The following is a 55,228-nucleotide window of genomic DNA, read 5'->3' on the forward strand; positions in this document are numbered from 1 at the left end:
CAAGCCGTTCGAACCGATCAGGTAGGTCACCGCGACGCAGCCGGGCTGGTCGAGGTTCTTGCCCACGTTGGGGACATCCGCATTGACCGAGGTGTTGGTCAGCGTCCAGTAGGACGGCAGGCGGTCGGGTGCCACGCGACGCGTGGTTTGCGCCGCGGCGGGGCCGGCGGCAAGGAGGAGGACGGCGGCGGCAAAGGCGCCGGCGTGGGTAAGGTGACGGATCATGACGCCCTCGGTGGTGTGCCAGGGCGAGGAGTGTAACCCCGCGGGCGTCAGGTGGGCGTGTCGAATCGTGCTGCGCAGGCGGTCGGGTACCGGAACCCGGTAGGAGCGCGCCTGCGCGCGATGGGGGGTGCGATACCCCCCTTTTCGCGCGCAGGCGCGCTCCTACATGTTCTTTACAGGTCGCGCAGGCTGTCGGCGATGCCGTCGTCGCCGATCACCAGCAGCTTCAGCGTGTTGGTGCCGCCGTGGCTACCGATATGGTCGCCGTGGGTCAGGATCACGCGGTCGCCCTTGCCCAGCTTGCCCAGCGCGAACAGGTGCTGGAGCGCGGCGCGGGCCGTGTGGGCCGGGTCGAGCTTGCCGGTTTCGAAAGCGACCGGCTGCACGTCGCGGAGCATCAGCATGCGGCGGCGTGCCACGTCCGACGGGCTCATCGCGTAGATGGGCACGGCGAAGCGGTAGCGCGACAGCCACTGGGCCGTGGCGCCCGACTCGGTCAGCGAGACGATGGCGCGCACGCCCACCTGAGAGGCCAGCAGCATCGCGGCGAGGGCGATGGCCTGGTCGGAACGGTCCAGCGAATGCGTGCCCGGACGCAGGTCGTCACGCGGCTCGAACTGGCGCTCGGCACCCAGGCAGATGCGACGCATGGCGGCGACGGCCTTGTCCGGATGGGCACCGGCGGCGCTTTCTTCCGAGAGCATCACCGCGTCGGTACCGTCGATGACGGCATTGGCCACGTCGAGCACTTCGGCGCGGGTCGGGATCGGCGCACGGACCATCGACTGCAGCATCTGCGTCGCGGTGATCACCGAGCGGTTACGCATCACCGACTCGCGGATGATCTTCTTCTGCAGGCCCGGCAGTTCGGCGTCGCCGATCTCCACGCCGAGGTCGCCACGGGCGACCATCACCACGTCGGAGGCGTCGATGATTTCGCCCAGCACCGGGATCGCATCGGCACGCTCGATCTTCGAAACGATGGCGGCATCGCCACCGGCTTCGCGAAGGAGGCGGCGGGCTTCGTGCAGGTCGGCCGCGCAACGCACGAACGACACGGCAAGGAAGTCGGCGCCCATCTCGGCGGCCAGCTTGATGTCGTTACGATCCTTGTCGGACAGCGCCGACACGCTGAGGCCACCGCCCTGGCGGTTCAGGCCCTTGCGGTTGGACAGGCGGCCGCCGATGACGACGCGCGTGTGGATTTCCGAGCCGACCACGTCGAGCACGGCCAGGGCGACCAGGCCGTCGTCCAGCAGCAGGATGTCGCCGGCGACCACGTCCTTGGGCAGGTCGTAGTAGCTGACGCCGACGCGGGTCTGGTCGCCGGCCGGTGCGTCCGGACGGCAATCCAGCACGAAGCTGTCGCCGGGGAGCACGTCGATCGGGCCGTCCGCGAACTTCTCGATGCGGATCTTCGGACCCTGCAGATCGGCGAGGATGCCGACTTCACGACCCACCGCATCGGCGGCGGCGCGCACGGCGTTGGCGCGGGCACGGTGGTCGTCGGGGGTGCCGTGCGACAGGTTCAGGCGAACGATATCCACGCCCTCCTCCAGGATCTTCTCGAGCATGCCCGGGACATCGGTCGCGGGTCCGAGGGTGGCAACGATCTTGGTGCGGCGTACCTGGATATCGGTCATCTGTCTTTACCTTGGTCTGTCTTCTCGAATGGGGGGCGGACGCCGGGGATCAGTCCAGCGTCTTGTTCAGCAGGTCGGCCAGGCGCTTGCCTGCTTCGCGCAGGCGCAGCTCGGCGACCGGGAGGTTCTTCGCCACGTAGGCGTCGTCGATCTTGTGGCTGTCGGGATAGAAGCCCGGCTGGGCGACCACCTGGCAGGACTCTTCCGCCCACTGGGCGTAGGGGTTGTCCAGCGGGGCGATCGGCCGGGGCAGCTTGACGGCGCCTTCCGCAGCCAGGCGGTCGGCGTAGGCGTCCCACTTCAGGTCGCGGGTGTAGAGCAGCTTCGAATCCCACACGCTGTGCAGGTTCGTGCCCTTGCCGTCGAACTGGACCTGGTACTCGTTGCCGCCCTTGTCGTCGCGGTTGCCAGCGTGGAGCGGCTGGTGCACATCGCCGACGAAATGGACGACGAACTTCAGCGCTTCGGCGCGCTCGGCGTTGGACTTGTGGCGGTCGCCGAGGATGGCGACGTACTTCTCCAGCCCACCCACCACGCACTTGCCATCGGCGCAATCGACCGGCGGGTCGTAGTGGCACTTCGGGTCATGGAAGTCGGCGTAGTGGAGCATGCTGGTCGCCTTGCCCAGGTCTTTCGTTTCCGGGTTGTCGCGCAGGCGATCGGGCCAGCTGGCCACGTCCGGGAGCGAGTCGTCCCCGTCGGCCTTGAGCAGGCGCTCGACCTCGGCCTTCGCCGAAGGGTCCAGCTGGCGCCAGGCCAGTTCGGCGACGATCCGGTGGCCGATGTCGCCCCAGGCACCGGCCGTACCGGCCACGGCGGCGAGGGAAAGGGCCACCAGCGTGGCGATGGTGCGGCGCTTATGGGGCGTCTTCATGGGGCAGTAAACGTTTCCGGGGCGGGGCAGCGGCCAAGTGTGCCACACCCGGACTGAGGGGCGAATGACAGATCGCTGCGCCGCAACAAGCTGCGGAGGCTAGCCCTCGCTCGCGGCTTCGGCGCGGTAGAGGCGCCACGCCGCCCCGAGTGCCGTGAGCATGAGGATGAAGCCGATGACGGATCCAGCGGCGGATAGCTTGTCGCCGTTCGTACCGAATACGGCGGCAACAAGCGCCGCTGCCCCACCGAGGCCCACCAACCAACACAGGAACGTCTTCCGGTTGACTGGGGCGAGCAAGGTATACGTAAGCGCCGCCCCGATAGCCGAGAGATAAAGCACCTGCCAAAACGCCGGGTACAGCATGATCGCGGTGAACCCGACGAGGGATGCGTTGGCGACGTAGAAGATCGACAGGCTGCGTTTCATCGTTGGGCTCTTCAAACGTTCGGGCATGGTTTGCGATCTTCGAAAGCGCTTCGGCGAGCTGCCGACAATGCGATGCGTACGCCCGCCCTGGCCCTGCCATGAAGCCTTGCCATGCGTGCTAATAATATCTATAACAATCAATGATCTAGATCAATTACACACCTCATCCGGGCCAGCCAGCCACGGCCTTCCTGTCGCCCGGAATCACCGTCGATCGGCTATAGTGACGGTTTGCACCAAATTGCTCCCCTTTTCACTTTATCCACGCGGAGGTTTGCAATGACGATCAAGGTCGCCATCAACGGTTACGGTCGCATCGGTCGCAATGTACTGCGATCGCTCTACGAGTCGAAGAAGAATGGCCAGGATATCCAGATCGTCGCGATCAACGATCTCGGCGACGCCGAAACCAACGCGCACCTGACCCAGTACGACACGGCCCACGGCCGGTTCCCGGGCGATGTCTCGGTGGATGGCGGCGACCTGATCGTCAACGGCGACCGGATCAAGGTCTTCGCCGAGCGCGACCCGTCCAAGCTGCCCTGGGGCCAGCACGGCGTCGACGTCGTGTTCGAGTGCACCGGCTTCTTCACCTCCAAGGCGAAGGCCAGCGCGCATATCGCCGGCGGTGCCAAGAAGGTGATCATCTCCGCTCCCGGCGACAAGGACGTGGACGGCACCTTCGTCATGGGCGTCAACGACGAGAAGCTGCACGCCGGCCTGGAAGTCATTTCCAACGCCTCCTGCACCACCAACTGCCTGGCACCGCTGGCGAAGGTGCTGCACGAGAAGATCGGCATCGTGCACGGCCTGATGACCACCATCCATGCCTACACGAACGACCAGGTGCTGACGGACGTCTACCACTCCGACCTGCGCCGCGCCCGTAGCGCCACGCACAGCCAGATCCCGACCAAGACCGGCGCCGCCGCCGCGGTGGGCCTGGTCCTGCCGGAGCTCAACGGCAAGCTGGACGGTTTCGCCATGCGCGTGCCGACCATCAACGTGTCGGTGGTCGACCTGACCTTCACCGCCGCGCGCGAGACCACCAAGGAAGAGATCGACGCCGCCATCAACGAAGCCGCCAACGGCAAGCTGAAGGGCATCCTCGCGGTGAACACCAAGCCGCTGGTCTCGATCGACTTCAACCACAACCCGCACTCGTCGATCTACGACTCGACGCAGACCCGCGTCATGGGCGGCACGCTGGTGAAGGTCCTCTCGTGGTACGACAACGAGTGGGGCTTCTCCAACCGCATGCTCGACATGGCCAAGGCCCTGATGGCCGCCAAGTAAGCCGCTCCCTCCTCTGTAGGAGCGCGCCCGCGCGCGACCATGGCAAGCCCTTCGATTTGCCACAATCGCACCGCAAACTAAAAAGCCCGCACAACCGTGCGGGCTTTTTTTATCGTCCCACGGATCACGGAAACGACCCATGACACGACGTCTCCTCGCCCTAGCCTCCCTTGTATCCCTCGCCTTCGCCTCCCACGCCGCCACGGCCCCCGGCTGCACCGCCACCACCCCACCCACCGGCCAACTGATCGGCACCGGCCTGCTCACTCCGTCGACGCCGGGGCCCGAGCGCGAGCGCCTCGCCGCGCTGCTCATGTGCTCGGCCCTGGCCGGCAACGCCAACAGCATGGAAGTGGCCGGCTCGCTCTATCGCTGGGGCCCGCGGCATCCCGCCCATGTCTTCCCCGAAGACCACGCCAGGGCGCGCGACCTGCTCACCGGCGCGGCCTACCAGGGACGGCTCGCCGCGATGTTCAAGCTCGCCGAGCTGGAACTGGCGGAGGGCAACGCGCACGAGGCCATGGTCTGGGTCCAGGTCGAGAACGCGTATTTCCGGCAGCGGTTCGGACAGACCCCGGGCGGCGACTCGCCCGCTGGTGCCGGCTACTACACGATGCTGCTGAAGCGAGTCGGCGATGCACTCGGCCCGTTCGATGAGCAGCTGATGCTGCGCGAGGTCAACGCGCGCTTTGCGGCGATCGACCAGCGGGTCAAGGCGCAGCCGCCGCGCCAGGGCAACAGCCCGCCGCTCGGCCAGGTGCATCGTCCAGCCAACGCACGCACGGGCCGACTGACCAAGGAGGAATATGCCAGCGGCCTGTACGCACAGTATTTCGTCGAAGTGGCACCGGACGGACACATCGCGCGGCGCTGGCTGATCGATGCCTATCCCGAGCCGACCAGCGGCGAGCGCCTGGCGCGCGCGGTGGATCAGATGAGCTGGGATGCCCTGCCCGCCGGCAACACCGAAATGCGTTACGTCCTGCTACCGGTTTCGATGGGCAGCGTGCAGCAGGGCGTTAAGCTACAGAAACCCTGACGCAGGACTTCGCCATGAGCAACCGACGTGCCTACCCATGTGTGCTGTTGGCGGGCATGTGCGCCAGCGCTGCGACGATGGCCTCGGCCACCGATCGTCCGCGGGAGGTTTCCGCCTGCGACATCATTACGTCACCTGCGCGGTATGTGGGACAGCAGGTGAAGGTGACCGGTATCGCCTACATCGGGATGGAATCGACCAACCTCAGCGATGAGGCCTGTGCAGGGCAAAAACTTGCCCTGCAGATCGACGAGCACGTAGCCGGCCAAAGCGACATGCTCGCCTTCAGGCGAACACTGATTCGTTCGCACATGCGCGGCAAGGCCACGTTCCTGGGCGTGCTGACGGCGGGTAGCGATTGGCGGGCACCCTATGTCCTGCACATCGAACACGTAAGTCGTGTGAGCCCGATCGAATAGGCCCACACGGACGGGCAAGCCATCAGCCTTTCTGGATGACCTGCTCGATGGCGCCAAAAATCGAGGCCCCGGCCGTGTCGGTGACATCGATGCGGATGGTGTCGCCGAACTTCAGGAACGGCGTGGTCGGCTTGCCGTCGCGCAGGGTTTCCACCGTGCGCTGCTCGGCCAGGCAGGAAGCGCCCTTGCCGGTGTCTTCGTTGGCGATGGTGCCGGAGCCGACGATGGTGCCGGCCGTCAGCGGACGGGTCTTCGCGGCATGGGCCACGAGCTGGGCGAAATTGAACTGCATGTCGACGCCGCACTCGGCTTCGCCGAACCACTGGCCGTTGATCCACGTACGCATCGGCAGGTGCAGCTTGTCGTCGCGCCATGCGCCGCCCAGTTCGTCGGGCGTGACGAACACCGGCGACAGGGCGGAGCGCGGCTTGGACTGCAGGAAGCCGAAGCCCTTGGCGAGCTCGCCCGGGATCAGGCCACGCAGCGAAACGTCGTTGACCAGGCCGATGAGCTGGATATGGCCGGAGGCCCCTTCCGCGCCCGGTGCCATCGGCACGTCGTCGGTAATGACGACGACTTCGGCTTCCAGGTCGATGCCGTATTCCTCGCTCGGCACGACGACGGGATCGCGCGGGCCGAGGAAGCCGGCGCTGGTGGCCTGGTACATCAGCGGATCGGAATAGAACGACGCCGGCACCTCGGCACCGCGGGCGCGGCGGACGCGCTCGACGTGCGGGAGGTAGGCGCTGCCGTCGACGAACTCATAGGCACGCGGCAGCGGCGCGGCCAGCGCGGCGACGTCCAGCGCGAAGGCACCGTCGGCCTTGCCGGCCTCCAGGTCTTCGGCCAGGGCGTTCAGGCGCGGCGCGGCCGCATGCCAGTCGTCCAGCGCGGCCTGCATCGTGGCGGCGATCCCGGCGGCCTTCACGGCGCGGGAAAGGTCGCGGCTGACGACGACGAGCGTGCCGTCGCGGCCGCCTTCCTTGAGCGAAGCGAGTTTCATGCGGATCCTTGGGTATCAGGCGGCGTTCGGGTCGAAGTGCTTCTTCAGCCCACGCCAGCATTCGTAATAATCGCCTTGCAGCGCGCTGGATGCCAGCGCCTGCTTGCTCGGGCGGATCACCTTGCGCGTTTCGAACATGAAAGCCATCGTCCCGGTGACGTGGTCCGGCTTCGTCACGTCGGCGGCGGAGGCCTTCTCGAAGCTGGCATGGTCCGGGCCGTGGCCGCTCATGCAGTTGTGCAGGCTGGAGCCGCCCGGCACGAAGCCACCGGCCTTGGCGTCATAGGCGCCGGTGATCAGGCCCATGAATTCGCTCGCCACGTTGCGGTGGAAGTACGGCGGCCTGAACGTGTGCTCAGCGACCAGCCAGCGCGGCGGGAAGATCACGAAGTCCATGTTCGCCACGCCCGGCGTGTCGCTCGCGGAGGTCAGCACCGTGAAGATCGACGGATCCGGATGGTCCACCGCGATCGAACCGATGGTGTTGAAGCGGCGCAGGTCGTATTTGTACGGCGCGTAATTGCCGTGCCATGCCACGACGTCCAGCGGCGAGTGGCCGATATCGGCTTCCCACAGCGCACCCTGGAACTTGGCGACGAGGGCGAAGTCGCCGTCCACGTCTTCGTAGGCGGCCACGGGCGTGAGGAAGTCACGCGGATGGGCCAGGCCGTTCGCGCCGATCGGGCCGAGGTCCGGCAGGTGCAGCGTGGCGCCGAAGTTCTCCGCGACATAGCCGCGCGCTTCGCCATCGGGCAGCTCGACGAGGAAGCGGATGCCGCGCGGCACGACCGCGATCTCGAGCGGCTCGACCTCGAGCACGCCCAGCTCGGTACGGATACGCAGGCGGCCCTGCTGCGGAACGATCAGCAGCTCGCCATCGGCGTTGTAGAAATAGCGCCCTTCCATCGAGCGGTTGGCAAGGTAGAGGTGGATGCCCACGCCCGCCTGCTCTGCCGCGCCGCCATTGCCACCCATGGTGAACAGGCCATCGAGGAAGTCGGTGCCGGGTGCGGGGGCCGGCAGCGGATCCCAACGCATCTGGTTCGGCGTGGCATGGGCCTCGTCGAAGCGGTTGTGGAACGTGGGGTGCGCGAGCTCGCGGAACGGCGAGTGCTGCGCCGCCGGGCGGATCCGGTAGAGCCAGCTACGGAAGTTACGGTGCCGCGGCGCGGTGAACGCGCTGCCGGACAGCTGCTCGGCGTACAGGCCCTTGGCCACGCGCTGCGGCGAATTCTGGCCGGTGGGCAACACGCCTGGCACCGCCTCCGTGGCGAACTCGTTGCCAAAGCCAGTCTGGTATCCGCGGGTATCGTCGGTGTGGCTCATCGAAGTATCCCAAAAAGTCCGTGTAGGAGCGCGCCTGCGCGCGATCCCGTTCGCGGCACGCCCACGATCGCGCGCAGGCGCGCTCCTACGGGGTCTGCGATTTTAGAGGACGCCGCGGCGCATCTGGTCGCGTTCGATCGATTCGAACAAGGCCTTGAAGTTGCCGTTGCCGAAGCCTTCGTTGCCCTTGCGCTGGATGATCTCGAAGAAGATCGGCCCGATGTTGTTCTGGGTGAAGATCTGCAGCAGCAGCTTCTTCTTGGTCTCGTCGTCGGCGTCGATCAGCAGCTTGTTCTTCTGCAGGCGCGGCACGTCTTCGCCGTGTTCCGGCACGCGGATGTCGATCACTTCGTAGTACGTGTCCGGCGTGTCCAGGAAGGCCACGTCCTTCTCGCGCATGGCTTCCACCGACTCGTAGATGTTGTCGGTGAACAGCGCGATGTGCTGGATGCCTTCGCCGTTGTACTCGCGGATGTATTCGTTGATCTGCGACTTCTCATCCGAGCTCTCGTTGAGCGGGATACGGACCATGCCGTCCGGCGCCGTCATCGCCTTGGACACCAGGCCGGTCTTCGCGCCCTTGATGTCGAAGTAGCGGATCTCGCGGAAGTTGAACAGGCGCTCGTAGTAGTCCGACCACTTCTGCATGTTGCCGAAGTGCAGGTTGTGGGTCAGGTGGTCGATGAAGGTCAGGCCGAACCCCTTCGGGTGGCGGTCGACGCCCGGCAGCCATTCGAACTCGGCGTCGAACACGTCGCCCTTCGCGCCGTAGGTGTCGATCAGGTACAGCGCGCAGCCACCGATGCCCTGGATGGTCGGCACGTCGAGCGCCAGCGTATCGGCCTTGTGCTCGACCTTTTCCGCGCCATTGGAAAGCGCCGTGGCCTGCACGTCCGTCGCCGGGCGGTTGAAGCGGATGGCGAAGCCGCACGCGCTCGGCCCGTGGGCGGCAGCGAAGTCGGCGGCGAAGGAGTTCGGCTCCTCGTTGACGAGGAAGTTGCATTCGCCCTGGCGGTACAGGGTGATGGCCTTGTGCTTGTGCTTCGCCACGGCGGTGAAGCCAAGGCGCGGGAACAGGTCGTGGAGGAGCTTCGCGTCCGGCGCGGCGAACTCGACGAACTCGAAGCCATCGACACCCTGGGGGTTTTCGAAGGTGGTGACTTCCATACCGATATTGGGCTGGGCGCTCATAAGCGATACTCCTGGCTGCGGGTGCGGCTTGCGCCGTATACCGCCACCTTATAGTTTCACTTGTAACCATTTGCAAGGATCGGCGCAGCATGACCCTCGAACCCTTACCCGCCCACGCCCCGCTGGAGCTCGAGCGCTTCCTGCCCTACCGCCTGTCGATCCTTTCGAACACGGTCAGCCAGTCGATCGCGGACGAATACCAGGACCGATTCCAGCTCAGCATGACGGAATGGCGCGTGATGACGGTGCTGGCCCGCTTCCCCTCGTCCTCGGCCACCCAGGTGGTGGAGCGCACGCGCATGGACAAGGTGGCGGTCAGCCGCGCCGTGGCCCGGCTGGTCGAGGCCGGACGGGTCGACCGCAGCACCCACGACGGCGACAAGCGCCGCTCGGTGCTGCGGCTGTCCGACGCGGGCTGGGCCATCCACGACGAGGTGGCCCCCATGGCCCGCGCCCACGAGCACGAGCTTCTGGCCCGGCTGGACGACGAAGAGAAAGCGTGGCTTGCCCGCATCCTGGACAAGCTTCTTTCCCCCTGACCCGCGATTATTTGATCCCGTGCATCAGCTTGTTGATCAGCGGCGCGATCAGGAACAGCACGATGCCGGCACCGATCAGCAGTTCGAAGCTGAAGGTGAAGCCGGATAGCGCCGAGCCCACCGTCATGCCGCTTTCGCCGCTGATGTGGCCGGCGAGCAGGCCGGACAGGTTGTTGCCGATGGCGGTGGAGAGGAACCAGCCGCCCATCGCCAGGCCAACCACGCGCAAGGGCGCCAGCTTGGTCACCATCGACAGGCCGATCGGCGAGAGGCACAGCTCGCCGATGGTCTGCGCGACGTAGCAGGCGGCCAGCGGCCAGAACGGGATCAACCCGCGGCCGTCGACCAGGCTCTTCAGCGCGTACATCAGCACCAGGAAGCCGAGGGCGTTGAACATCAGGCCGAGGCCAAACTTGCGCGGGATCGACGGCTCGGCACGGGCTTTTGCGAGAAGGCCCCAGCTCAGCGCGACGATCGGCGCGAAGACCAGGATGGCCGCCGAGTTCACCGACTGGAACCAGCCGGTCGGGAACTCCCAGCCACCGAACATCTGCCGGTCGACGATGTTCTGGGCGAGGAAGTTGAACGAACTGCCGGCCTGCTCGAAGAACATCCAGAACAGCACGTTGAAGGCGAACAGCAACAGCATCGCGATCACGCGGTGGATCTGGATGGTGTCGTGGCGCACGGCCTCGACCACGAGCATCACGGCCACGCCGATGAACAACGCGCCGAGCACCCACGCGATGAAGATCGCGCCGGCCTTCGCCATCAACAGGTACACCAGCGGCACGGCGACGAGGATGCCGATGATCACCATCAGCAGGCTCTTGCCTTCATGCCGTTCCGGCGGCGGCACACCCACGCCCTTCAGCTGCTTCTTGCCGATAAGGAACCAGATGAAGCAGATCACCATGCCGACGCCGGTGGCGGCGAACACGGCCTTGTAGTTCTGCTGCAGAGGCGTGTCGGTCATGACCGACGCCACCCAGCCGGTGATCAGCGGGGCGAGGAAACCGCCCAGGTTGATGCCCATGTAGAAAATGGTGAAGCCACGGTCGCGGCGATCGTCGCCCACCGGGTAGATCTGCCCCACCAGCGACGAGATGTTTGGCTTGAACAGGCCATTGCCGACGATCACGGTGGCCAGGCCGGCGAGGAAGATGTCCTGCTGCGGCACCATCACCATGAACAGGCCCAGGCCCATGACCGCGGCGCCGAGCAGGATGGATCGCTGGTAACCGAGCACGCGGTCGGCCACGTAGCCACCGAAGATCGCCGAGGCGTAGACCAGCGCCAGGTAGGCGCCGTAGGTGCGGCTGGCGTAGCCCTGGCCCGAGGCGTCGCCGTTGAAGAATTCGGCCACGATGTACAGCGTCAGCGCCCAGCGCATGCCATAAAAAGCGAAGCGCTCCCAGAACTCGGTCATGAACAGCATCCACAGGGGACGCGGGTGGCCCATGGTCTGCGGGTACTCGGGCACGGGCCGTGCCGGGCTGGGGGCGGTCGAAGTCATGGCTTCCCTTGGCGGTGAATCGATGAGCGTGTTTAGCTGGACCGGCCCGGCGCGTCAAATCTTGCGAGGCGGGTCAGGTACCCAGCAGCGTGCGGACTTCGATCAGCTCGGGGAAGAAGCTCTGCTCCAGCGCCTTGCGCAGGAAGGCCACGCCGGAGGACCCGCCAGTGCCGGGTTTGAAGCCGATGATGCGTTCCACGGTCTTCATGTGGCGGAAGCGCCACAACTGGAAGTTTTCCTCGATGTCGACCAGTAGCTCACTGAGATGGTACTCAGACCAGTAGGCGGCCGTGTCTTCGTAGATCCGGCGCAGGATCGGCAGCAGCGTGGGCTGGCTACGCCAGGGCTGGGTGACGTCGCGCTCCAGCAACTCCACCGGAATGGGGTGGCCGCGACGGGCCAGGAAGCGCAGGTATTCGTCGTAAAGCCCTGGCGCCTCGTAGACCGCCTTTAGGCGCTCGTGGGCGGCCGGATCGTGCTCGAACACCCGCAGCATGTCGGCGTGCTTGTTGCCCAGCAGGAATTCGACGATCCGGTACTGCAGGGACTGGAAGCCGGAGGACGGCCCCAGCACGTCGCGGAACTGCAGGTATTCGGCCGGGGTGAGCGTTTCCAGCACGCCCCACTGCTCGTAAAGCTGGCGCTGGATCTGCTTGACCCGGGCCAGCACCTTCTGGGTGCCGCCGAGGTCGTCGGCGCGCAGCCGCACCAGCGCCGCATCCAGCTCGTGGATCATCAGCTTGAGCCACAGCTCCGAGGTCTGGTGCTGGATGATGAACAGCAGTTCGTCGTGGTGCTCGGGCTGGCTCAGGGGGTGCTGCGCGGAAAGCACCTGGTCCAGGCGGAGGTAGTCGCCATAGGTCAGCCGCCCGTCGAGATCGGTGCGGATGCCGGGTTCCAGGTCGCGCTGGGGGTGGGCCATGGACGTCTTCACAATGTGGGTGGACGGCGCGCCAGCCGCGCCACGACGCCATTTCCCGGCCCATGGGTGGCTCAAGCATGCTGCGGCGTGCCTTGCCGGGCCATAATACCCCTGATATCTAGTCCGGCTCGCAAGACCAGACAAGCTGTTCGCGCCCCGCTGGATGGGCCGTCCGCTTCCCCATTCGTGCGTGTCGTTTCTAACCTTTCCCCTGGGAGCGAGTCGTGTCCATCGCCGCCAAGTTCGAAATCGAATACCTGCAGTACCTTGACCAGGATGGCAAGGAAACCGGCAAGGAACTGCCAGCCTTCGCCAAGGACCTCGACCACATGGTCGAGCTCTACAAGCTGATGGTGTCGACCCGTGTGTTCGACGCCAAGTCGATCGCCCTGCAGCGCACCGGCAAGCTGGGTACCTACGCCTCGTGCCTGGGCCACGAAGCCGCCCACGTCGGCATCGGCAGCGCCATGCGCCGGGAGGACTCGCTGGCCGTGTCCTACCGCGAATACGGCGCGCAGCTGTACCGTGGCGTGAAGCCGCGCGAGGTCTACACCTACTGGGGTGGCGACGAGCGCGGCAACGACTTCCAGGACGCCCCGGCCCACGACTTCGCCTGGTGCGTGCCGATCGGCACCCAGTGCCTGCACGCCGCCGGTTCGGCGCTGGCCTTCAAGATCCGCAAGGAACCGCGCGTGGCCGTCTGCACCATCGGTGACGGCGGCTCGTCCAAGGGCGACTTCTACGGCGCCATCAACGTCGCCGGCGCGCAGCAGCTGCCGCTGGTCGCCGTGATCGTCAACAACCAGTGGGCGATCTCGGTCCCCCGCCGCATCCAGAGCGGTTCGGGCACGCTGGCCCAGAAGGGCATCGCGGCTGGCCTGTACTGCATCCAGGTGGACGGCAACGACATCATCGCCGTGCGCGCGGCGATGGAAGCCGCGCTCGAGCGCGCCCGTTCCGGCCAGGGCGGCAGCGTCATCGAAGCGGTGACCTACCGCCTCGGCGACCACACCACCGCCGACGATGCCCGCCGCTACCGTGGCGAGCAGGAAGTGAAGGACGCCTGGGAGCGCGACCCGGTGCCGCGCCTGCGCAAGTGGCTCGAAGCCAAGGGCAAGTGGGACGACGCGAAGGAAGAGGCCTGGAAGGCCGAGTGCGACGACTGGATGGACAACGAGGTGAACGCGTACCTGGAGACGAAGAACCAGCCGGCAACGGCCATGTTCGACTACCTGTACGCCGAAGTCCCCGCCGACCTCGAAGCGCAGCGCGAGCTCGTCGCTTCCCTCGATCGCAAGTCGTAAGGAGCCCATTCCCATGGCACAAATCACTCTTATCGAAGCAGTGACCCAGGCGCTCGCCTACGAGATGCGCAACGACGAAAGCGTCGTGGTGCTCGGTGAGGACGTCGGCGTCAACGGTGGCGTGTTCCGCGCCACCCAGGGCCTGCAGGAACAGTTCGGCGAGATGCGCGTCATCGACACGCCGCTGGACGAAGGCACCATCGCCGGCCTGACCATCGGCCTGGCCGTGCAGGGCATGAAGCCGGTCGCCGAAGCGCAGTTCGAAGGCTTCATCTACCCGATGATGGAGCACATCGCCTGCCACGCCGCGCGCATGCGCAACCGCACCCGTGGCCGCATGACCGTGCCGGCCGTGTGGCGCGCCCCGTGGGGCGGCGGCATCCGTGCGCCGGAGCATCACTCCGAGGCGAACGAGCACCTGTTCACCAACATCCCGGGCCTGCGCGTGGTCATGCCGTCGTCGCCGGCGCGTGCCTACGGCCTGCTGCTCGCCGCCATCCGCGATCCGGATCCGGTGATCTTCTTCGAGCCCAAGCGCATCTATCGCCAGTACAAGGAAGAAGTGCCCGATGACGGCGAGGCACTGCCGCTCGACGTCTGCTTCGTGCTGCGCGACGGCACCGACGTGACCCTGGTGACCTGGGGCGCGCAGGTGAAGGAATGCCTCGAGGCCGCCGACGAACTGGCCGAGAAGGGCATCAGCGCCGAAGTCATCGACGTCGCCACGCTGACCCCGCTGGACTTCGACACGATCGCCGAGTCGGTGACCAAGACCGGTCGTTGCGTCATCGTCCACGAAGCCCCGAAGACCGCCGGTTTCGGTGCGGAAATCGCCGCCCGCCTGTCCGAGGAGTGCCTGTACAGCCTGCTCGCCCCGGTCGAACGCGTCACCGGTTTCGATACGCACATCCCGCTGTTCCGCCTGGAAATGAAGTACCTGCCCAGCGTCGAACGCATCGTCGAAGCCGCCGAACGCACGCTCGCCGCCTCCTGAGGAATCGATAGACATGGCCGACATCAAGACCTTTTTCCTGCCGGACCTCGGCGAAGGCCTGCCCGACGCGACCGTCGTCGAGTGGCACGTCAAGGAAGGCGACACGATCAAGCTCGACGCCCCGCTGGTGTCGATGGAAACCGCGAAGGCCGTCGTCGACGTGCCCTCGCCCTACTCCGGCACCGTGAAGAAGCTGCACGGCGCGGTCGGCGACATCATCGAAACCGGCGCGTCGCTGGCCGATTTCGAGATCGACCCGAATGCGCGCCAGCGCGCCGAAGCCGAGTCCACCGGCCACCACCACGGCCCGAAGAAGGGCGTCGGTAGCCCGGCCGCCGACGATGCGTCGAAGGTCGTCGCCTCCGACGACGGCGGCGAGATCGACGCCGACGGCAAGGCCCCGGCCCAGCGCGAGGACGAAGGCACCGTCGTGGGCGCCATGGTCAGCGGCAACGCCGTGCACACCGAGCAGGTCTCCAGTGCCGGTGGCGTGAAGGCTGTCCCGGCCGTGCGTGCGCTGGCGAAGAAGATGAAGATCGACCTCACCCGCGTGCAGCCGACCGGCGCCGGTGGCGTCATCACCATGCAGGACGTGAAAAACGCCGCCGCCAATGGCAGTGCCGCGGTGGGTTCCGCGCCGGCCCGTCCGGCCGCCGCGCAGCACCTCGCACCGACGCTGCCGGAGCCGGGCCCCGCCCCGACCCGCACGCCGGTGTCGCTGGCTGGCAAGGCCGTCCGCACCTCGCCCCCGGGTAAGGAAGCGATGGGCCAGCCGGAGCAGCTGAAGGGTGTCCGTCGCAACATGGCCCGCGTCATGGCCGACGCCCACGCCCAGGTCGTGCCGACCTCGATCGTGGACGACGCCGACCTGCACGCCTGGATCGGCAAGCAGGACATCACCGCCCGCCTGATCCGCGCGATGGTGGTGGCATGCAAGGCGGTCCCGGCGCTCAATGCCTGGTTCAACGGCAAGGACCTGACCCGCACGCTGCACCCGCACGTGGACATCGGCATTGCCGTGGACACCGACGACGGTCTGTTCGTGCCGGCGCTGCGTAACGCCGACGTGCTCGATGGCGCCGGCATCCGTGCCGCCATCAAGCGCCTGCGTACTTCGGTCGAAGACCGCAGCATCCCGGCCTCGGAGCTCTCCGGCTACACCATCAGCCTGAGCAACTTCGGCATGTTCGCCGGCCGCTACGCCACCCCGGTGGTCGTGCCGCCGACCGTCGCCATCGTCGGCGCCGGCAAGCTCAGCCACGACGTGGTCGCGGTCATGGGCGGCATCGAAGTGCATCGCCGCATGCCGCTGTCGCTCACCTTCGACCACCGCGCCGCCACCGGCGGCGAGGCTGCGCGCTTCCTCAAGGCGATGATCGACGACCTGGGCCTGCCGAACTGACGGTATCCATGTAGGAGCGCGCCTGCGCGCGAATGGGGCGCTTCCGTTCGTCCCATTCGCGCGCAGGCGCGCTCCTACGGGGTATCCTTGTCGGCATGCTTAACAACGATACCCTACGCAGCATCCGCTACATGCTCGATCTCGGCGACGTGCACGTCGTCGAGATCCTCGCCCTGGGTGGCCACGTGGCCACCCGGGACGAGGTCGAAGGCTGGCTCAAGCGCGAAGACGACGCCGGCTTCGTCGCCATGCCAGACCCGGTGATGGCGCATTTCCTCGACGGCCTGATCGTCCACCGCCGCGGCCGCGACGAGTCGCAGCCCCCGCGCCCGGTCGAGACCCGGATCAACAACAACACCGTGCTGAAGAAGCTGCGCGTCGCCTTCGAGCTGAAGGAAGACGACATCCTCGCGATCATGGGCGATGCCGGTTTCAAGGTGTCCAAGGGCGAAGTGAACGCCCTCTTCCGCCAGCCGAAGCACACGAATTTCCGCCTTTGCGGCGATCAGTTCCTGCGGAATTTCCTGAAGGGGCTGACGGGGCGGTTGCGCAAGGTTTGATCGCGCGCAGGCGCGCTCCTACATGTAGGAGCGCGCCTGCGCGCGATCCAAACCACGCGGCGCTCAAACCACCCGACGCTTCCAGATCACGTAGCGCACCACCAGCGCCACGGCCAGCACGGCCACGAACGCGCCATATCCATAAAGCGCCGGCACCACCTGCTGCCAGATGGCCCCGCTCTTCGGGCCGAACTGATCCGCCGCCGGCAGTTCCACGGCGTCGTAGGCGAGCAGGGCCGCCTGGATGGACAACACCACCGCCGCGACCAGCGCCAGCGTGTCGAAAGCGCGCCGCGCAAGCGTGCGCGGCAACGTCTTCGGATAGGCCCAATACGCCCACCCCAACACGATGAGCCAGGGCGCCAGCAACATCAGTGCGAGGTAGCGCATCGGCTTTACTCCTGGTCGGCGGCCAGTGCGTCCAGCGCGGCGCGCAGGCGCAGGATGGCAGTGGCGCGCGCCACCTCGTCGGGGTAGGACTGGCCGTTGGCCACCACCTGCCCATCGATCAGCAGCGCGACGTGGTCACCCTGCGATTCGATCGCGGCGGCGGATCCACCCAGGGTCGACAGCGCCTGGCGCAGCTGGCCCGCGGCCTTCGGATCCTTGAACGGCACCGAGAGCAGCAGCTCCTCGCCATCCGCGCCGAACAGACGGAAGCGGAAGCTGCCATCGTCCTCGCGGAAACTGGCGAAGCGCGGCGGCCTGGCTTTCGCCGGCGCCTTCGCAGCCTCAGGCTGGGCCTTTGCCGCCGGACGGAACGTGCGCAGGCCCACGGCCTCGCGCAGTTCGGCCAGCAGGGGGACGGCGATGGAACGCGCCTTCGCGGCGCCTGCCAGCAGGATGTCTTCCATGTCGTCAGGGCGCGCCATCAGCGAGTCGTAGCGCTCGCGCATCGGCGCCACGTCGGCCTCGATCCGCTCGAACAACACCTGCTTGGCTTCGCCCCAGCCCAGTCCGCCATGCAACGCATCGGCGAATGCCGCGCTTTCCGACGGAGAGGCGAAGGCCTTGAAGATCGTGAACAGCGCGGAGTCGTCGGTGTCTTTCGGCTCGCCGGGCGCGCGCGAATCGGTGACGATCTTCATGATCGCTTCGCGCAGGGCCTTCGAACCGCCATCGAACAGCGGGATGGTGTTGTCGTAGCTCTTCGACATCTTCCGGCCGTCCAGGCCCGGCAGGGTCGCCACCTGTTCTTCGATCTGCACTTCCGGCAGCACGAAGTACTCGCGGCCGTAGATATGGTTGAAGCGCTGGGCGATATCGCGCGCCATCTCGATGTGCTGGATCTGGTCGCGGCCTACCGGCACCTTGTTCGCGTTGAAGGCGAGGATGTCGGCGGCCATGAGCACCGGGTACATGTAGAGGCCGGCGGTGACGCCCGCATCCGGGTCTTCATGCAGCTCGACGTTGCGGTCGACCGCGGCCTTGTAGGCGTGCGCCCGATTGAGCAGGCCCTTGCCGGTGACACAGGTCAGCAGCCACATCAGCTCGGGCACCTCGGGGATGTCCGACTGGCGGTAGATGGTCGCGGTCTCCGGATCCAGGCCTCCGGCCAGCCAGGTCGCCGTGATCTTCATGCGCGAGGCGGCCACGCGCTCGGCGTCGTCCGCCTTGATCAGCGCGTGGTAGTCGGCCATGAAGTAGAAGGCATCCACGTTGGGATCCTTGCTCGCGACGATGGCCGGACGGATCGCACCGGCAAAGTTGCCGAGGTGCGGCGTGCCGGTGGTGGTGATGCCGGTAAGAACACGGGTACGCATGGGGGCCTTGATACGCAACGGACGGAAACCGTCCGAGTGTAGCCTCCTCAGCGCATCAGGGTCGACTTCCCGAACAACGACTCCACCAGCTCCACCGCCAGCTTCGCCGTCTGGTTCCGCTTATCGAACGCCGGGTTCAGCTCCACGATATCCAGCGAGCCTACCCGCCCGGTGTCGGCGATCATCTCCATCACCAACTGGGCCTCGCGATAGTTCGGGCCGCCCCTCACCGTGGTGCCCACGCCCGGGGCGATGCTCGGGTCGAGGAAGTCGACGTCGAAGCTGACATGCAGGTGGGTATCGTCGTCCACGCCGGCCAGGGCCTCTTCCATCGCGGCCTTGATGCCGATCTCGTCGATGTAGCGCATGTCGTAGATATCGATGCCCACTTCGTGGACAAGGCGCTTCTCGCCCTCATCCACCGAGCGGATGCCGATCTGGCGGATGACGTCGGGGCTGATCGCCGGCGTGGTGCCGCCGATGCCGGTCAGCGCGTCCGGGCCGTGGCCGCAGAGGCACGCGACCGGCATGCCGTGGATATTGCCCGACGGGGTGATGTTGCTGGTGTTGAAGTCGGCGTGGGCGTCCAGCCACAACACGCGAAGCTTCTTGCCCTTGTCCCGGCAATAACGGGCCACGGCCGAAATGGAACCGATGGCGAGGCAGTGGTCGCCGCCCAGCATGATCGGCAGGTGGCCGTCGTTGAGCGCCCCGTAGATCGCCTCGTGGGTGGCGGTATTCCAGGCCACGGCTTCGTCCAGGTGGCGATAGCCATTGGTCGGCGGCAGCCAGGGGTTGAGCGGGCCGGCCACGTTGCCGCGGTCGACCACGTGCATGCCGCGCCTGGACAGCCGCTCGGCCAGCCGTGCGACGCGCAGGGCCTCGGGGCCCATGGAACTGCCGCGGTGGCCGGCGCCGATATCAGTGGGGACGCCGACGAGGGCGACCGAACGGGTGGTAGGGCTCATGGTCTTACTCAGGGTTGGGGGCGTTCTTCAACCAGCGGACGGCCGTCGGCGCGCCATGCATCGGCGCTTCCTTCGAGCAGGTGCACGTTGGTGTAGCCCAGGGATTGCAAGGTGTCGCGGGCACGCGCGGCGCGCTTGCCTGACTTGCAGTAGACGACCAGTTCCTGGTCGCGCCGCGCACCGAGGACGCCGTGGCGGACCGCCACCTCATCCACGGGCACGTTCAAGGCACCCGCCAGGTGGCCGTCGCGATATTCCCCGGGCGTGCGCACGTCGAGCACGACGGGCGCCTGGTGCGCCGCCATCCGCGACGCCAGCGCCTCCCGGGAAACGTCCTGCGCCCCTGCCACGAAAGGCACGGCAAGCAACACACACGCGAGGGACACGCAAAGACGAGTCATGCCCACAAGTTTACACGGGGTACTGTCACGGCCACGTTGCAGTGCGGCAGGAGGCAGACGCCCACGTAGACGGAGACTTCTCCTACAACACCGACGGAACCAGACCTACATCTTACAACCTATATTTTTTATAGGTTATAGTCCCCTAACGACGGACGCCACGGGATGGCTAATCGAGCAGTCACGCCCTTGCGGCTATCGGACGCTACCGCGCTCGGACACCTACGGCGCCTATCCGAAGACCCTTCGCGGATCCACGTGACGCGGCATGCCGAGCAGAGGATGGTCGAGCGCGAGATAACGCTGAAGCAGCTACTTACGTGCCTGCGTCGTGGCGACCTTGCCGAGTCGCCTCGGCTGGACGAGCACGGAAACTGGAAGCTGGTGGTTGAGGCATACACGGCGGGTGATCACCTGGCATCGATCGTCGCCCTCGATACCCGACAACCGCAGGCTATCGTCATCACGACTTTCTGGGTGCTTTGAGATGTATCACTATCAAACGTGCGGCCTTGAAAACGTATGGCTGACCAATGGCTTCGAACACTCGGAGACGGTCTACGGCACTGCCGTCGCGGTCGCCGACGTCCTCGGCCTCGACAGGGAGATCGCCCTTACGCTGGCGGTCAAGATCGCCCCACTGTCGGGTCGCGAGGTGCGCTTCCTTCGTAAGCACATGGAGCTCTCACAGGAATCCCTGGGCTCGCTTCTCGGCATCGGAGCCCAGTCGATTGCGCTGTGGGAAAAGGAGCGTAGTCCCATCCCGCGCACCTCCGAGAAACTGCTTCGCCTGATCGCGCTGGGCCATTGCAATGGTCATGCGACGATCCGCAAGGCGATCGATCAGATCAACATCGACGACAACGCGAGGCACGGTGCACGCATGGTGTTCAGGGAGTCGGGGAATCGCTGGCAGTACGTTGCCTGAGCGACGCGCACAGCGCATCCGCGGACAGGATGGTGTTGTGCCCGGCGTCGACATGAAGCCACGCGACCGGCGGTTGCGGTAGCGCACGAACCAGCGCCTCCGTGCGTCCGGCAGGGATGACCTCATCGTGGTTGGCCTGCAGCACGATGACCGGAACGCCACCAAGCTTCTGCGCTGCGACGTCGCTATCGAAGTGATCGTGCATGATCAGGCTGACCGGCAAACCATGCATGTTGTCGTCCGCCACGCGGGTCATCTTGTCGTAGGGCGTTACCAGCCAAAGCATGTCTGGTTTACGCGCCGCCGCTACCTGCGTGGCAACGCCCGTACCGATGCTGATGCCGAGGATGCCGACACGGGCGTGGGTCTTCTTGATTTCGTCGACAAGGGCGATGCCATCGGCCACGAAATCGCGTTCGCGTGGCCGGCCCATCTGCCCCTCGTAGCCGCGGTACGGCATGAGATACACCGCGCGCGTGGTGCACTGCTCCAGCCGCGGCGCGTAGCGCGACAGGCTCATGCCGTTGCCACCGAATACCACGAGGGCGTCCCCGGCCTCCGGATGCAGGATCCATCCGCGCATGACGCCGTCAGCTCGCTGCACGCGAAGATCGCCGAATGGCCGCGTTGCCTGCGCACCGGGATACAGAAGCTGGTCCTGCATCGCGTAAAGCGATGCCCCCGCGAAAATGGCCGTGAGGGCGAGGAAGGCCAGTAGCAGAAGGATCCAGCGGGTCGTTCGCTTCATGCGGCGAGCCAGGTTGGGGGACGGGACGGTACGTCAAAGAGTTGCCTTGGCGGCTACGCGCCGTCGATCAGATTGCTGACAAGAAGCAAGAAAACACCTACGCCAACCGGCAGTCAGCGCCTACGCGAGAGGCGTTGACCCGAAGGACACCTGATTACATACTTTCGCCCGACAGGTAAAGCCTGGGATCACCGCGATACCCACGAAGGCGTCGTAAGCGCGTTGTAAACGCGCCGGCCCCAGGGTCTGTCACCATCGAAGGGCCTCCATGTGGGGCCTTTCGTTTTTCTCGAGCAAGGAAGCTCACGATGCACATTTATGCCGACGAAAGCGGCGACCTCGGCTGGAACTTCGAACCACCCTATGGCAGGCGCGGCTCCAGCCGGTTCCTTACCATCTTTGCCACGTGCGTCCCGGACGAAAAATGCCACCATCTCGATCGCGTCGTGCGACAGATGTATAAGGCGAGCCGGTGGACGACGAAGAAAGAGCGCAAATGGACGGATGCGAGTGAGCCGTCGAGACTGCACTTCGTAAGGCAGGCCGCGCAGCTCCTGCGCAAGCATCCCGACATTTCATACCACGCCATCGTGGCATACAAGCCCAACGTCATGAGGCACATCCGCGACGATCCGAACAAGCTCTACAACTACATGCTGAAGCTGATGCTTCTGGACGAGATGAAGAAGCATCAGACCGTGCACTTCATCCCGGATCATCGTTCAGTCAAGGTCGAGAGCGGAAGCTCGTTGCACGACTACCTGCAGACCGAGCTATGGCTTGCATTGGAAGTGCCTACTCGGCTGCATACAAAGAGCGCAGATAGTGGCCAATGCAGGGCTCTTCAGTTTGCCGACTTCATGGCGGGCGCGATCAACGCAATGTTCGAGCATGGCCGGGCCCAGTACGCCTCGGCGGAGGGACTCGTCGTAGAGACGAAGAGGCTGTACTTCCCGCGCCCCTTGGGGCGAGCCTGATTTACTGTTTAGCTGGTGCCGACACCCGGATTCGAACTGGGGACCTACCGCTTACAAGGCGGTTGCTCTACCAACTGAGCTATGCCGGCGAAGGCGGGGAGTTTATCAGAAGCAGCCGGTGGGTCGGGCGGTGACGCCCGGGGTGCGGATGGCCCGGCGGGCGTCGTTTCCGTTTTCCTCCGGGACGACGACATCGAGCCACCACACCGGCGTCGTTTCGGTGCGCTCGCTCATCCGCGCGGGAAAGCCGGCGGCGATCACCTCGTCGCGGCGCTTGCGGGCGTTCGCGGGGTCGTGGAACAGGCCGAGGGCGACGGAGTTCTGCAGCTCGCCCTGCGCGGTCACCACGAAATAATCCTTGATGCCTTTCGCTTCGAGCCGCCGGGCCTGGGCGAGCGCCTGTTCGCGGGTCGGCTGCGATGGCAGGAAGACACGCCAGCCGCGCGACTCGCTGGTCTGGTCCTGCCGTTGGCGGCTGCGCACGGTGTGGGCGGCCATGGCCGTGCGCGTGGTGCGCAGGTCGACCTGGTTGGCGAACGGGCCGACCGCGAGGCACTTGTAGCTGCGTTTCGGACTGGTCGGGGCGGTCGTGGGAACGGCCGGGGTTGTCGCCGCCGCGATTTTCGGCGGCTCTGGCGCGGGCGCCTTCGGCGTCAGGGTCACGGGCTTCGCAGCAGGACTCGATGCGGCGGCAACGGGCGTGCTGGATGCAGGCGCTGGCTTCGCGGTCGAGGTCGTGGTCGCCACCGCGGCCGTGGCTGACGCCGGCAGTTCGGCCAACAGCTTCAACTGCGGCACGCCCTTGTCCGTCGCCTCCACGGCGTGCGTGCCGCTCTCGCCAAGCAGCAGCCATGCGGCCACCGCAATGTTGAGGGCGATCAGCAGTACGAACAGCAAACGCAGCAGCATGGTGGCCTTGGATGTCGAAGTGGGCCTGCGCGCGTTCCCCTGTAAGAACCGGCAGCGACTGGATTCTAGGCGAATTCCGAGCCGTCGGCGTACGTCCGGGCCCACACGGCGAGACCACGCAGGACGAGGTCGGGCACGATGCTCACCGGCCGCTCCAGCAGCGGGGCGAGCAACTCGGCATCGCCGCCACCGAGCGTCACCGCCGGCTGGCCACCGAGTTGCGCGGCCGCACGCTGGACGAAGCGATCCACCAGCGCGGCACTCGCCTGCCAGCAGCCCGACGCCAGGCCATCGGCCGTGTTGTCGGCGAGGTCACGCACGGCGCCGGCGTGCGCGGGGCGCACCTGCACCGTGGCACCCAGCACCGACTGCTGCATCAGCAGCGGGCCGGGGGCGATCCATCCACCGAGGTGACGGCCCTCGCCATCGAGCGCGTCCAGGGTCAGCGCCGTACCGACGCTGGCGAGCACGCACGGCGCCCTCCCCGCATCCCACGCCGCGACCATTGCAAGGAACCGGTCGACACCGAGCCGCTGCGGTTCGGCGTAGGCATTACGCACCCCACAGGCTTCGGCGGGGGTGCGGACCCAGGTCGGGGCGCGCGCGAACGCGCTGCCCGCGGCGACGGCCACGGCGGTCTCGCGCGCGGCGTCGACCACCGATGCGCCCACGACACGATCCGGCCGGGGCCAGCTGGCCCACAGTGTCGCCAGTTCATGCGCGATGTCGGCATCCCAGCCGAAGGCACCACGGTGGGTGAATTCCGCGCCGTCGAACAGGGCGAATTTCAGGCGTGTGTTGCCGAGGTCGAGGAGCAGGATCATGCGCCGTTCCTGCGCACGGACACTTCCGCGCTGTCCACGCTGACCAGCTCGCCGTCCGCACGACGCACACGCAACGCGCCGCGCTCGTCGACGCCCTCGCCCGTGGCGGGGTATTCGCCGCGTGGGTCGATGATGCGCAGCGGCTGGCCGAGCAGGACGTCGCTGGCAGCGTATTCCTTGCTGAAGGCGGCGAAGCCCTGGCGCTCGAACGCACGCAACCCGTCGGCCAGTGCCGTGACCACGGCCGCCGCGACGCGATTGCGATCGGGCGGCTGGCCACCGGTGAGCGCCGCCAGGTCGGTGATCGGCTGGCCGGCACGCTCGTGCAGGCTGTCCGCCAGCCGGATGTTCAAACCCACGCCGATCACGGCGGCGCAGGGGCCGGAATACTCACCCGACAACTCGACCAGGATGCCGGCCAGCTTCGCGTCGCCCGCCAGCACGTCGTTAGGCCACTTCAGGCCAGCTGTACGAATGCCGAGGTCATCCAGCGCACGCATCAGCATGACGCCCACGGCCAGCGACAGGCCGGACAGCGACGCGAAGCCGCCGTCGAAGCGCTTGAGCACGGACAGGTAAAGATTCATCCCCGGGGGCGACAGCCAGGTGCGACCGCGTCGGCCGCGGCCGGCGGACTGGCTTTCGGCCAGCACGAAGGCGAGATCGTCCAGCACCGGGTTGCGCCGCGCCAGCTCGCTGGACGTGGAATCGACTTCCCAGTGGATTTCGAGCATGCCGATATGCGGCAAGGTCTCGGGCCGGCAGGCGGCACGGATGGTCGGGCCGTCGAGCAACTGGGTCGGCCATGGCAGGCGATAGCCGCCGCCGACCTTGGCATCCACCGGCACGCCCTTCAGGCGCAGCGTTTCGATCTGTTTCCAGACGGCGGCACGGGTTACGCCGGCCTGGCGGGCCAGCGTCGCACCGGACACGGCATCGCCGCCGGAGAGGGCTTCAAGGAGATCGCGTGCAAGCATGGGGCGTGCCGTCGGACCGTCAGGCGGCCGCTGCCAGGGGTTTGGAGGGCGGGGACATTCGCCGATTCTAGGGCAGTGGCGAGGATTTCGCCCGGGTCTCGCACAAACCCGCGGTTGGCAGACCAACCGCACTGGCGCCCCCGTGAATTTTCTGCGAGGATCGGTTGTCCCCCCGTCTTGTCCGGGGGCTTTTGGGGTTTACCGATGAACGCCAGACCCTACATCTTCGGATGTCTGTGCCTCGTCGGTGCCGCCGGCACCGCCGCCGCTCACGACATCGACCCAGCCAGCAGCCTGTTCTCGCTGGGCGGGACGATTGTGTCGTCGTTCGAAGGCGCCGGTAGCAGCCATGCCCAGGGCAGCGGCGGCTCGCGTGAAGCCACGACCGGCAGCGACGTCATGTCGACCCGCCCGTCGGCCAACGCCGGCCACGCTGGTAACAGCACCCCGTCGCCGACGGCCTCCCCCGATGTCGACGACAGCAATCGCGAAGGCCCCGCGCCGATCCGCGCCCCGGCGCCCAGCTGGCAGTCGCTCCTCCCGGGCTCCATGCTCTGACCCCTGGCGGTAGCCGCGAGTGACGCTTTGGCAGTCCGTGCTCGCGCGATTTCGTGCGCCGGTTCCCCCGATCGACGACCAGGCCTGGAAACAGGCGGTGGCCCGCGTGCCACTCGCCCGCTCCCTCGATGCACCCCGCCTGCACTACCTGCGCCAGCTCGCGGCGTTGTTCCTGCATACCAAGCGCTTCCATGCCCTGAACGGCGCGGAGCTGGACGACTTCTGGAAGCTGGCCATCGCCATGCAGGCCAGCCTGCCCGCCCTGCCGCGGGGACCGAAGGCGTTCAAGGGCTGGACCAACGTGCTCATCTATCCCGGCGAGTTCAACGTGCGTCGCAGCCACTACGACGCACACAGCGGCGTGGTGACCGAAAGCGACGACACGCTCATCGGCGAAGCGTGGGACCGCGGGCCGATGGTGCTCTCGCTGGCCGACGTTCGGCTCGACCTGGAAGCACCCTGGGATGGCTACAACGTCGTGGTGCATGAGATGGCGCACAAGCTCGACATGCTGGCCGGGCCGGCGAGCGGCGTGCCACCGATGCTGCCAGGGATGAACCGGCGCGAATGGATCGAAACGATGCAGGCGGCGTTCGACCGGTTGGTGAAGAACGTCGACCGCGGCCGCGAGACGGCGATCGATCCGTACGGCGCGGAAGCACCCGAAGAGTTCTTCGCGGTGACCAGCGAGATGCATTTCTCGCAGCCCGCGCGGTTGAAGCAGGCCGAGCCGAAGGTGGCGAAGTTGCTGGGTGATTTCTACGGCCCGCCGCCCGCACCGGCAATCCCACCACCGTAGGAGCGCGCCTGCGCGCGATCAGGCATCCATGCGATTGCGATCGTGCGCCTGGGCGAATCAAGACCCGGTGTCATGGCTGTCGCGCGCAGGCGCGCTCCTACACGAGCGTTTATCCTGGGGGGATGCGGACGCTGAAGCGGGCGCCGCCGAGTTCTTCGGAACGGTCGACGTGTAGCGTGCCCTGGTAGGCCTTGATGATGTCCTGCACGATGGACAGGCCGATGCCGTGGCCTTGCACGCGTTCGTCGCCGCGCACGCCGCGTTGCAGGATCTTTTCAATCTTCTCGTCGGGGATGCCGGGGCCGTCGTCTTCGACAATCAGCTCCAGCCCGTTGCGACCCTTGCCCATGTGTACGGCACGCACGGTGAGCAGCACGCGATGGGTCGCCCACTTGAAGGCGTTCTCGACCAGGTTGCCCATCAGCTCGAGCAAGTCACCCTGCTCGCCCGGGAACGCGACGCCCTCGTCCAGTTCGAATTCGCACAGGACGTTCTTCGCCGCGTAGACCTTTTCGAGGCTTTGCACCAGGTCTTCCGCATGCCCCGCGATGGGCTCTTCGGTGGCGATCGTGCGCCGGCCCGAGGTGGCCGCGCGCGACAGCTGGTAGGCGACGATCTCGTCCATCTTGCGAACCTGGTCGAGGATGTCGCCGCGCAGAGTCCGTGCGTCGCTGTTGGTTTCCAGCTGCGAGCGGACCACCGCCAGCGGCGTTTTCAGGCTGTGCGCGAGGTCGGCCAGCGTGTCGCGGTAACGCGAGCGCTGTTCGCGCTCGCTGTCGATGAAGGCATTCAATCGGCGGGTGAGCACGGTCAGTTCGACCGGATACGGGCCATCCAGGTGATCGCGCGTACCGCGCTCGATGTGCGCAAGGTCGCTGGAGACGCGTCGCAACGGCAGCAGGCTCCAGCGCAGCAGGAACAGCTGCAGCAGCATCAGCATCATGCCGAGCATGGCCAGCCACAGGAACTGCGTACGCCGGTAGGTGGCGACCTGGCGCTCGAACTGGTCTTCTGTCTGGGCGACGGCGAAGGTCAACGGCACGCTGCGCTTCTCCGTGCTGTCGAGCGAGACGCCGTAGCTGAAGACATACAGCCGGCCGTTTCGCGTTTCCACGGGCTCGAACGCGGTTTCGCCCGGCTTGAGCATCCGCACGAAGTCGAAGTTGAAGTTGCGATCCAGCGTCGAGGACGACTCCCAGCGGAAGTTGTCGTTACCGACGATGACGGCATACAGCCCCGAGCCCGGCCGTGAGAAATCGGGGTTCGGCTGGCTGTCGGGCGTGGTCACCTTGCCGCCGCGGGTGATATCGGTGCCGGTGATGTAGGCGATCGCGTAGTTGTGCAGCCGGTCGTGCATGGCCGACAGCTCGGACGCGTAGTTCGCCTTGTTCTGGGCCAGTCCGGTCAGGCCAAGAAAGGCTGCCAGCGCGAAGCCGGTGGCCAGCGCCGCGCGTGCCGCCAGCGACAGGGGCCGGCGTTTGGTCGGTGAAGCGGTATCCATGCTTCGCAGGGGCCTCGACGGCGGCACGGCGTCATGCCGCGCCGCCGCGGTATTTTCAGTCTTCGTCCGCTTCGTTGCGCGGGATGGCGAAACGATAGCCGCGGCCGCGCACGGTTTCGATCGGCTTCAACGCGCTTTCCGGGTCGAGCTTGCGACGCAGGCGCCCGATGAACACCTCGAGCACGTTGGAGTCGCGGTCGAAATCCTGCTGGTAGATGTGTTCGGTGAGGTCGGCCTTGGAGACGAGCTCGCCGGCGTGGAGCATCAGGTACTCGAGCACCTTGTACTCATAGCTGGTGAGGTCGACCTGGCGGCCTTCCACGGTGACCGTCTGGGCGGTGGTGTCGAGCTTGATCGGGCCGCAGGCGAGCACCGGCTTGGACCAGCCACTGGCGCGGCGGACCAGCGCATTGATGCGCGCCAGCAGTTCCTCGACGTGGAACGGCTTGACCAGGTAGTCGTCGGCGCCGTGCTTGAGGCCTTCGACCTTGTCCTGCCAGCTACCGCGGGCGGTGAGGATCAGGATCGGGTAGCGCTGGCCGTGCTCGCGCAGGGCTTTCACCAGGTCCATGCCCGACAGCTTGGGCAGGCCAAGGTCGATGATGGCGAGGTCGAACGGCACTTCCCGGCCAAGGTAGAGGCCTTCTTCGCCATCCTGGGCGGCATCCACGGCGAAACCGTCGCGCTTCAACCGCGCAGCGAGGGTCTCGCGCAGCGGGGCTTCATCCTCAACGAGCAGGATTCGCATTTAATGTCTCTCCTTGGTCTCCCCGGCACTGGTGTCCAGGGGCTTATCGGTTTCGGTTCGGATGGGAACGACTTTCACGTGCCCGTCTAGAGTCAGGACCTTGACCCGGTATTCGGTGATGCGACCGCGCTCGACGAGCCGCGTATCCGCCGACAACACCTTCCCCCCGGTGTCTTTCTGCACCTTGCTTACCGCCTGTTCCAGCGTCATCGACTGCTGGGCCAGGACGGCAAAAGGCATGCCGGCGCAGATGGCGGCGAAAATTAGCGGACGGAACGTGATTTTCATGTCTGGCGCGAAGTCATCTGTCCGCCCGATCATGCCGAGCGACGCCCCGCCCGAAGCTGAACGAAACTAAGCTGCCCGGCGCAACGGCGCCATCGCGGCCTCGATCAGGGCCCAGTCCGCCCCCGGCAGGTGCGCGCCCTCGGACAGCTGGCGGCGGAATCCGCGGGCACCCGGCTCGCCCTGGTACAGGCCCAGGATGTGCCGGGTCATGTGTTTCAGGGCGGTTCCGCGGGCCAGCTCGGCCTCGATATAGATACGCATGCGCTCGAGCACGTCGGACCGATCGGCCAGCGGCGCGCCATAGAGGGCGGTTTCCAGCTGGGCCAGCACGAAGGGATCGTGGTAGGCGGCGCGGCCGAGCATCACCCCGTCCACATGGGCCAGGTGCTCCTGCACGGCGCCCACCGAGGTGATCCCGCCATTGATGACGATGGTGAGGTCGGGGAATTCCTGCTTCAGGCGATAGACCCGGCCGTAGTCGAGCGGCGGGATCTCCCGGTTTTCCTTCGGGCTCAGGCCTTCCAGCCACGCCTTGCGGGCATGGACGACCAGGATCTTCACCCCGGCCTGGACCATTACCCGGGTGAAATGCTGGAGGTCGGCGTACTCGTCCTGGTCGTCGACACCGATGCGGCACTTCACCGTCACCGGGACGTCGACCACGTCGGCCATGGCCCGGACGCACTCACCGACCAGCTCCGGCTCACGCATCAGGCAGGCACCGAACTTGCCCGACTGGACCCGATCCGACGGGCAGCCGACATTGAGGTTGATCTCGTCATACCCGGCCTGCGCGCCCAGGATGGCCGCCCTGGCCAGCTCCGCCGGGTCGCTGCCACCCAGCTGCAGGGCCACCGGGTGTTCCTCGTGGCTGTGCTCAAGCAGCCGCACCTGCCCGCCACGCACCAGCGCCGCGCTCGTCACCATCTCGGTGTAGAGACGGGCATGGGGCGACAGGAGACGGTGGAAATACCGGCAATGCCGATCCGTCCAGTCCATCATCGGGGCAACGGTGAGGCGAAAAGCTGAAGGGTCAATAGGTTGCATGCCGCCATTTTAGCAACGTCGCCGCCCCGGTGCTGCCCCACCCCCACCCTGTAGGAGCGCGCCCGCGCGCGACCACCCCCGCCTCATCCTACTCACCTCCGCCACCCCAACCCGTCATCGCCGCACTCGATAGGGTCGAAGCGAAACAACCGTGAGCTTCACTCGTCGCTAAAGCGAGGCACCGCCAAAAAATCCGCAATCGCTTCAGCTGCAGCAACCACTTCTGCCATGCCTCCATAAGCAAACAAGGATTCCCGCTGATCCTCCGGGACATGTTGCTTAGCGAATTCAATGCTGGACACGGCCGCCGCCAGGAACGCCTCCAACGCCTCCCGCGATTCCGGGGTGAGCTCCGGCTTCGGCGACGTGTATGGATCATGCATTTCCGGCGGCATCAGTTCGGGATGGGCGTCCCAAATCGGCTTGAGTATGTTCGTGTAACTGTGCCCCATGAAGCTGCCTACAAGCTTCCCATAGACCTTGACCTGACCGAGGCTCTGGCTGGACATGACCACGCGAAGGGACTTGGTGCATTGATCCGAGGCATCCGTGAAGCGGCGTGCTATTTCTTCGGCAACATCATTGGAAAGCATGGTCTCGACTCCCTGGAGAAATGAAAAGTGAAGTGTCCGCTTCGGGTCGAAGGCCGACATACCGATTTTGATCAGCCGCAGAGGCACCGCCAGGCCCATCCGTTCGATCGTAAATCCTCCGAAGCAAGCAGCGAACAACACAAAGGAAACTGAAGGACTTGGACCTCTAAAGAGACATAGAGCCCTATATCGCCCTCCGCCCCTCAAGCCAGCACTTGACGATGTGAGGCACAACGGTCGCCGCATTGCCCCTGAGGAACCTGAAACCGTAGGGAACCTTCTGTGCCTCAGGCGACACCAGGTATTTCTCCGCGGAAAACGCCGCCTTCTTCACCAACGCGGCAGCGGGAAACACCGTCAACGACGTCCCCACGGTGATGACCTTCGAAGCCTTCGCGAAATGTTCGACACACTCTTCCATGTACCGGACTTCTTCGCCGAACCACACGACGTCCGGCCTTAGCTGGCTTCCCTTCTCGCAAAGGTCACCTATCTCTATCGTGGCCTTGTCCAACGAATAAACCAACGAAGGGTCGACCGAGCTGCGAGCTTTCAGAATCTCGCCATGGACATGGATGACGTTCGACGAGCCTGCGCGCTCATGAAGATCATCGATGTTCTGGGTGATCACGATGACTTCAAAACTGTCTTCAAGGCGAGCAATGGCTTCGTGCGCGGCATTGGGCGCTGCAGCAAGCACAGCGGCGCGGCGCTCGTTGTAGAAGCGCAAAACGACACCAGCATCGCGTCGCCAGCCCTCCGGGGAAGCGACATCTTCCACGGCATGCTCATGCCACATCCCTCCCATATCGCGGAAGGTCTTCAGTCCACTTTCCGCACTGACGCCTGCCCCACTGAAAACGACAACCTTTTCCACGAAGTTCCTCTCTAGCCTCACGTGTTAAGACATCTGGCTGGCAATAGTTGTCCGATCAATTTTTACAGCGACCACCGAGCAGCAAAGGCACATCACCCTCGTAACGAAATGCCATGGCCTGGCACGTCCACGCCCCGCCCTCCGTTCGCACAACGCCTTTGTTAAAAGCGGTTGCGGGCGAAAAGGTCAGGACCACGTCCGCGGCTCCGGCGCCGAACAATTCCGCCATCCGGTTCGCTGCGTATACGAGCGTGACCGAACCATGTTCGACACGCACCGACGCCACGTAGCGACTGCGCATGGCGTCGGCGGCCGGCAGGCCGGCGGCCCGGTTGTCTGCGGGCAACTCGCCATCGTGGTCGGCGCGGTATGTGTCCACGGCATTCAAAGCCGCCAATGACAGTTCATCGGCCTGCGCCGCTTGCTCTGCACGAATGTGGCTGCCGTAGCCTGCGAGGCCCAGCACGTAACCGGCCGGGACCACCGCACCGAGCACCGCGACGAGCGTTCCCGCATACACCCACGCCGCCACCTTCTTCTCGGGCGCGCGAGCTAACGCCGCGCGGCCTGGAATCAGGGCCGGGAGAAAGAACACGACGAGAACACCGAAACCGATCGCCGCGAGACCGGCCGAACGCATCGGATCGACGGCATGCGTCTGGTACGGCTCGACCTTCATCATGAACATTACGGCGCCGAGGCCGACGGCCGGCAAAGAGCCCACGAGCAGCAAAGCGATGAGTGCACCCTTCCGCTCGACCAGGCCGGGGTTCGCCAATCCGATCCAAGCCATTGCAATGCCAATCAAGCCGAGGAAACCACATACCCCCGGAACCACCAGCAGCAATCCGAGGAACGCGAACGGCGTAAGGATAATCAATGAACCCACGACGGCCGGCGCCATGCCGAGGAAAAGCCAGGGCCGCGGCCTTGCATAGAGCGACGCCATCGTCGTCACCCGAGGACCAGCAAGCGCTGCGGCGGCATCACCTACGCTCCTGCTGGGTCCGGACGATCAGGTCGTAGACCTTTCGCGCATGGGGAATCAGGTCGAAAGCAGGGGCCATCTGGCCCTGCCTGCCCGGCCACGGCGTTCCGGGAAAGGCGTTGCGACCCGGTGGGTTCGGCCCGAACTGGATCGTGCCGGTCGCGTCGGGCCGCTCGCTGAGCGTCATGTCGGACAGTGTCGCCAGTTGGAGGCTCTTGATCTCCACGGAGAACAAGCCGCCGACGATGATCACGCGGTCGTCCGTCAGGCCATAGGCGGTCTTGCCGCGCAGGTAGGCGTCGGCGAAGAAGCGGCCGATGATCATGTAAAGGCCGATCGCGATGAAGGGCAGCCCCCATATGCCGAAAAAGGCCGGGCCGCCCTCCGAGAGCACGGAGTATTCCCAGAAAAAGGCGAACCCGCCCCAGAGCAGGCTGAAGGGAATGGCCAGCGCATCGCTTGGCCTCAATGTGACGCCCTGTCGCGGCACGCCGCTCCAGAGTAATCGCTCGCCCGGCCCAAGCTGTCGCCTGAGCACGTCGGTACTTGCCTGGTCCATCGCTATCTCCCTGTCCTTTCCCGTCCATTCCCTAAAAAAGCGCGAGCCTTATTGCCCCTCGGGCGGCTCCCACAATTCGACCTTGTTCCCCTCCGGATCGATCACCCAGGCGAACTTGCCGTATTCGGAGTCATCGACCTTATCCAGCACGTTGCAGCCTTCCTCGCGCAGGACCTTGACCAGGCCATGCACGTCGGCGACCCGGTAATTGATCATGAAGGGGGCGGTGCCAGGACCGAAGTGCGGCTCTTCTGACGAGGACAGCGACCAGATGGTCGAACCGCCCGTCGGGGTGCCGTCATCGCCAGCCCAGGAAAAGGCCGCGCCGCCCCACGCCTGGACATCGATCCCGAGGTGCTTCTTGTACCACTCGCGAAGCGCCGGAGCGTCCTTCGCCTTGAAGAAGATGCCGCCAATGCCTGTCACGCGCTTCATGGTGCCTCCGCTGGTCAAACGACGTCGTGTTCGTTATCCAAGTTAAGGTGGGGCACCGGTCCGGCGACGCCCGCATCAATGATGGCACCGAGCAGGGGCGAAACCTAGCTACCGCCGCTGGGCCGGGCCAAACGCGTAGTGCTCAAAAGAGAGCTCCGGACCGCCGGACGTTTCGGACAGGCGATTTCCCTTCTGCTGGAAGTCGGTCAGCAAGTCGAGGACAAGGGAGAGAGTTAGGCAGAGGCTGTGCAGGGGATCGTCTGACCGCGCTCCGCGCAACCGCTGAAAAAGAGGAGAGAGTTCGACCGCGCATTCCCATAGACCGTGGTCGTCCGGCGGAACAACTGGCACGCCGATGACCAGTCGAATCGGAAAAGGCGGCTCCCCGGGCCGTTCGCCCCATAACGTCATGTCAATGGCTTTGGTGTCCAACTCCCCGCCCCTTTCCTTCGTCTCGTCTCAGGTTAGCGCAACCGGGATCAGGAGCCGAATAGGCGAAAAAAACCCGCCAATTTGCGCTTACTGCGATGATCTGCAGTAGAGGCGAGGCGGGTGTGTTGAGCGCATGATAGCGTCTCTTTCAGCCGTGTCTACGCGTCCGTGCCTGGCGCGCGGTAAGTTGTTGATGCTGGAGGGCCGTGAGCACTTTCATCTATCGTTAGCCAACCCACCAGCGCGACAGGAAGGTCCGGCTGATGTCTCACTACAACCGCCATATCGAAAGCTACGTGCACAACTACCGCATCGGCGTGACTTAGTCCGCGACATGCAACGCAACACCCGCCGCCTCCCCCAATGCCTTGCTGACCTGCTGCAACGTGCTCGACCGCACGCTGGCGCACTGCCAGTACAAGGGCACGTCGAGCGTCCGCCCCGCGTCGATCATCACGACCTTACCGGATGCCATCGCGGGCTGGACGAGCAGATCAGGCGCAAGGCACCAGCCCAGTCCAAGCGCCGCCGCTTCGACAAAGCCGGTCGAGGTCGGCAGGTAGTGCACCGGTGGCGACAGCCTTGCACGGGTGATCCGGCGGATGAAGCGCCACTGCAGTTCGTCCTTGCGATTGAAGACGAGTAGCGGCGCGCTGCCTAACGAGGTGGCGTCCATGCCATGCGGGAAATGTCGACGGGCGAAGCCGGGCGACGCGATGGCGTGGTAGCGCATGCGACCGAGTGGGTAGACGTTGCAACCCTGCAGGGGCTTCCGCTCCGCCGTGATGGCACCCAGCACGGCGCCTTCGCGCAGGTGGTCCAGGGTATGGTCCTGGTCGTCCACACGCACGTCGAAGACATAGCCTTGGCGCTCATGCAGGGCCGCCAGTGCGGTAAGGACCCACGTATGCAGGGAGTCGTCATTGACGGCGATGGCGATCGACCGTGCCTCGGCGCGACGCGCTTCGGCGGGCAAGAACTCCGCCATGGCCTCGGCTTCGAGCGCCTGCATCGGGCGCAGGCGAAGCAACAGGCGCTCGCCCGCCGACGTGGGCTTGCAGGGGCTCTGGCGGACCACCAGCACCTGCCCCAGCCGGTCCTCCAGGGCCTTGATCCGCTGGGAGACGGCCGATGGCGTCACCGCAAGGCGATGCGCGGCCGCCTCGAAGCTGCCCTCTTCGATCACCGCCGCGAAGGCGGCCAGCTGGGGGTGCAGGAGGTCCATGGCGCTGGATTAGACTTTCTTACTCAACGATAGGATCTTTAGTTTGTCTAAGTATCCGCCGGCCTTCAACATGGAGCCATCCCCACCTGCCATTCCCTCCGATGCTCATCACCACCGCTTTCGCCGGCTTCGCGGCTAGCGCCGGCCTCATCATGGCCATCGGCGCACAAAATGCATTCGTGCTCAGGCAGGGCCTCATGCGCATGCACGTAGGCCTGGTCGTCGCCATCTGTGCCGTGAGCGACCTGCTGCTGATCCTGCTGGGCGTCGCCGGCATCGGTGCGCTGGTCGAGCATGCGCCATGGATGCTGCAGGCCCTGCGCTTCGCCGGCATCGCCTTCCTCGGCGTGTACGCGGTGATGGCCGCGCTGCGTGCATGGCGTGGCGGCGGTGGGCTGGCCCCGGCCGGTACCGACAAGGGCGTCTGGTACAAGGCCGTCCTTGCCTGCCTGGCCTTCACCTTCCTCAATCCGCATGTCTACCTGGACACGATGATCCTGCTCGGCAGCCTCTCCACGGGCTACCCCGGCGACCTGCGCTGGGTGTTCGCCGCGGGGGCGTGTTCGGCAAGCATCGTCTGGTTCCTTGCGCTCGGCTACGGCGCGCGGCTGCTCACCCCGGTGTTCCGCAACCCGACCGCCTGGCGGGTGATGGACGGCGCGGTCGCCCTGTTCATGCTGGCCCTTTGCGTGCTTCTATGGACCCGACCGCTCACCTGATGGCTTGCCCATGTATACGCCGCCCCTGTTCACCGAGACCGACACCGCGACGCTCATCGCACTGATCCGTGCGAACGCGCTCGGTGTCCTGGTGACTCACGCACACGGATCGCTCGACGCGAACCATATCCCCTTCATCGTCGACGAGACGCGTGGCCCGGCCGGCGTGTTGATCGCCCATGTCGCACGTGCCAATTCCATGTGGACGGCCGTGGCCGATGGCGATGCCGTCATGGTGGTATTCCGCGGCGCGCAGGGTTACGTCTCGCCGAACTGGTATCCGAGCAAGCACGAGACCCATCGCCATGTGCCGACGTGGAACTACGAGGTGGTGCATGTGCACGGCACGATACGGGTGATCGACGACGAAAAATTCGTGCGTGGCGCCGTGGCGCGCCTGACGCGTGAGCACGAGTCGCGCTTGCCCGCGCCATGGAAGATGAGCGATGCACCGGCAGACTACCTCGCGGAGGAACTCGCCCACATTGTCGGCATCGAGATCGATATCGCGAGGCTCGAAGGAAAGCGAAAGCTTAGCCAGAACCGGGATGCGCGGGATTTCGAGGGTGCCGTGGCCGGTGTAGAAGGCAGTGGAAACCCCGGCCTGGCTTATGCCATGCGCGTGGCCCGGACCGTCAGCTGACGACCGCCCCCGGCTCACCCCAGCCGAACACCTGCTCCAGCGGTTTACCCGCGGTCGATGTTGGTCCCGATCCGCCACATCACCCCGGCCGGGTCCATCAGCACGAAGTCCCGGATGGCCCACGGCCGGTCTTCCGGCGGATGCGCCTTCACCCCATAGCGCTCGACCAGCTTCGTCGCGACGACGTGCTGCCACCACGCGTCCACGTCGGCCACGAGCATGTGCATCATGAAATTCGACGCGTGATCCTCCACATAGAAAGCCTGCAGGAGGAACGAGCAGTCACCCGCGTGCAGGTAAGCCAGGTCGTCGGAGGAGAAGGCGACCGTGAAGCCGAGGTCGGTGTAGAAGGACTTCGAGAGTTCGAAATCGCGTGCAGGCACGAACGCCTTGATCTCGACCGTTTCCATGTTCATTGCGTGCTTCCTTCCGGGCGTTGGCCCCTGCATTCATTTGGCGCGTTTGGCGCTCGCTTTCTTCGCGGCGTTGAGTGCCGCCGCGGCCTTGACCAGTGCCTTGAACTTCGTTGCGTCCACCTGGACGCCTTCGGCGATGTCGATCGCGCGGCGCGCATTCCCCTCCAGGCTTGCGTTGAACAGCTTGCCCGGGTCCGCGAGCGAGGCACCCTTGGCGAAGGTGAGCTTCACCTTGTCCTTGTAGCTTTCGCCGGTGCAGAGGATGCCGCCGTGCTCCCACACGGGCGTGCCCCGCCACTTCCACGTTTCCACCACGTCGGGCAACGCGTCGTGGATGAGCTGGCGCATCCGCGCGAGCGTCTCACCGCGCCAGTCGCCAAGACTGGCGATGCGCTCGTCGATCAACGCGGATGCCGAGGCCGTATCGGCCGAGGTCGTTTTCATACGTACCCTCCCATGCCAGTCCCGTCCCGGAGGTTAGGTGAAAAGGCCTGGTGCTGTCGCGTGACCCACGGCCGGGCCGCAACGCGCGGCGGGCTGCTACGATCCGGCCATACCGACGCAAGGAAGCCGCCGCATGAACACCGATGCCACCCCGCACCCGGCGGCCCAGGCCGCGCCACCGGCTTCCGTCCCGCGCAGGCGACGCCGCTGGCTCGTGCATGTCGCGTGGCTGATCGTCACGCTGGCGGCCCTCGTGGGCGGCATCTACGTCGGCATGGGTTGGGGGACCCAGGCGATCATTGGCATCACGTCCGGCGGCAACCGAGCGGCGGCGATGCGCCGGCTGTATGTGACCCTCGATGCCGCCGACAGCGACGACGTGGCGAAGCTGCGGTTGGTTGACCGGTGGATGGTGAAGCGGATAGTGGAAGACCTCGCCAGCATCCCGCGCTATGGGGATTGCAAGCCCGAGGAGCGGGAGACGCTGGGGCGCGCGAAGGCGTGGCTTGCGGCTAACGATCCGGTGAAGTTCGAGGGACAGGGCTATATGCGGGAGCTGGCGTTCCGGTTTTGCGATAAGCCCGCCGAGGTGTTTCGGTTTTTTTAGGGGCCGCGGATGATTCAGGCCAGGTCGCCGGTGGCGTAGACGAAGTGCAGGACGCGTCGCGGGATGTCGGACAGTGCCCTGGCGGAAGCGTGGACGATCAGTGGGCGCATCGCGACGGCGCCGCCGCGCTCGACATGGCACGGCACCAGGCCACGATCCGCGGCGGCCAGCACTTCGGCGTGGGAGAGGCGACCGAGGCGATGGCTGCCGGGCACGACTTCCAGCGGTCCGGTGACCGCGCTTTCGGGGTCGAGTTGCACGCGGATCGCCACGACGGATTCCAGCGTGGGCACCGGCGGCTGTGCGAACCAGATGCCTTCCTTCACCGACCAGGCCGACCAGCCCTCGCGATCGTGGCGTGCCGGAACGGCGATGCTGAGGTCCTGGTGCGGGGTCACGTACCAGTTGGTCGCTGCCGATTTTGCGAACAGCGAGCACTGGATCGCCCGGGCTCCCTCGGGAAGCAGCGCGGCGACCGAGGGATGGCAGGCCAGCCGCTCGGCCACGCCGCGCACTTCCTCAAGATCCAGTAGCGAGCGGGATCCGGCCGCACAAGGCACCTCGGCGGCCACCAGGCCAGCCAGGTGCTCGCATTCGTGCTCGGAAATCAGCGGCGGCAGGATGGCGACGCCGTCTCGCGCGAAGGCCGTGGCCAGGGCGCCGGGCGCGGGAATGCTCATGGACATGCTGTTGCTCCTTGCCTGCGTTGCTCACACGCGCCCGTCCTTCCTGACGCACTCCACCCGAGTCTTGCGTGACGCCGAGGCGGGCGTCAAGGCAGCCGGTCGCTGCACATGAGACCCGCAGGCACTAGAATGCCGCCCCCGCCGCTCCACAGCCTGCCCTGCCCATGCACATCGTCGTCAACGAAGAACTCAAGGCTTACATCGACCCGCTCACCCCGGACGAATACGAGTCGCTGGAACGCAGCCTGCTCAGCGAAGGCTGTCGCGATGCGCTGGTGCTGTGGGGCGATACCCTCGTCGATGGCCACAACCGCTACGGCATCTGCCGCAAGCACGACATCCCGTTCAAGACCGTGCAGCACGAGCGCTTCCAGTCGCTGGAAGACGTGCACCTGTGGATGATCGAGCAGCACCTTGGCCGGCGCAGCGTCTCCGATTTCCAGCGTGGCGTGCTGGCCCTGCGCAAGCGCGAGATCCTGGCGACCCGGCGCGAGGCCGAGGCCCCGGCCGGGACGAACGAGCACGACCTGCCCTTCGACCCCTCCGGCTCGGAGCCCGCCCGGCCGAAGCCGCCGCGCGCCAACCCGGCGGATAGCCGCAAGGAAATCGCACGCGAGGCGAGGATCAGCGCCAGCCAGGTCGGCATGATCGAAAAGATCCGCAAGGAGGCTGCGCCCGAAGTGGTCGCCGCGGTGAAGTCGGGCAACCTGTCGATCAGCGCGGCCGCGGCCGTGGCCACCCTGCCCGAGGACGAACAGCGCGCGGCGGCGACCGGCGGCGACCAGGAACTGAAGGACGCCGCCAAGCGCGTCCGCGAATCGAAGCGCAAGCCGCGCGAGAAGCCGTCGGGCGACGTGGTGGCCCTGCGTGAGCAGGTGGCGGAGCTGGAAGCCGAGAACCGCAACCTGCGGCGCGAGATCGACGCCCTGCGCGCCCGCCTGGGCGAGCCGCCGCTGGCGACGCCCGACGAGGAATGATCTCCGCTCGCGGGAACTCTGCCGGGCGCGTACGATCCAAGGCCGGTACACCGGACGCTGCCTCGAGCGTTCATAGGCACGTCCCCCGGAGCGCACCATGAAGTCCATCCTCGCTTTTACCGCCCTTGCCCTGCTTGCCGGCGCCGCCGTCGCACAGGACGCGGGGAACAAGCCGCTCAACCTGAACCTGCCGCCGAACTACGTACCCGCGGCCTCGTCCAGCACGGCGGCCGCCCCGGCCCCGGCCTCCTCGGTGGCGGCCAGCGGCTCGAAGAACGGCAAGGAAAACGTGGCCGTCACCCCGGCCCATCCGAAGGATCCGCCGGGCACCTATTACGGCGATACCAGCGGACGGATGCCCGGCGCGGACGTGGTCGACGACCAGCCGCGCTGCGACGACGCCACCTACAACCAGCCGCAGGTGCACGGCAGCGTCAGCACCGGCGTGGTCAGCGCGAGCCACGGCGGCAGCGGCAGCTACCAGGGCGGCGCGGTCAGCCTCTCGCAGGCCTTCGGCAGCTGCGAGCATCCCACCGGTGGCGTCAGCATCTCGGTCGGCGGCACCACCGGTCGCTTCCACCGCTAAGCCTGCCTCACTTCGGTAGCGTCACCAGGGGTAGCATCGGGCTACCCCCGCCGCGCGAGCTGCCGCCATGCCCGTTCCCGCGTCATCGTTGTCCCAGCGCGGCCAGTTCCGCGCGCTCTACAACGGCCTGAAGGCGCAGAAGGCCCTCGACCACACGCCCGTGATCCTGTGCGAGGGCGATTCCTGGTTCTCCACCCCGCTGTACATGAACATGCTCGACTGGATCGTCTCTCCGGCGCCCCAGGACGAGGAACGCGGCGTGCCCCTGCTCGGCCAGGGCGGCCTCTTCTTCCGCGCCGAACACAGCGGCGACCAGGCGATCCCGCAGAAGGAAAACCCCAGCCGCTCGATGTTCACCCGCGACAACGTGGACGACCTGGTCGGCTGGTTCGGCCGCTTCAACTTCGATGCGGTGCTGCTCAGCGCGGGCGGCAACGACTTCGTCGACACCTGGCTGAAACAGGCGATGGCCGGCAAGGCCAATCTCTCGCCGCAGCAAGCCTTCGACGTCATCGTCGCCACGGGGCGCTTCGACGAACTACGCAAGGCCTATGCGTTCTTCCTGGATACGTTCCACGCCGCGAAGCCGGGTGTGCCGATCCTGGCGCACACCTATGACTATCCCCGGCGGATCGGCAGCGAAGCGAAGCTCGGCCTCGGCAACCTGGGCGCGGCCGCCCTGCTCAAGAAATCGATCGGGCCCTGGATCGGCCCCGCCATCGAGCCGGTCATCCCCGGCGGCCTGCCCGCGTGGCAGGCATTCGTCCGGCTGTTGATCGACGGCTTCACCGAACGCGTGCTCGAACCATTGAAGGCCGCCCCGGCCTACCACGGCATGTTCGATTACGTGGACCTGCGTGGACAGCTCACCCGCGACGATCAGTGGAACGATGAAATGCATCCGAACGAAGGCGGCTTCCACCTGCTCGCGACGGTGTTCCGCGCGAAGCTGATCGGCAAGCTGCCAGCGGCCAAGCGCTAGCTACGGAAGATGACCACGCGATCGGCGGCTTCCGGATCGGCGGCGTCGCTGCGTAGCCACGCCTGGCGAGCGAACGTGCGCGTGCAGGGACCGAGTGCGATGACACGTAGCGAACGGTGCGACGCCTCGCGGGCGATCCGCAGCACGACATCGCGCAATACCGTGCCGGTGAACGGCGTGAACAGGTAGAACACCGTCGTACGCGAATAATCCGCCTCGCGCGCGTCGGCGCAGTGGAACGACACATCGTGCAAGCCGAGTGCCGTCGCCGCGTTGCGCGCGCACTCGACGTACGCCGGCTCACGCTCGACACCCGACACGGAAGCGTCGCTGAGGACGCGTAGCAGCATCGGCACATGGCCAAGCCCCGAGCCCAGATCCACCACGTGGTCGTCGCGCGAAAGGCCGGCCCGCCCGATGGCATCGACGATGTGGCGTGCCGGGGTCGGCTGGTAGAAAACCATGCCGGCGGGTGGGGCCGCGTCGTGTGACGCCGGCTCGTCGATGGCAAACACGCCGGCGAGCAAGGCATCCAGGGCATCGTAATGCGCGCCCACCGGCACGCCCACGTCGAGCCACGGCGCCAGGGCCGCCCTGCCCTCGCCTGCACGGATCGCCCCGCGCAACTGGTCGAACAGGCTCTGGTCGACCGCGGCCATCGCGTCCAGCAGGGTTTCCGCGCGCTGCCGAAGGCTGGGGTCATCGAGCGACACCAGCCAGAGATCCAGCCGGTCTGCGGCATCGGCGCGCCAGCGAAATGCGCCGCGCGCGCGCCACGTCGCATCGTTTTCAAGCAGTTCGAGGAAGGCCGCCGGCGAATCGATCATCGGCGGCATGGTACATGCGCGGCCCTTGACGCAGTTCTCACGGCGCGCGCGTCTTGCTTGAGCGACCCGGCCGGGCTGTGGAATGCTCGGCCCCCCCTGAAGATTCGTCCAAGGAGCCCCCGATGAAGCCGTCGCGCTATCTCGCTGCCCTCGCCGCCCTGGTGGCATGGCCGGCATTTGCCACGCCGCCCCTGGCCACCGTGGTGTTCCGCGACGGGGGCCGTCCCGTGCTCAGCGTCACCGATCCGCAGGGCCAGGGCCTGGTCGACGCCACGCTCGGCCTGCGAATCGCCGGCAGCGACCTTACCCACGACCTGAAGCTCATCGGCACCACGCAGCGCACCCTGAGCGAAGACTATCGAATGACCACGGGCAAGCGCCTCGTGCGCAGCGCGAACTTCGCCGAAACCCGCTATGCCCTGCAGAACGACAAGGGCGAGAAGCTCGACGTCGTGGTCCGCATCGGCAACGACGGCGTCGCGTTCCGCTATGAATTGCCGGGCATGACGCGTGCCACCGTCACCGGCGAAGCCACGGCTTACACCGTGCCGACGGATGCGCGCGCGTGGCTGCTCCCTTACGACACGGCGAACGAACACGAACGGGTGGAAAGCCCGGCGGCCTCGGCCGCCGCGGGCGAATACGGGTACCCGCTGCTGTTCCGTAGCGGCGAGCGCTATGTATTGATCACCGAAGCCAATGCCGATGGCCGCTATGACGGCAGTCGGCTGGTGCATGCCACGGGCACGCCGACCTACGCGGTCGGGCTGGCCGATACGCGCATCGACAGCACGGGCATCACGCCATGGCGCACGTTCATCGTCGGCGACCTCGCCACGGTGACGCAGTCCACCCTGGTCGACGACCTCGCCGATGCCTCGAAGCTCACCGACACGTCATGGATCAAGCCGGGCCCGGTCGCCTGGTCGTGGATCAGCGACCACGACAGTCCGAAGAGCTTCGAGCGGCAGAAAGCGTTCGTGGACTTCGCCGCGACGAACCGCTTCCCCTACGTGCTCGTCGACGAAGGCTGGAGCGAAGCCTGGGTGCCCGAGCTGGTCCGCTATGCCAATGCGAAGCACGTCGACGTGCTGCTCTGGTTCCCATGGACGAAGCTGGATACGCCCGGGAAGCGGTCGGACTGGCTGACCAAGGTCAAGGGCTGGGGCGTGAAGGGCGTCAAGGTCGACTTCATGGGCTCCGATTCACAGGAGCGCTTCCGCTGGTACGACGCCACGCTCGCCGACACGGCGCGCTTGCAGCTCATGGTCAACTTCCATGGTGGCACCATTCCGCATGGTCTCGCGCGCACGTGGCCACACCTGATGACCATGGAGGGCGTGCGCGGCGCGGAGAACGATCCGCCCGCGGTCGGCAATACGATCCAGCCGTTCACCCGCAACGTCGTCGGCTCGATGGACTACACGCCCGTCGCGTTCGACGTGGGCCGCAAGGAGGCCAGCATCGCGCACGAAGTCGCCCTGCCCATCGTCTTCGAATCCGGCTGGACGCATCTTGCCGACAGCCCGGAAGCGTACACGCGGCGACCCAACGCGCTCGCCTTCCTCGACCAGATCCCCGCCGCGTGGGACGAAACGAAGCTGATCGGCGGCACGCCGGGCCAGGATGCGATCTTCGCGCGACGCAGCGGCGATCGCTGGTTCATCGGCGCGATCGCCGCCGGCCCGGCACGCCGACTGAGCGTGCCGCTGGCCTCGCTCGGCGTCGGCCCATGGCGTGCAGACATCGTCCGCGATGGCGTCGGTCGCGGCGACGTGCAACGTTCCGCGCAGAACGTGGGCGCGGATGCCTCGCTGTCGTTCGACGTCCCGGCTAACGGCGGCTTTGCCGCGATCCTGTGCCCGGTGGCGAAGGGTCAGTTCGCGAACGGCTGTTACCGCTGACCAGGCCCGGGCCACCACCCGCGCCGCCACCAGGCGCGCGCGGGCAGGACATGCGCCAGCGGCACATGGACGACCACCTCGGTACCACCGCGAATGCGTGACTCGATCGTCGCGTGGCCGCCGATCGTCTCCGCGCGTTCACGCATCCCGCGCAGGCCCCAGTGGCCCGGCCGCCCCGCCTTGAGGATGGCAGGATCGATCCCCTTGCCATCGTCGCGCACGGCGAGCAACAGGTCACTGCCGTGCCGACGCAGGCTGACGTCGATGAGGCTCGCGTCCGCGTGCGCCACGGCGTTGTGCACGGCTTCGCGCGCGATGCCGTAGAGCTCGTCGCGAGCCAGGGGATCCATGCCCTCCCAACCCGGCGAGAGGTCCACCCGGATCGGCATCCCGTGTTCGCCCGCGTAGGCGCGTGCCATCTCGCCCAGGCCCACGTCCAGCGCGACCGTATCGCCCATGTGGTCGCGCAGGTCGCGCACGCGATCCCGCGCTTCCACCAACGATTGTTCGGCACGGTCCAGCGCGCTTTCCATCGCGGTGCGCAGCGGATCGTCGCCCGGCACGCGGTTGGCCACGGCCTGGAAACGCATCATCAGGCCCTGGATGCTTTGCAGGAGGGTGTCGTGCAGTTCGCGCGCGATGCGCTCGCGCTCATGCAGGCGTTCGTGCAGGCGCTCCTGCATGCGCTCCTCGGCGCGACGGATCCGCAGCAACACCAGCACCCACGCGACACCCGCCCCGAACAAACCGCAGGCCACGGCGAACCAGGCGGTCTGGTAGAACGCCGGGGCGACGTCGATCCCGATCGACGCACCCTGTTCGTTCCAGACCCCATCCTCGTTCGCTGCGGTGACCCGGAAGACGTAGTGGCCGGGCGCGGGTGCGGTATACACCGCCTCGCGATCCGCGCCCGCTTCGCGCCAGCGCGTGTCGATGCCATCCATCCGATAGCGAAAACGCACGCGCTCGGGCATCGACAGGCTGGTCGCCGTGTAGAGCACGCGCAGGCGATCGGTTTTGGCCGGCAGGCGCAGGCGACCCGGGCCCTCCCACCAACCGGCATCGGTGGCGACGCCACGCACCGCTACCGGCGGTGGCAAGGCATTGCGCGGGACATCGGCCGGGTCGATCGAGACGACGCCACTGGTGGTCGCGAACCACAGCCGGCCGTCGTCCGCGGCGACCGCCGTCGGCAACGGCCGGAACTGGGCCGGTGTGCCGGGCAGGCCATCGAGCGAATCGAACACCGTCACCGGTGCGCGATAGTCCGGATCGCGCCGCGCGTGCGCCACCTCGTCGGCGCGAATGCGCACGATGCCCTGGGACGCATTGGCCCAGAAATCGCCCTGCCTGTCGCGGATGAATCCGGACACGCCTTGCAACTCCACTTCGAGCGACAGCGGATGCACCCGGCCGCCTTCGACCCGGCTGATGCCGCGTTCGCCGCCGATCCACATCACGTCCCCTTCGGGCAGCAGGGCGGTGACGTTGCCGACGTCCAGGCCATGGCGTGCGTCGTACACGGTATCGTGCCCTTCGGCGTCGCGCATGATGATGGTGTTGCGGGCGAAGCCCATCCACAGCCGTTCGCGCGAGTCGCGCGCGAGCACCAGCGGTGACGGATCGTTCGGCACGGCGGGCAACAGCTCCCGATGCCAGCTGCCGCGGCTGAAGTGATAGATGCCAGGGCGGTTGATCGATACCCATACGCCACCATGCCCATCGCCCGCCATGGCCTGGACGCCGGTGAAGTCATCGACCGGGAGCTCGGCGAAGCGATTTGGCTTTCCGTCTTCGATGGTCCAGACGCCGTTGGGTCCGCCAAGCCATGTCGCCTGCGCGTCGCGCGCCGCCGCCGTGATCGCCTGCGGGAAATCCAGCGAGGTGGAATGCGCCACGTCCACGCGCATCAGTGGACGGTTCTTGGTACCGATCCAGATGCCCGCGCCGGAGGCCGGCACGATCGCGAAGTCCGTCGCGCCCGACGGGGTCGGCGTCGGCAGCAGGCGACTTGCACGGAACCGGTCGAGGCCGCGGCTTCCACCCACCCAGATGTTGCCTTCGCGATCCTGCAGGATCGCGGTGATGTAGTCGGAGGTCAGGCCGTCGCGTTCGATGAAGGCCTGGGCGCCGCTGCCTCCGGCGTCGATCACCTGGCCGACGGCATGCTCGACGCGCGGCACGCGACGCAGCCCGTCGCCGAGCGTCGGCACCCACAGCGCACCGTCGCGATCGAACAGCAGGCCGGTCGACGACAGGCGCATCACCGGGCCGGACGCCGCCGGGTTGCCGGTGCCGTTCCACGCGGGCAACACGCCGCGGTCGACATCGGCAACCCACACCGTGCCGTCCGGTGCTTCGGCGATGCGGTTGATCTTGCCGACGTCGCGGGTGGCGACGACGAACCGATCGGCGCCCGGCGGCAGCCACGCCAGCGCTACGTCGGATGCCACCCACAGGCGCCCTTCGCGGTCGACCGACAGATTGCGCGCGCGTTCGCCAGGCAAGCCCATGGCGGGGCCAACCACCTGCCAGCGATTCCCCCGCAGTTCGACCAGGCCATTGAAGGTCGCGCCCCATAGACGGCCGTCCGGTGTACCGGCGAAGGCATAGATCGTGGCGGTGGGCAGTCCGCTCGCCGCGCCGTAATGGGTCGCCTTGTCGCCTTCGACGTAGCTCGCGATGCCGTAGCGGAAACCGACCCACAGGCCGCCTTCGGGCGGGGCGTATAGCGACGCCACGCTCGAGGCCGGGAAGTCGCCACCCTCGCGCGGCCGGAAACGCTCGAAGCGCACGCCATCGAAGCGATACAGGCCGGTCTGCGTACCCAGCCAGAGGTAACCGTCCGCGGTCTGCGCCAGCGCGGTGACCTGCCCCGGTGCGCCTTCGCGCACGGTCCACGCCGTGTGGTAGAACTGCCCGATCGCGCGATCGCGCGTGTCGATCGCCCACGCCGGGCAGGCGAAGGCCAGCCAGCCGGCCATGGCCAGCAGCACCGCCCGCGTTGCGGTGATCATCGTTCTTGCCCGCACTCCCCACCCCATCGCATGCACGCCGACACCATAGCGGCAATGCCGCCCGCCGTCGCTGCGACCTATGGCCGATGCGCGATGTCGAGCAGTCCGGCTTCGCCCAGGAAGCCGAGGGCATCCACCCGGACGCGTCCTGCCGCCGGGGACCGATGCGGATTCGCAAGAACGTGTGCGGCGTGGTCGTAAGCGATGAACCGGCGAGCTTCCCGAGGCGTGCCCAGCCACTCGAAGGCTTCGCGCATCGCCGCCACCGAGGTCAGCGTGTCACGGTCACCGTCACCGCCGTCCCATGCGCCGAACAGCACCGGGCAGCACACCTGTCGCAGCACCTCGGGGCGCATGCGTTCGTGGAAGAGCCGGGCGATGGCGCGGTACGCATCCGAGTGGACCACCGACGACCAATAGGCGCGCTGGTACGGCGAACGCTCGCCCGGCGGGACGACCGGACCTTCGAGCAACACCGCAGCACGCAGCTGGACGGGATCGTGCACGCGGATCCCGGGCGACCACGCCACCAGCCCGGCCACCGTGTCGGCATGCCGGGCGGCAAGGTCAAGCGCCAGCGACGCACCCATCGAGGTTCCGACCAACAGCACGCGCTCGCCCAACTGCAGGCCGGCCTGGTAGGCCACTTCGGCATCGTCGCGCCAGCGCTCGGGCGATGCGCCGGCCATCGCATCCGGCGCATCGCTGCCGTGGTCGTGCAGGCGGGCCAGGTAGAGGTGTGCGCCACAGGCCCGGGCGATCGCGCGATGAGCGGGGTCGCCTTCGGCCTGGCTCGCGGTGAAGCCGTGCACGTAGACGACGGCCAGCGGACGTCGCTCGCGAGCGACGCCGTCGAGGAACACCACGCGCGCTTCGTTGTCGGGTTTGAGTGCGGGGGCGCCCCGCTCGCGCTCGTCGATGGCCGACGCCATCGCTTCCAGCGGCGTCACGCAGGGCTGCCGGCGACGACATCCGGACGGCGACGCTGCATCGCCACGTAATGGCCGACCGATCGGCACAGCTCGTCCAGTTCCGCCACGGCCGGCGCCATGTCGCCACCCGCATCGATCAGCACGCCGAGGTCGTCGCAGACACGACTCGCCCCGGGCACGCCCAGGTTACCCAGCACATTGCGTAGCGCATGCAGGGATTCCGACGCCGAGGTGATGTCGTGGCAGAGCATCGCCTCGCGCAAGGCGTCCACGTGGCCATCCGATGCCGTCGAACACAGGTCGAGGAAGCTGGCGAATTCAGCCGGGCTGGACAGCGTGCGCATCTCGTCCAGCGGCACGGCAGCCGGCTGGCGTGTGTCGACACCGGGCAAGTCGGGTTGCCACACCCTGGCCGCGCGTGCCAGCGAGTGCTCAGCCGCGATGGCTTCGATGATGTCGAGCAGGCGCTGCGCTGCGATCGGCTTGGTGAGGTAAGCGCGGGCGCCCGCCTTGAACGCGATGCGCACGGCGTCCTGGCTCGAGTCCGCACTGAGCATGACGATCGGCGGCACCGCCTGGCTGCGGCGCATCACCTCGATGCGGCCAAGCACGTCCCAGCCCGAGCTCCCGGGCATGTGCAGGTCCATGAAGATCAGGTCGAACGCATCGTCGTCCATGCGCCGCAACGCTTCGTCGCCGCTCTCGCTGAACACGGGACGATGGCCCGCGCGCTCGAGGATGCGGCCTACGATCTCGCGGTTCGCCGCGTTGTCGTCGACCACCAGGCAGCGTTGCGACGCCACCCGGGCGCGATGGGTATCGAGCAGGTCCACCAGCGGCATGTCGGCCATGCTGCGCGCACCATGCGCCGCGCGCGGCAGCGGGAAGCGCCAGGTAAACACCGAACCGCCCAGCGGATTGTCGGTGACGTCGAGGTGGCCATTCATCTGGCCGGACACGTTGCGCACGATGTACAGGCCCAGGCCGACACCTTCCTGCCGCCGGCTTTCCCCCGCGCTCACCTGGTGGAACGGATCGAAGATGCGCTGTTTGTCCGCGTCGGCGATGCCGATGCCGGTATCGGCGACGGTGCAGACGATCACCGGGTCGCGCCCGCCGATGCCTTCGAAGAGCTCGACGCGCACATCCACCGTGCCACCGGGCGGGGTGAACTTGAGCGCATTGGAGGCGAGGTTGGACAGCACCTGCTCGATGCGGCCCGGGTCGCCGGTGAACACGCCCTCCACCGACGCATCGCGCGACACACTGAAGGCGATCCGCTTCTCGGCAGCGGCGGGGCGGCACACGGCGCCGACCGTCGCCAGCACCTCGTCGAAGGCGAACGGCTGCTGGCGCAGGTTGAAACTGCCGCCGGCGAACGAGGCCACGTCGAGCACGGCATTGACCCGGTGCAGCAAGGCGTTCGCGCTGGTGGACAGCAGCGCCATCAACCGGCGCTGGTCGTCGTTCATCGCGGCGGTGTCGATCAGCGAGGCCGAATGGATCACGGTGCTGAGCGGCGTACGCATCTCGTGGCTCATCATCGAGATGAACCGATGCTGGGCCTCGCGCGACGCGATCGCCTCGGCGGACACCTCACGAAGCGCGTCGATCATCCGGTACAGCGTCATCGGCAGGACGACGGTGAGCGCCAGCGCATAGAGCGCATAGGCGGGGCGGCCAAGCCAATACCCCTCCGGCGCGGTGAAGCCAAGGATCAGTACCGAGGCCACGACGCTGGCGGCGAACGCCCGCTGGCTGTAACGCATGCCGACGGCCACCGACAGGAACGGCAGAACGGCGGTCACGGTGATGTCGAGCATGAAGCCCGCTTTGAGCAGGAGTGCCACCATCGCGAAGTTCGCGACCTGGCCGATGGCGTCGACCCGCGGGGTGACCGTCATCCAGCGCGCGCGGACGAACAGCATCCAGAAGGTGCTGGCCACGAACAGGACCATGGCCACGGGGAAGGCAAGGTGGGATTCCCGCGCCATGGGCACGGGACCGTCCAGCCAGGCGGCTGTCCAGACGACGATGAATCCAAGCAACACCGTGCGCATAAGCGACACGTGATACTCGCGGAAGCTCGCCACGATGCGGTCGATGCGCGGATTGCGCAACCGCTCGGCGACCTCGCTGAGCATCACCGGCCCGGCACGCTTGCCGCTACCGCGATCGATCTTCATGCCAGGCTTGCTTCCACCCTTCCCCCGATACCCGCCTAGTCTATGTTTTGCGCGGAGAGCCGCAAGGGCCGTCGCACCAAAATACGGGGTTTGCATCCGGGTACAAATAGATTGTCGCAGTGTCGGTGAGAATTGCCACGATCCAAATGTCTAGGAGGTGTGAACTGACCTGACGAAAAATGGGTCTGCAGAAAAATTTTCTTGCGACTCCCCCTGGCCGCCCCGTGAGCGACAAAACGCCCCCGTACGGTTAACAGGAAACCGCACAAATACCCATAGTTACACGCGTTTCTGCTGCGTCGCAGCAAGTCGTTCGGACGGCTATACGGCCAACTAAAATGAACGAATCGACTCTGGACAAGCTCTGCGGGCTGCTGTAAATCTCGGGGTCAGTTCATTTGGATCGTGACAAATGGACGTTTGCGACGGAGCGCGGGGAGGGGCTCTTTGCCTCCGAGCAACGACAGCAGCAGGCATGAACCTGCGGCTGCGGCCCCGTGCTGCCGTTTTTGGTGACATTGGATATTTCGGGGAAGGCATGAAGAATCAGTTTCTGATCCGCAGGACCGCGCTGGCGCTGGCCGTGTGTACCTGCCTGGGTGGTGTCGGCACGGCATACGCCCAGTCCACCACCGGTAACCTCAACGGTTCGGTGCCAGCCAATGGCAACCAGTCCATCGTGGTCGAGAGCACCAACGGCCTCCGTCGCGAAACCGCCGTCGACGATCGCGGCCACTATTCGCTGACCCAGCTCCCGCTCGGCACCTACACCGTGACCCTGATGCGCGATGGCGCCGCGGTCGATTCACGCAAGAATGTTTCCCTGCGCGTCGGCGCCAGCACCGATGTCTCGTTCGCGGCACCGGCCCCGGCCACATCGGCGGACGCCACGGCGCTTTCGGGCGTCACCGTCACCGGCAACGCCCTCCCCTCCATCGACGTCACCACCGTCGACTCGCGCACCGTGCTCACCTCCGAGCAGCTCGCCAAGCTCCCGCTGGGCCGTAGCGCCGAGGCCGTGGCACGCCTCGCACCGGGCGTGGTCAACAACGGCGGTGGCTTCACCAGCGATACCGGCCGCTCGCTTGCCAGCTTCGGCGGCGCGGCGTCCAACGAGAACGCGTATTACGTCAACGGCTTCAACACCACCGACCCGCTGAACGCGGCCGGCGGCCTGCAGATGCCGTACGGCGCCATCGACCAGCAGGAAGTCTATACGGGCGGCTACAGCGCCCAGTACGGCCGCTCCGACGGCGGCGTGATCAACCAGGTCGGCAAGCGCGGAACCAACGAATGGCATTTCGGTGCGCAGATCATCTGGGAGCCGAACTGGGCACGTGCCGCCGGCCCGGACATCCATTACGTCAACACCCCGGCGTCCGCGCCCGCGGGTGACCTGTACCAGCCGAAGAGCCAGAACGACAAGTGGTCGACCACCGTCAGTGCCTATGCCGGCGGCCCCCTGATCAAGGACAAGCTGTTCTTCTTCGTCGCGACCGAGTTCGAGAAGCAGGGCTACCGCAACGTCAATGCCGTGGACAGCAGCACGCCGTCGTCGACCAACACGTATAACAACCCGCGCTGGTACGGCAAGCTCGACTGGAACATCACCGACAGCAACATCCTGGAATTCACCAGCGTCGGCGACAAGCGTTCCGGTAGCGGCACGCGCTACGGCTACGACTACGTCAACATGTCGCGCACGAACACCATTGGCCCGGTCAACGACACCAAGGTGGGCGGCTCGTTCTGGAACGGCAAGTACACCGGCTACATCACCGACAACCTGACCATCAGCGCCCAGTACGGCAAGATGTCGGTGAAGAACTACGACCAGCCGGGTGCATACGACGACACCCTCGCGCGCGTCGATGGCTCGGGCAGCCAGAACCCCGCACTCAACGGCGGCAGCGCGATCAAGAACACCCAGGTCGGCGACATCAGCTCGCCGGGCCGCGGCAACAAGTCGAACAATCTTCGCTTCGACGTGCAGTACGTCGCCGGTAACCACACCATCTCGGTGGGTATCGACAACGTCAAGTCGCAGGTGAACGACTTCGGCACTTTCAGCCCGGGCCCGGGCTATAGCTGGAGCTACGGCGTCCAGAAGGACCCGAACGAAGCCATCGACGGTACGCCGGGTCGCAACTTCGTGCCGGCACCCGCGCTGTTCCCGAACGGCCAGAGCGGCTACTACGTCAGCAAGAACGTCAGCTACAACCTGGTCAACGTCCGCTCCGACCAGAAGGCGCAGTACATCGAAGACAAGTGGCAGGTGAGCGATCGCGTCCTGCTGCAGATCGGCCTGCGCAACGACCAGTTCACCGACTACAACCAGTTCGGCAAGCCCTTCATCGAGCAGACCCGTCCGCAGTGGGCGCCGCGCCTCGGTGCATCGTGGGACGTGAACGGCGATGGCACGTTCAAGGTCTTCGCCAACGCGGGACGTTACTACCTCGGCCTGCCGCTCAACCCGGCCACTGGCGCCGCCGCGGGCTACACCGCCACGCAGCAGTTCTACACCTATTCGGGCATCGCCGCGGACGGTACGCCGACCGGCCTGACCCAGATGAGCGGCGTCGTGTCGGGTAACAACTCCTACGGCATCCCGCCCGACCCGCGCACGGTCGCCGGCAAGAACCTCAAGGCCGAAAACCAGGACGAGTTCATCCTCGGCTTCGACAAGACCCTGGGCGAGAACTGGACCTACGGTGCCAAGCTGACCCAGCGCAAGCTCAACTCGGTCATCGACGATTTCTGCGACATCGACCTCGTCACCGCCAAGGCCACCGCCGAAGGCCACACCGTCGGCTCGACCAACAGCTGCTACCTGATCAACGGTGGCCACGCGAACACCTTCACCCTGCTCGACCCGTCGGGCAATCCGTTCACGGTGGACCTGTCGCGCAAGGAAATGGGCATGCCGGCGACGAAGCGTCGCTACTACAGCGCCGAGCTCTTCATGGAGCACCAGTTCGACGGCGTGTGGTACGGCAAGTTCGACTACGTGTTCTCGCGTTCTTACGGCAACACGGAAGGCCAGTCGCGTACCGATTCGCGCCAGAACGGCGCCGCCGGCAGCATGGACTGGGACAACAGCTACGTCATGGACTACGCCAACGGCCCGCTGGGTAACGATCACCCGCACGTGTTCAAGGCGTATGGCTACTGGCAGTTCGCGCCCGAGTGGCAGCTCTCGAGCAACTTCCAGATCGCATCCGGCGCACCGGAAGTCTGCCTGGGCTTCTACGGCCCGGACCAGACCGACCCGGCGCATTACGGCAGCGCCTACCACTGGTGCGATGGCCAGCCTTCGCCCCCGGGTGAGAAGGGCCGCCTGCCGTGGACCTACCAGTGGGACCTGGGCCTGACCTGGCGTCCGGGCTGGGGTGACGGCCGACTGGCGCTGTCCGCCAACGTGTTCAACGTGACCAACCAGCAGCGCGCCGTGTTCCGCTACCCGACCGAATGGCAGTCGACCAGCACGCCGCACCCGCTGTATCGCGCACCGCTCATAACGCAGGATCCGCGTTACGGCCGACTGTCGGTTTCGTACGACTTCTAAACCGCTTTACCGCTGCAACCTCATCCCTGTGTGACGCTTGCGCCCACCTCCGGAATCGGCCACTCCCCTGCCGTTTCCGGAGGCCCGGGCGCTCTTTTTTTACCTCGGCTCGCCCGATGCGGCGACGACCATCTCGATGTAGCCGAGGATGTCGGCGACCGCGATGTCGAAGACCCCGGCGTCGCCGTTGTCGTAGGCCTGCCGCCACACGGCATAGCCGTCCATCCAGGTTTCGTCGTCCTCGCCCTCGCCGACGCACTCGAGCACGCTCTGGTCGAGCGTCGCGCGGTTCACCGCGGCGTGGTGCATGGCCGACTGGATGCCGCCAGGCACCCGGTGGTTGCGCAGCTTCACGTCGAGGATGGACACGTGGAAGACCTGGCCGTCTTCCGGCTCGACATCCACTTTGCGGATGACCAGGCGCGAGGCTTCTTCGCCCGGACGGGTGCGATAGGTCCAGGCCTGGCCCGGGGCATACTCGGGTCGCATCATGCGGGGGCTTCATCAAGGGTATGAGGGGCGATCTTAGACCAGCGCGAGACGCCTGGGGGCCCTGGGGCGGCGACCGTGCCGCAGATGCCGTATCCTTATAGGGTTGAGCCCGCACCCACACGGGGGTGCGGCGCCACGCGCGAGGCAGCGCGGCCCGTGGGTCGCTTCCCCAGCAGATTCCAGGGCTTCCGCGCAGCGCGGCGGCTACGTCCCCTTATTGTTTCAGAGGCAACGCACACCATGGTGGCACTGGCGACCGAACACGTCATCGACGTACATCACTGGAACGACTCGCTTTTCAGCTTCCGGACCACGCGTGACCCGGGTTTCCGCTTCGAAAGCGGGCACTTCGTCATGATCGGGCTGGAGGTGGATGGCCGTCCGCTGATGCGCGCGTATTCCATCGCCAGCGCGCATTACGAAGAGCACCTCGAATTCTTCAGCATCAAGGTCCAGGACGGCCCGCTGACCTCGCGCCTGCAGCACCTGAAGCCGGGCGACCCGGTGATCGTAAGCCGCAAGCCGACCGGCACGCTGGTGCTGAACGACCTCAAGCCGGGCAAGCGTCTCTACCTGCTGGGCACCGGAACGGGGCTGGCGCCGTTCCTGTCGATCATCCGCGACCCGGAAACCTACGAGCGCTTCGACAAGATCGTCCTTGCCCACGGCGTGCGCCGCGTGGAAGACCTCGCCTACTCGACCTACATCGAGGACGAGCTGCCGAACCACGAATATCTCGGCGAGCTGGTGCGCGAAAAGCTCATCTATTACCCGACGGTCACGCGTGAGGAATTTCGCAACCGTGGCCGCATCACCGACGCCATCGCCGACGGCGAGATGGCCCGCGTCACCGGCCTGCCGCAGATCAATCCGGCGGAAGATCGCGTGATGCTGTGTGGCAGCCCGTCGATGCTCGACGACATCTGCGTCCTGCTCGACGGCGAAGGCTTCCAGGCCTCCCCGCGCACCCGCGAGCCCGGCGATTACGTCATCGAACGCGCCTTCGTCGAAAAATAAA

At 66.4% G+C, this 55,228-nt stretch carries 58 protein-coding genes and 1 tRNA gene (1 of these 59 running past the window's edge); 22 read left to right on the forward strand and 37 right to left on the reverse strand.

Annotated features, from left to right (window positions below):
* From KPL74_13425 to KPL74_13440, 4 genes are all read right to left on the reverse strand, one after another.
* On the reverse strand, positions 1 to 225 hold the 5' portion of the coding sequence (locus tag KPL74_13425; protein ID QWT18740.1) for an energy transducer TonB. 219 nt of this gene lie to the left of the window's left edge; 225 of the gene's 444 nt are visible here — the first part of the coding sequence; it begins with the start codon at positions 223 to 225; its stop codon lies beyond the left edge, outside the window.
* Positions 226 to 398: 173 nt separating this feature from the next.
* Positions 399 to 1,868, reverse strand: coding sequence for a pyruvate kinase (gene pyk, locus KPL74_13430; GenBank protein QWT18741.1), 1,470 nt, complete (start codon positions 1,866 to 1,868; stop codon positions 399 to 401).
* Between the two features lie 49 nt (positions 1,869 to 1,917).
* On the reverse strand, positions 1,918 to 2,742 hold the full coding sequence (locus KPL74_13435) for a S1/P1 nuclease (protein QWT18742.1): 825 nt from the start codon (positions 2,740 to 2,742) through the stop codon (positions 1,918 to 1,920).
* 99 nt (positions 2,743 to 2,841) lie between these two features.
* Positions 2,842 to 3,171, reverse strand: coding sequence for a hypothetical protein (locus KPL74_13440; GenBank protein QWT18743.1), 330 nt, complete (start codon positions 3,169 to 3,171; stop codon positions 2,842 to 2,844).
* Positions 3,172 to 3,450: 279 nt separating this feature from the next.
* Between KPL74_13440 and gap the strand changes: the two genes are divergently transcribed.
* The 3 genes from gap (at position 3,451) to KPL74_13455 (ending at position 5,925) form a co-directional block, all read left to right on the forward strand.
* Complete coding sequence (gene gap / locus KPL74_13445) at positions 3,451 to 4,467, forward strand: type I glyceraldehyde-3-phosphate dehydrogenase (GenBank protein QWT18744.1); 1,017 nt, start codon at positions 3,451 to 3,453, stop codon at positions 4,465 to 4,467.
* A 139-nt stretch (positions 4,468 to 4,606) separates the two neighbouring features.
* Entirely contained in the window at positions 4,607 to 5,506 is a 900-nt protein-coding gene (locus tag KPL74_13450) for a hypothetical protein (protein ID QWT18745.1), read from the forward strand.
* 14 nt (positions 5,507 to 5,520) lie between these two features.
* Complete coding sequence (locus KPL74_13455) at positions 5,521 to 5,925, forward strand: hypothetical protein (GenBank protein ID QWT18746.1); 405 nt, start codon at positions 5,521 to 5,523, stop codon at positions 5,923 to 5,925.
* A 22-nt stretch (positions 5,926 to 5,947) separates the two neighbouring features.
* Here the strand turns inward: KPL74_13455 and KPL74_13460 are convergent, their stop codons facing one another.
* The 3 genes from KPL74_13460 to hppD all read right to left on the reverse strand — a co-directional run bounded on the left by KPL74_13460 (position 5,948) and on the right by hppD (position 9,445).
* Positions 5,948 to 6,928 (reverse strand): fumarylacetoacetate hydrolase family protein, encoded by a 981-nt coding sequence (locus KPL74_13460; protein ID QWT18747.1) that lies wholly within the window; start codon positions 6,926 to 6,928, stop codon positions 5,948 to 5,950.
* A 15-nt stretch (positions 6,929 to 6,943) separates the two neighbouring features.
* Positions 6,944 to 8,254, reverse strand: a complete 1,311-nt coding sequence (hmgA, locus tag KPL74_13465) for a homogentisate 1,2-dioxygenase (GenBank protein ID QWT18748.1) — start codon at positions 8,252 to 8,254, stop codon at positions 6,944 to 6,946.
* A gap of 102 nt (positions 8,255 to 8,356) precedes the next feature.
* Complete coding sequence (gene hppD, locus KPL74_13470; protein QWT18749.1) at positions 8,357 to 9,445, reverse strand: 4-hydroxyphenylpyruvate dioxygenase; 1,089 nt, start codon at positions 9,443 to 9,445, stop codon at positions 8,357 to 8,359.
* A gap of 89 nt (positions 9,446 to 9,534) precedes the next feature.
* Here hppD and KPL74_13475 point away from each other — a divergent pair, with 89 nt between their 5' ends.
* Positions 9,535 to 9,984 (forward strand): MarR family transcriptional regulator, encoded by a 450-nt coding sequence (locus KPL74_13475; protein ID QWT18750.1) that lies wholly within the window; start codon positions 9,535 to 9,537, stop codon positions 9,982 to 9,984.
* A gap of 7 nt (positions 9,985 to 9,991) precedes the next feature.
* On the opposite strand, the gene KPL74_13480 is transcribed toward KPL74_13475, so the two are convergent.
* Together KPL74_13480 and KPL74_13485 are read right to left on the reverse strand one after the other, a co-directional pair.
* Entirely contained in the window at positions 9,992 to 11,500 is a 1,509-nt protein-coding gene (locus KPL74_13480; protein ID QWT18751.1) for a peptide MFS transporter, read from the reverse strand.
* Positions 11,501 to 11,573: 73 nt separating this feature from the next.
* On the reverse strand, positions 11,574 to 12,422 hold the full coding sequence (locus tag KPL74_13485) for a tryptophan 2,3-dioxygenase (GenBank protein QWT18752.1): 849 nt from the start codon (positions 12,420 to 12,422) through the stop codon (positions 11,574 to 11,576).
* Positions 12,423 to 12,646: 224 nt separating this feature from the next.
* Between KPL74_13485 and pdhA the strand changes: the two genes are divergently transcribed.
* The 4 genes from pdhA (at position 12,647) to KPL74_13505 (ending at position 16,682) form a co-directional block, all read left to right on the forward strand.
* On the forward strand, positions 12,647 to 13,726 hold the full coding sequence (pdhA, locus tag KPL74_13490) for a pyruvate dehydrogenase (acetyl-transferring) E1 component subunit alpha (protein ID QWT18753.1): 1,080 nt from the start codon (positions 12,647 to 12,649) through the stop codon (positions 13,724 to 13,726).
* A gap of 13 nt (positions 13,727 to 13,739) precedes the next feature.
* The gene (locus KPL74_13495; protein QWT18754.1) at positions 13,740 to 14,720 is read left to right on the forward strand and encodes an alpha-ketoacid dehydrogenase subunit beta; all 981 of its coding nucleotides are present in this window, start codon (positions 13,740 to 13,742) and stop codon (positions 14,718 to 14,720) included.
* Positions 14,721 to 14,733: 13 nt separating this feature from the next.
* Positions 14,734 to 16,122 carry a 2-oxo acid dehydrogenase subunit E2 gene (locus KPL74_13500; protein ID QWT18755.1) on the forward strand — a complete coding sequence of 463 codons (1,389 nt, stop codon included), beginning with the start codon at positions 14,734 to 14,736 and terminating at the stop codon, positions 16,120 to 16,122.
* Positions 16,123 to 16,217: 95 nt separating this feature from the next.
* On the forward strand, positions 16,218 to 16,682 hold the full coding sequence (locus KPL74_13505) for a DUF1456 family protein (GenBank protein QWT18756.1): 465 nt from the start codon (positions 16,218 to 16,220) through the stop codon (positions 16,680 to 16,682).
* 63 nt (positions 16,683 to 16,745) lie between these two features.
* Here the strand turns inward: KPL74_13505 and KPL74_13510 are convergent, their stop codons facing one another.
* Genes KPL74_13510 through KPL74_13525 form a run of 4 tightly spaced genes read right to left on the reverse strand, consistent with a single transcriptional unit; the run spans position 16,746 to position 19,814 of the window.
* Positions 16,746 to 17,072 (reverse strand): hypothetical protein, encoded by a 327-nt coding sequence (locus tag KPL74_13510; GenBank protein QWT18757.1) that lies wholly within the window; start codon positions 17,070 to 17,072, stop codon positions 16,746 to 16,748.
* Positions 17,073 to 17,077: 5 nt separating this feature from the next.
* Complete coding sequence (locus KPL74_13515) at positions 17,078 to 18,445, reverse strand: tryptophan--tRNA ligase (protein ID QWT18758.1); 1,368 nt, start codon at positions 18,443 to 18,445, stop codon at positions 17,078 to 17,080.
* Between the two features lie 47 nt (positions 18,446 to 18,492).
* Positions 18,493 to 19,413, reverse strand: coding sequence for an arginase (rocF, locus tag KPL74_13520; protein QWT18759.1), 921 nt, complete (start codon positions 19,411 to 19,413; stop codon positions 18,493 to 18,495).
* Positions 19,414 to 19,421: 8 nt separating this feature from the next.
* Positions 19,422 to 19,814, reverse strand: coding sequence for a rhodanese-like domain-containing protein (locus KPL74_13525; protein QWT18760.1), 393 nt, complete (start codon positions 19,812 to 19,814; stop codon positions 19,422 to 19,424).
* Positions 19,815 to 20,072: 258 nt separating this feature from the next.
* Here KPL74_13525 and KPL74_13530 point away from each other — a divergent pair, with 258 nt between their 5' ends.
* Together KPL74_13530 and KPL74_13535 are read left to right on the forward strand one after the other, a co-directional pair.
* Positions 20,073 to 20,300: a DUF4258 domain-containing protein gene (locus KPL74_13530; GenBank protein ID QWT18761.1), complete on the forward strand. Its 228-nt coding sequence runs from the start codon at positions 20,073 to 20,075 to the stop codon at positions 20,298 to 20,300.
* A 1-nt stretch (position 20,301) separates the two neighbouring features.
* Positions 20,302 to 20,742, forward strand: a complete 441-nt coding sequence (locus tag KPL74_13535) for a hypothetical protein (protein QWT18762.1) — start codon at positions 20,302 to 20,304, stop codon at positions 20,740 to 20,742.
* On the opposite strand, the gene KPL74_13540 is transcribed toward KPL74_13535, so the two are convergent.
* A complete protein-coding gene (locus KPL74_13540; protein QWT18763.1) occupies positions 20,705 to 21,490 on the reverse strand; it encodes a lysophospholipase in 786 nt (261 codons plus the stop codon). The two genes, KPL74_13535 and KPL74_13540, sit on opposite strands and share 38 nt — an antisense overlap.
* 308 nt (positions 21,491 to 21,798) lie before the next feature.
* Here KPL74_13540 and KPL74_13545 point away from each other — a divergent pair, with 308 nt between their 5' ends.
* Positions 21,799 to 22,467: a DUF3800 domain-containing protein gene (locus KPL74_13545; protein ID QWT18764.1), complete on the forward strand. Its 669-nt coding sequence runs from the start codon at positions 21,799 to 21,801 to the stop codon at positions 22,465 to 22,467.
* Between the two features lie 13 nt (positions 22,468 to 22,480).
* On the opposite strand, the gene KPL74_13550 is transcribed toward KPL74_13545, so the two are convergent.
* The 4 genes from KPL74_13550 to KPL74_13565 all read right to left on the reverse strand — a co-directional run bounded on the left by KPL74_13550 (position 22,481) and on the right by KPL74_13565 (position 25,177).
* Positions 22,481 to 22,556: transfer RNA gene (locus KPL74_13550), tRNA-Thr, on the reverse strand.
* Positions 22,557 to 22,572: 16 nt separating this feature from the next.
* On the reverse strand, positions 22,573 to 23,376 hold the full coding sequence (locus KPL74_13555) for an SPOR domain-containing protein (GenBank protein ID QWT18765.1): 804 nt from the start codon (positions 23,374 to 23,376) through the stop codon (positions 22,573 to 22,575).
* Between the two features lie 65 nt (positions 23,377 to 23,441).
* On the reverse strand, positions 23,442 to 24,200 hold the full coding sequence (locus KPL74_13560; GenBank protein QWT18766.1) for a type III pantothenate kinase: 759 nt from the start codon (positions 24,198 to 24,200) through the stop codon (positions 23,442 to 23,444).
* On the reverse strand, positions 24,197 to 25,177 hold the full coding sequence (locus tag KPL74_13565) for a biotin--[acetyl-CoA-carboxylase] ligase (protein QWT18767.1): 981 nt from the start codon (positions 25,175 to 25,177) through the stop codon (positions 24,197 to 24,199). Before KPL74_13565 ends, KPL74_13560 begins: the two co-directional genes overlap by 4 nt.
* A gap of 204 nt (positions 25,178 to 25,381) precedes the next feature.
* Here KPL74_13565 and KPL74_13570 point away from each other — a divergent pair, with 204 nt between their 5' ends.
* Together KPL74_13570 and KPL74_13575 are read left to right on the forward strand one after the other, a co-directional pair.
* Positions 25,382 to 25,735 carry a hypothetical protein gene (locus KPL74_13570; GenBank protein QWT18768.1) on the forward strand — a complete coding sequence of 118 codons (354 nt, stop codon included), beginning with the start codon at positions 25,382 to 25,384 and terminating at the stop codon, positions 25,733 to 25,735.
* Positions 25,736 to 25,754: 19 nt separating this feature from the next.
* On the forward strand, positions 25,755 to 26,534 hold the full coding sequence (locus tag KPL74_13575; protein ID QWT18769.1) for a zinc-dependent peptidase: 780 nt from the start codon (positions 25,755 to 25,757) through the stop codon (positions 26,532 to 26,534).
* Positions 26,535 to 26,643: 109 nt separating this feature from the next.
* Here the strand turns inward: KPL74_13575 and KPL74_13580 are convergent, their stop codons facing one another.
* From KPL74_13580 to KPL74_13630, 11 genes are all read right to left on the reverse strand, one after another.
* Entirely contained in the window at positions 26,644 to 28,035 is a 1,392-nt protein-coding gene (locus KPL74_13580) for a GHKL domain-containing protein (protein QWT18770.1), read from the reverse strand.
* Positions 28,036 to 28,090: 55 nt separating this feature from the next.
* Positions 28,091 to 28,783 carry a response regulator transcription factor gene (locus tag KPL74_13585; protein ID QWT18771.1) on the reverse strand — a complete coding sequence of 231 codons (693 nt, stop codon included), beginning with the start codon at positions 28,781 to 28,783 and terminating at the stop codon, positions 28,091 to 28,093.
* Complete coding sequence (locus KPL74_13590; GenBank protein QWT18772.1) at positions 28,784 to 29,071, reverse strand: hypothetical protein; 288 nt, start codon at positions 29,069 to 29,071, stop codon at positions 28,784 to 28,786.
* Positions 29,072 to 29,137: 66 nt separating this feature from the next.
* Positions 29,138 to 30,118 (reverse strand): tRNA dihydrouridine(20/20a) synthase DusA, encoded by a 981-nt coding sequence (gene dusA / locus KPL74_13595; GenBank protein ID QWT18773.1) that lies wholly within the window; start codon positions 30,116 to 30,118, stop codon positions 29,138 to 29,140.
* Between the two features lie 158 nt (positions 30,119 to 30,276).
* The gene (locus KPL74_13600) at positions 30,277 to 30,810 is read right to left on the reverse strand and encodes a hypothetical protein (GenBank protein ID QWT18774.1); all 534 of its coding nucleotides are present in this window, start codon (positions 30,808 to 30,810) and stop codon (positions 30,277 to 30,279) included.
* An 85-nt stretch (positions 30,811 to 30,895) separates the two neighbouring features.
* The gene (locus KPL74_13605; GenBank protein ID QWT18775.1) at positions 30,896 to 31,588 is read right to left on the reverse strand and encodes a hypothetical protein; all 693 of its coding nucleotides are present in this window, start codon (positions 31,586 to 31,588) and stop codon (positions 30,896 to 30,898) included.
* Positions 31,589 to 31,643: 55 nt separating this feature from the next.
* A complete protein-coding gene (locus tag KPL74_13610; protein QWT18776.1) occupies positions 31,644 to 32,537 on the reverse strand; it encodes a hypothetical protein in 894 nt (297 codons plus the stop codon).
* 37 nt (positions 32,538 to 32,574) lie between these two features.
* Positions 32,575 to 33,135 carry a hypothetical protein gene (locus KPL74_13615; protein ID QWT18777.1) on the reverse strand — a complete coding sequence of 187 codons (561 nt, stop codon included), beginning with the start codon at positions 33,133 to 33,135 and terminating at the stop codon, positions 32,575 to 32,577.
* A gap of 48 nt (positions 33,136 to 33,183) precedes the next feature.
* A complete protein-coding gene (locus KPL74_13620; protein QWT18778.1) occupies positions 33,184 to 33,570 on the reverse strand; it encodes a VOC family protein in 387 nt (128 codons plus the stop codon).
* A 108-nt stretch (positions 33,571 to 33,678) separates the two neighbouring features.
* Positions 33,679 to 34,002, reverse strand: a complete 324-nt coding sequence (locus KPL74_13625; protein ID QWT18779.1) for a hypothetical protein — start codon at positions 34,000 to 34,002, stop codon at positions 33,679 to 33,681.
* Between the two features lie 322 nt (positions 34,003 to 34,324).
* Positions 34,325 to 35,227: a LysR family transcriptional regulator ArgP gene (locus tag KPL74_13630; GenBank protein QWT18780.1), complete on the reverse strand. Its 903-nt coding sequence runs from the start codon at positions 35,225 to 35,227 to the stop codon at positions 34,325 to 34,327.
* A 101-nt stretch (positions 35,228 to 35,328) separates the two neighbouring features.
* Between KPL74_13630 and KPL74_13635 the strand changes: the two genes are divergently transcribed.
* Both KPL74_13635 and KPL74_13640 read left to right on the forward strand, forming a co-directional pair.
* A complete protein-coding gene (locus KPL74_13635) occupies positions 35,329 to 35,946 on the forward strand; it encodes a LysE/ArgO family amino acid transporter (protein QWT18781.1) in 618 nt (205 codons plus the stop codon).
* A gap of 10 nt (positions 35,947 to 35,956) precedes the next feature.
* Positions 35,957 to 36,589, forward strand: coding sequence for an FMN-binding negative transcriptional regulator (locus KPL74_13640; GenBank protein ID QWT18782.1), 633 nt, complete (start codon positions 35,957 to 35,959; stop codon positions 36,587 to 36,589).
* Between the two features lie 44 nt (positions 36,590 to 36,633).
* On the opposite strand, the gene KPL74_13645 is transcribed toward KPL74_13640, so the two are convergent.
* Positions 36,634 to 37,005: a VOC family protein gene (locus tag KPL74_13645; protein ID QWT18783.1), complete on the reverse strand. Its 372-nt coding sequence runs from the start codon at positions 37,003 to 37,005 to the stop codon at positions 36,634 to 36,636.
* Positions 37,006 to 37,038: 33 nt separating this feature from the next.
* On the reverse strand, positions 37,039 to 37,449 hold the full coding sequence (locus tag KPL74_13650) for a DUF1801 domain-containing protein (protein ID QWT18784.1): 411 nt from the start codon (positions 37,447 to 37,449) through the stop codon (positions 37,039 to 37,041).
* Positions 37,450 to 37,582: 133 nt separating this feature from the next.
* Between KPL74_13650 and KPL74_13655 the strand changes: the two genes are divergently transcribed.
* Positions 37,583 to 38,056: a hypothetical protein gene (locus tag KPL74_13655; protein QWT18785.1), complete on the forward strand. Its 474-nt coding sequence runs from the start codon at positions 37,583 to 37,585 to the stop codon at positions 38,054 to 38,056.
* 14 nt (positions 38,057 to 38,070) lie between these two features.
* On the opposite strand, the gene KPL74_13660 is transcribed toward KPL74_13655, so the two are convergent.
* Positions 38,071 to 38,742 (reverse strand): phytanoyl-CoA dioxygenase family protein, encoded by a 672-nt coding sequence (locus tag KPL74_13660; GenBank protein ID QWT18786.1) that lies wholly within the window; start codon positions 38,740 to 38,742, stop codon positions 38,071 to 38,073.
* 164 nt (positions 38,743 to 38,906) lie between these two features.
* Here KPL74_13660 and KPL74_13665 point away from each other — a divergent pair, with 164 nt between their 5' ends.
* From KPL74_13665 to KPL74_13675, 3 genes are all read left to right on the forward strand, one after another.
* A complete protein-coding gene (locus KPL74_13665) occupies positions 38,907 to 39,719 on the forward strand; it encodes a hypothetical protein (protein QWT18787.1) in 813 nt (270 codons plus the stop codon).
* 97 nt (positions 39,720 to 39,816) lie between these two features.
* Positions 39,817 to 40,305 carry a hypothetical protein gene (locus tag KPL74_13670; protein QWT18788.1) on the forward strand — a complete coding sequence of 163 codons (489 nt, stop codon included), beginning with the start codon at positions 39,817 to 39,819 and terminating at the stop codon, positions 40,303 to 40,305.
* A gap of 67 nt (positions 40,306 to 40,372) precedes the next feature.
* A complete protein-coding gene (locus KPL74_13675) occupies positions 40,373 to 41,287 on the forward strand; it encodes a hypothetical protein (protein QWT18789.1) in 915 nt (304 codons plus the stop codon).
* Here the strand turns inward: KPL74_13675 and KPL74_13680 are convergent.
* Positions 41,284 to 42,123, reverse strand: coding sequence for a methyltransferase domain-containing protein (locus KPL74_13680; GenBank protein ID QWT18790.1), 840 nt, complete (start codon positions 42,121 to 42,123; stop codon positions 41,284 to 41,286). The two genes, KPL74_13675 and KPL74_13680, sit on opposite strands and share 4 nt — an antisense overlap.
* 113 nt (positions 42,124 to 42,236) lie before the next feature.
* On the opposite strand from KPL74_13680, the gene KPL74_13685 reads away from it, so the two are divergent.
* On the forward strand, positions 42,237 to 44,018 hold the full coding sequence (locus KPL74_13685) for a glycoside hydrolase family 97 protein (protein ID QWT18791.1): 1,782 nt from the start codon (positions 42,237 to 42,239) through the stop codon (positions 44,016 to 44,018).
* On the opposite strand, the gene KPL74_13690 is transcribed toward KPL74_13685, so the two are convergent.
* The 3 genes from KPL74_13690 to KPL74_13700 form a co-directional block, all read right to left on the reverse strand.
* Positions 44,009 to 47,035 (reverse strand): hypothetical protein, encoded by a 3,027-nt coding sequence (locus KPL74_13690; GenBank protein ID QWT18792.1) that lies wholly within the window; start codon positions 47,033 to 47,035, stop codon positions 44,009 to 44,011. The genes KPL74_13685 and KPL74_13690 overlap by 10 nt on opposite strands.
* A gap of 77 nt (positions 47,036 to 47,112) precedes the next feature.
* Positions 47,113 to 47,985, reverse strand: a complete 873-nt coding sequence (locus KPL74_13695; protein QWT18793.1) for an alpha/beta fold hydrolase — start codon at positions 47,983 to 47,985, stop codon at positions 47,113 to 47,115.
* A complete protein-coding gene (locus KPL74_13700) occupies positions 47,982 to 50,153 on the reverse strand; it encodes a response regulator (GenBank protein QWT18794.1) in 2,172 nt (723 codons plus the stop codon). Before KPL74_13700 ends, KPL74_13695 begins: the two co-directional genes overlap by 4 nt.
* A 538-nt stretch (positions 50,154 to 50,691) precedes the next feature.
* Between KPL74_13700 and KPL74_13705 the strand changes: the two genes are divergently transcribed.
* Positions 50,692 to 53,718, forward strand: coding sequence for a TonB-dependent receptor (locus tag KPL74_13705; GenBank protein QWT18795.1), 3,027 nt, complete (start codon positions 50,692 to 50,694; stop codon positions 53,716 to 53,718).
* Positions 53,719 to 53,817: 99 nt separating this feature from the next.
* Here KPL74_13705 and KPL74_13710 read toward each other — a convergent pair whose 3' ends face one another.
* Positions 53,818 to 54,210 (reverse strand): hypothetical protein, encoded by a 393-nt coding sequence (locus tag KPL74_13710; GenBank protein QWT18796.1) that lies wholly within the window; start codon positions 54,208 to 54,210, stop codon positions 53,818 to 53,820.
* A gap of 240 nt (positions 54,211 to 54,450) precedes the next feature.
* Here KPL74_13710 and KPL74_13715 point away from each other — a divergent pair, with 240 nt between their 5' ends.
* Entirely contained in the window at positions 54,451 to 55,227 is a 777-nt protein-coding gene (locus KPL74_13715; GenBank protein QWT18797.1) for a ferredoxin--NADP reductase, read from the forward strand.
* The last annotated feature ends 1 nt before the right edge of the window (position 55,228 follow it).

Source organism: Bacillus sp. NP157 (genome assembly GCA_018889975.1).
In the GTDB taxonomy this organism is placed as follows: domain Bacteria; phylum Pseudomonadota; class Gammaproteobacteria; order Xanthomonadales; family Rhodanobacteraceae; genus Luteibacter.

Coding starts and splice junctions, on each gene's coding strand:
- pyk (QWT18741.1), bottom strand. CDS start 1,868: ATGACCGATATCCAGGTACGCCGCACCAAGATCGTTGCCACCCTCGGA.
- KPL74_13460 (QWT18747.1), bottom strand. CDS start 6,928: ATGAAACTCGCTTCGCTCAAGGAAGGCGGCCGCGACGGCACGCTCGTC.
- KPL74_13515 (QWT18758.1), bottom strand. CDS start 18,445: ATGCGTACCCGTGTTCTTACCGGCATCACCACCACCGGCACGCCGCAC.
- KPL74_13710 (QWT18796.1), bottom strand. CDS start 54,210: ATGATGCGACCCGAGTATGCCCCGGGCCAGGCCTGGACCTATCGCACC.
- KPL74_13570 (QWT18768.1), top strand. CDS start 25,382: ATGAACGCCAGACCCTACATCTTCGGATGTCTGTGCCTCGTCGGTGCC.
- KPL74_13495 (QWT18754.1), top strand. CDS start 13,740: ATGGCACAAATCACTCTTATCGAAGCAGTGACCCAGGCGCTCGCCTAC.
- KPL74_13435 (QWT18742.1), bottom strand. CDS start 2,742: ATGAAGACGCCCCATAAGCGCCGCACCATCGCCACGCTGGTGGCCCTT.
- KPL74_13555 (QWT18765.1), bottom strand. CDS start 23,376: ATGCTGCTGCGTTTGCTGTTCGTACTGCTGATCGCCCTCAACATTGCG.
- KPL74_13685 (QWT18791.1), top strand. CDS start 42,237: ATGAAGCCGTCGCGCTATCTCGCTGCCCTCGCCGCCCTGGTGGCATGG.
- KPL74_13630 (QWT18780.1), bottom strand. CDS start 35,227: ATGGACCTCCTGCACCCCCAGCTGGCCGCCTTCGCGGCGGTGATCGAA.
- KPL74_13680 (QWT18790.1), bottom strand. CDS start 42,123: ATGCCGCCGATGATCGATTCGCCGGCGGCCTTCCTCGAACTGCTTGAA.
- KPL74_13440 (QWT18743.1), bottom strand. CDS start 3,171: ATGAAACGCAGCCTGTCGATCTTCTACGTCGCCAACGCATCCCTCGTC.
- KPL74_13655 (QWT18785.1), top strand. CDS start 37,583: ATGAACACCGATGCCACCCCGCACCCGGCGGCCCAGGCCGCGCCACCG.
- KPL74_13540 (QWT18763.1), bottom strand. CDS start 21,490: ATGAAGCGAACGACCCGCTGGATCCTTCTGCTACTGGCCTTCCTCGCC.
- KPL74_13590 (QWT18772.1), bottom strand. CDS start 29,071: ATGAAAATCACGTTCCGTCCGCTAATTTTCGCCGCCATCTGCGCCGGC.
- gap (QWT18744.1), top strand. CDS start 3,451: ATGACGATCAAGGTCGCCATCAACGGTTACGGTCGCATCGGTCGCAAT.
- KPL74_13615 (QWT18777.1), bottom strand. CDS start 33,135: ATGGACCAGGCAAGTACCGACGTGCTCAGGCGACAGCTTGGGCCGGGC.
- KPL74_13500 (QWT18755.1), top strand. CDS start 14,734: ATGGCCGACATCAAGACCTTTTTCCTGCCGGACCTCGGCGAAGGCCTG.
- hmgA (QWT18748.1), bottom strand. CDS start 8,254: ATGAGCCACACCGACGATACCCGCGGATACCAGACTGGCTTTGGCAAC.
- KPL74_13610 (QWT18776.1), bottom strand. CDS start 32,537: ATGGCGTCGCTCTATGCAAGGCCGCGGCCCTGGCTTTTCCTCGGCATG.
- KPL74_13535 (QWT18762.1), top strand. CDS start 20,302: ATGTATCACTATCAAACGTGCGGCCTTGAAAACGTATGGCTGACCAAT.
- KPL74_13485 (QWT18752.1), bottom strand. CDS start 12,422: ATGGCCCACCCCCAGCGCGACCTGGAACCCGGCATCCGCACCGATCTC.
- dusA (QWT18773.1), bottom strand. CDS start 30,118: ATGCAACCTATTGACCCTTCAGCTTTTCGCCTCACCGTTGCCCCGATG.
- KPL74_13480 (QWT18751.1), bottom strand. CDS start 11,500: ATGACTTCGACCGCCCCCAGCCCGGCACGGCCCGTGCCCGAGTACCCG.
- KPL74_13525 (QWT18760.1), bottom strand. CDS start 19,814: ATGACTCGTCTTTGCGTGTCCCTCGCGTGTGTGTTGCTTGCCGTGCCT.
- KPL74_13635 (QWT18781.1), top strand. CDS start 35,329: ATGCTCATCACCACCGCTTTCGCCGGCTTCGCGGCTAGCGCCGGCCTC.
- KPL74_13700 (QWT18794.1), bottom strand. CDS start 50,153: ATGAAGATCGATCGCGGTAGCGGCAAGCGTGCCGGGCCGGTGATGCTC.
- KPL74_13650 (QWT18784.1), bottom strand. CDS start 37,449: ATGAAAACGACCTCGGCCGATACGGCCTCGGCATCCGCGTTGATCGAC.
- KPL74_13690 (QWT18792.1), bottom strand. CDS start 47,035: ATGATCACCGCAACGCGGGCGGTGCTGCTGGCCATGGCCGGCTGGCTG.
- KPL74_13545 (QWT18764.1), top strand. CDS start 21,799: ATGCACATTTATGCCGACGAAAGCGGCGACCTCGGCTGGAACTTCGAA.
- rocF (QWT18759.1), bottom strand. CDS start 19,413: ATGAGCCCTACCACCCGTTCGGTCGCCCTCGTCGGCGTCCCCACTGAT.
- KPL74_13665 (QWT18787.1), top strand. CDS start 38,907: ATGCACATCGTCGTCAACGAAGAACTCAAGGCTTACATCGACCCGCTC.
- KPL74_13660 (QWT18786.1), bottom strand. CDS start 38,742: ATGTCCATGAGCATTCCCGCGCCCGGCGCCCTGGCCACGGCCTTCGCG.
- KPL74_13705 (QWT18795.1), top strand. CDS start 50,692: ATGAAGAATCAGTTTCTGATCCGCAGGACCGCGCTGGCGCTGGCCGTG.
- hppD (QWT18749.1), bottom strand. CDS start 9,445: ATGAGCGCCCAGCCCAATATCGGTATGGAAGTCACCACCTTCGAAAAC.
- KPL74_13505 (QWT18756.1), top strand. CDS start 16,218: ATGCTTAACAACGATACCCTACGCAGCATCCGCTACATGCTCGATCTC.
- KPL74_13640 (QWT18782.1), top strand. CDS start 35,957: ATGTATACGCCGCCCCTGTTCACCGAGACCGACACCGCGACGCTCATC.
- KPL74_13670 (QWT18788.1), top strand. CDS start 39,817: ATGAAGTCCATCCTCGCTTTTACCGCCCTTGCCCTGCTTGCCGGCGCC.
- KPL74_13510 (QWT18757.1), bottom strand. CDS start 17,072: ATGCGCTACCTCGCACTGATGTTGCTGGCGCCCTGGCTCATCGTGTTG.
- KPL74_13645 (QWT18783.1), bottom strand. CDS start 37,005: ATGAACATGGAAACGGTCGAGATCAAGGCGTTCGTGCCTGCACGCGAT.
- KPL74_13715 (QWT18797.1), top strand. CDS start 54,451: ATGGTGGCACTGGCGACCGAACACGTCATCGACGTACATCACTGGAAC.
- KPL74_13585 (QWT18771.1), bottom strand. CDS start 28,783: ATGCGAATCCTGCTCGTTGAGGATGAAGCCCCGCTGCGCGAGACCCTC.
- KPL74_13675 (QWT18789.1), top strand. CDS start 40,373: ATGCCCGTTCCCGCGTCATCGTTGTCCCAGCGCGGCCAGTTCCGCGCG.
- KPL74_13580 (QWT18770.1), bottom strand. CDS start 28,035: ATGGATACCGCTTCACCGACCAAACGCCGGCCCCTGTCGCTGGCGGCA.
- KPL74_13450 (QWT18745.1), top strand. CDS start 4,607: ATGACACGACGTCTCCTCGCCCTAGCCTCCCTTGTATCCCTCGCCTTC.
- KPL74_13455 (QWT18746.1), top strand. CDS start 5,521: ATGAGCAACCGACGTGCCTACCCATGTGTGCTGTTGGCGGGCATGTGC.
- KPL74_13560 (QWT18766.1), bottom strand. CDS start 24,200: ATGATCCTGCTCCTCGACCTCGGCAACACACGCCTGAAATTCGCCCTG.
- KPL74_13620 (QWT18778.1), bottom strand. CDS start 33,570: ATGAAGCGCGTGACAGGCATTGGCGGCATCTTCTTCAAGGCGAAGGAC.
- KPL74_13475 (QWT18750.1), top strand. CDS start 9,535: ATGACCCTCGAACCCTTACCCGCCCACGCCCCGCTGGAGCTCGAGCGC.
- KPL74_13600 (QWT18774.1), bottom strand. CDS start 30,810: ATGGGCCTGGCGGTGCCTCTGCGGCTGATCAAAATCGGTATGTCGGCC.
- KPL74_13565 (QWT18767.1), bottom strand. CDS start 25,177: ATGCTTGCACGCGATCTCCTTGAAGCCCTCTCCGGCGGCGATGCCGTG.